The organism is Solitalea longa, assembly GCF_002920915.1.
Taxonomy (GTDB): Bacteria; Bacteroidota; Bacteroidia; order Sphingobacteriales; family Sphingobacteriaceae; genus Solitalea; species Solitalea longa.
This window is the reverse complement of sequence record NZ_PQVF01000011.1, coordinates 56,765-114,435: the sequence shown is the minus strand read 5'-3', so window position 1 is coordinate 114,435 and position 57,671 is coordinate 56,765. Positions and strand designations below refer to the sequence as shown.

The window sequence follows — 57,671 nt, the reverse complement described above, 5'->3', positions numbered from 1 at the left end:
TTCGCTACCGATGTGAAATACTATAAAAATGTCTTACGCTCAAGTATTGATCCAACCCGTAAGGATGTACTGTCGGCACTACGACGCGTACTGCGTATTATCAGAAATGAGCAAATCGCTGGTAAAGACAAACTGATAAAATGGTTTAAGGCAGCGCGTGAAGCAAATGTTGACCGTTATAATACCTTCTTGTTTAGCGATACAGCTGATTCTCCAATGAAAATTGCTGAAGTAAAAGCGGAGTTTCCGGAAACACCTAAAACGGTGGATGGACGTGAAGTTTTACAGGCTTGTTTTGATGCCAACTTCTCACGCGATCCTCGTTTGGTAGCTTTCGGCGAAGACGTAGGCAAAATCGGAGATGTAAACCAGGGCTTTGCCGGTTTGCAGGAGAAATTTGGCGAAAACCGGATTTTCGATACCGGTATTCGTGAGGCAACCATTGTAGGGCAGGGTATAGGATTGGCAATGCGTGGATTACGCCCGATTACTGAAATTCAATACCTCGACTATATTTATTATGGTTTGCAGCCTTTAGCGGATGACCTTTCTTCGTTAACTTATCGTACCAAACGCGGGCAAAAAGCGCCTTTAATTATCCGTACACGTGGGCATAGGCTGGAAGGTATATGGCACGCAGGGTCGCCAATTGGGGTGTTAATTAACGCTTTAAGAGGTATGCATTTATGTGTGCCCCGCAATATGACCCAAGCGGCCGGTATGTATAATACATTGGTGCGTTCAGATGAGCCTGCTTTGGTGATCGAATGTTTAAATGGTTACCGCCTAAAAGAAAAAATGCCTTCAAATATCGGTGAATTTACGCTTAAGCTAGGTCAGCCTGAGGTATTGAGAGAAGGAACAGATATTACGCTGGTAACTTATGGTTCATGCGTGCGTGTTGCCGAAGAAGCTGCTCATCAATTGGCAGAAATGGATATCGAAGTAGAGTTGATCGATGTTCAAACTTTATTGCCTTTTGATATTGATCATACCATTGTAGAATCGTTGAAAAAAACCAGCCGTGTTTTATTCCTCGACGAAGATATGCCAGGTGGAGCAACCGCGTTTATGGTTCAGAAAGTAATTGAGGAGCAAAAAGGTTTCCGTTACCTCGATGCCGAACCGCGTACTTTAACGGCAAGAGAACATCGTCCGGCTTATGGTTCAGATGGTGATTACTTCTCAAAACCAAATATTGAAGACGTAGTAGAAACAGTTTATGAAATGATGAATGAGGTAAATCCTCAGCAATTTCCAAAACTCTATTAAAGTACGATTGTAGAATTTAGAAGTGCGATTGTAGAAATATGTATTTAAATCTAAAATTGTACTTCTTACTTCTAAAATCAATAGCTAATTTTGCACCTCGTTTTAAGGGTATTAACGCTTAAGGCATTTAATTTATAATTGATTCAAATACATGTTAAAGTATTCACGTTTAGCGTTAGGTGTTGTTGCACTGATACTGGCAATTTATCTGTTCACTATCGGACAAATTGCATTGGGTTTGCTAGCTATTTTGTTCTCTATTCTTTTTGTGGTTTTCTTTTTCCGCAACGAAAATATGCTGGCCGCATTTTTCTATATGAGAAAGAATAATATGGAAAAAGCGCACTATTTCTTAAAGCGCATCAAAAATCCGGAAGCTGTTTTATTAAAAGGTCAGCAAGCTTACTATTATTTTTTAGTGGGAACTTGTGAAGCCAAAGGCAGCATTTTTCAATCTGAAAAATACTTTAAGAAAGCATTAGCTATTGGTTTACGCATGGATCATGATATTGCCATGGCCAAATTAAGCTTAGCCGGTATTGCCATGAGTAAAGGCAATAAGCGCGAAGCTCAAAACTTATTGGCAGAAGCTAAAAAGCTGGATAAAAACAAAATGCTGGCTGAGCAAATTAAAATGATGCAACAGCAAATGGGTATGGTAGGTATGCAAAAAGTAGGCATGCAAAGTTACCACGGCCGTAAAAGAATGTAATTGATAAAACTTCATAAACAAAAAGGAGCTTAGTATGTCAATAAGCTCCTTTTTGCTTTATTATTTTTTTAATCAATTAGAACTCAACTAGATTATATTTCTTTTTATCGTCATCATAATAACCTAATATATAAGAGTTCTTATGAGGGAAAGTAACCATTGACGCTTTATTGGTTATAATAATGTTTTGATAGTCAACCATCTTTTCATTTACAGACTGATATATTTCGCCTTTGATAGGGATATAAGTGTTTTCTTGCAGAAATGAATTAATAAAAGCGAGTTTAGAATAGATTGATTTTATAAATATATGCTTGCTATAGCTGTCGGCAATGTTATTTGCAGGTGGAAAGGTTTGAAGACCACCGGTTATAACAGCTGATTCCGATGAAGGATTATAAATAGTTCCTTCTCCATTTACTCCCCTTGGATATGCTTTAAAACCTAAAAAAGCACCTAATTTCATAAGAATAATAGAGTCAGCACTTTTAGTCAATGAAATTGCTGCTGTTGAATTAAAAATCTTTTTAATTAATTGTTTACTATCCTTTAGTTCTCTACTGATAGGAGGATCGGAAGTCACGGCTTCGAAAAGTATAGGGCCGTTTTTAAAACTGATCTCCTCATCTTCTTCAATTTTAAATTCTTTAATTGTTGCTCCACTGTAAAAATCTTTTACAGCCAGTCTTATCATAGTCTGGCCACAAACTATTTGATATAATTTATCCTCAAAAATCAGGGAATTAGAAGGATTTAAATGGGTACTGTAAAATTTAACATTTGGTTTTGAAACACTTCTAAAGCTTATTTGATTGCTTTTTAGGTTTAATGTTAAAATATCAGTTTTGTTATTCTTTAAATCTTCATGAGTAACTATTAATTGATCATCGAAAGCATATAGTTTATTATAAGCTTGAGTAATATTCAAATTCATATCATACTTATAGTTTATCTGCTCATAATCATTTTCTCGATCAAGCATATATTTAACTATAATATCAAATGACGCTTTATCAAGTGAGAGTGCTGAAAATACCTTTCGGGATGAGCTACCATCTTCATTAAGCTCATTTATAATGATATCACTATTGTTAACATTGCAGGTAATAATTTGAATTTTATCATTCAAATTGGTGGCATCAAAATAAAATTCATCGTCATTAATTAAATCAAGCCTTTTTATTGATGAAACACTTATCGAATCGTAATTGATTTTATAGTTAATAATGTCTCTCTTTTTATCATCATAGAAGAATAACGAATATGAATTGCCATTACAAAAACTGCCCATGTATTTTGCTTTGACCAAAATATCCGGATCATCCAAGAGTAACAGCTTGTTTATTACTTTTAAGCTATCATTTAAATGCAGGCAATGAATTTTATTTCGGTCGGCGGTTAATAAAGTGGTTTTGCCATTTTTATTCTCAATAGCAAGAGTTGTAGTTCGGGCAAAAAAATCCAGATCCATATCTATTTTAGCCGCAATAGACTGAGATAAACCATTAGAAATAAAAGAAATAAATAAGGTAGAAATTAGTAGAGTCTTCTTCAAGAACATTTTATATAATAGCTAACAATTAATCGTTATATGAAACAAATATTCATAAAAGATTTTTTAATTGAAAACATTTAGTGTAAGCCCTTATTGTGCTTGCTCCTCATCAGGCTTATCCTTTATCTCCCAGTACCGGTCTTCTTCTTCATCAGTGTCTTCCTCCTCTTCCGTTTCAATAGCGAAAACTCTCCGTTGCGGGCCTTTATTTTTATACAAAAAGCCGAACAAGACACCGGCTATTCCACCAGCAATATGTGACTCCCACGAAACTTCGTGTACAAATGGGAATAATCCCCAAAACAGGCTTCCATAAAGAAAGACCACTAAAAAAGACAATCCTAATAGTCGTGGGTCGCGACGGAAAAGTCCGCTGAAAAACAAAAAACTGGTTAAACCGTATACCACTCCCGAAGCACCTATATGTATAGCTGGCCTTCCAAAAAGCCAAACACTGATTCCCGACAGAAGATAAACCCCAACAATAACTTTCAAGGCTAACTCTTTAAAAAAGTACCATAGCATGGTTCCTGTGATCAATAAAGGAAATGAGTTGGAAAGTAAGTGAGGATTATCAGCATGGATAAACGGTGCAGTAAAAATGCCAATTATACCTTCAACTTTACGTGGAATGATTCCATATGGAGCAAAACTAATATCAAACTTAAATTCCAGCCATTTTACAATCCATAAAATGAGAACCAGGTAAAAGCTGATGATAAAGCTTTTGGTGATTGAGCCGGTTTGTGAGGGTTCCAAGTGATTTCTTTTTGCGTAAGATAAATAATCCCTTCAAAGGTTAAAATGTTTGGCTCATGATTGATTTGTTTGGCTTCAGCGCCATAATAAAAAAAATCCAACAGTAATCTATTCAGTCTGTAGATTATGTATATTTGGAGCGCACCTTTGTTAAATGTGTCCTGATTTTATGAGTGAAACTAATTTAACTTCGAGAGAGAACCTTCCTGCGGCTGCAATTCAGCTACCAATCACTCCAGTTACCACACCTTCTGATAGTTCTAAAAAAGGTAATAAAGGCATTATTTGGATCATCGCTTTTGCATTTCTTGTGATTGCTTTGATAGCAACATTTGCAATTGATCTGAAATTCAGGATGTACGTTGAAAGTGTAAGTCCTGTATTTTATTATTTCCTGATTGCGGGATTTATTTTTGCGATGATAGATGGAGCCATAGGTATGTCCTACGGTGTTACTTCAACCACGTTTGCCCTGTCTATGGGTGTGCCTCCTGTGTCTTCGAGCGCAGCAGTTCATTTCTCTGAAATATTGAGTTGTGGTTTAGGTGCCTGGGTGCATAAAAGAATGAGGAATATTAATAAAAGGCTGTTCTGGTTGTTAATTATTCCGGGGATAGGCGGGGCCGTATTGGGAGCTTATCTTTTATCTTCATTAGAACATTATAGTAGTTATACAAAACCCGTTGTTTCACTCTATACGCTTTGTTTAGGTGCCATGATTTTGACAAAATCCATTAGAAATAGATCCAAAACGTTTCGCGGAGAAAAAATAAAAAAAATCTCTGTATTGGGTTTTGGAGGAGGTTTTATTGATGCAGTAGGAGGAGGTGGTTGGGGTTCCATCGTTTTATCTTCTTTAATCGCAGGCGGTCGAAACCCAAGAACTTCATTAGGAACCGTTAAAGCCACACGGTTCTTTATTGCAATTTTAAGCTCTCTAACCTTTTTTACCATGGCAAAAACAATCCATTGGGACATTGTAACGGGCTTGGTGATAGGGAGTGCCCTTGCAGCTCCAATAGCGGCAAAAGTTTCTTACAGAATTCCGGCAAAAACAATCATGTTTTTAGTAGGTATAATTGTTATTCTGGTAAGCTTAAAGAGTATTATTACCTTCCTTTTAAAAGTAATTTAATTCGTTTAAGGGCTTTCCCCTTACCGCTGGTTACAGTAAGGGGAAAATTATTGACTTCCTTTCTTCACGTTTCCCTCTACCTTTAACACAAACGCTAATATTTTAGGTGGATAAAACTATACTTCCTAACGCTTAATTTTTTCAATCTGAACCATTGCTTAAAAGGTTGTTTCTAACCTTAAACTCCGCCCATTTTATGATCTATATTGATATTAAAACTAACCCTAAGTCCTGATGTTGTATTCGTGTTGCGTGTTCGCTCCATTGTATCTGCAATATTTGGTGTAAGATTACCAACCATTAAACTATTGGAATGAAAAATATCCTTGAAACTGAGCGCTTAATTTTAAAAGAATTTACGCTAAACGACACCGATTTTATTATTCAGTTGCTTAATAGCGATGGATGGATAAGGTTTATTGGTGATAGAAATGTGAAAACCCATGAACAGGCTATTGAGTATTTAGGTAACGGCCCGATGAAAAGCTATGCTGAAAAAGGCTTTGGGCTGTGGCTGGTGGAAGAAAAAAGCAGTACCTCCAAAATTGGTATGAGTGGTATTATAAAGCGTGAACATCTCGAAAATCCGGATATTGGATTTGCCTTTTTGACTGCATTTGAAGGAAAAGGGTTTGGGATGGAAATCACGGCAGCCATTTTAAGATATGCCAAAGAAAAGCTCAATCTTCCGGTACTATCAGCAATTACACTACCTGATAACGAAAAATCCATCCGGTTGCTGGAAAAAAATGGGATGCATTTTATTAAAAAGATAAGTTCTCCAGGTGGAAACGAAGAGTTGCTGCTATATAGTGAGTGATTTAACTATAAAGAACTTTCTTTTGCCTGTTTTTCAAATGCTTGATTTCCAGTGATTTTTTTACTTTTAATACTGCAACTTAATAGTAAATAAATCACCATGAAAACACTTTTTTCAATCTTCTTACTACTGGTAACCATCTCATGTTACGGTCAAACCGATGAATCAGAGGTTTACGTTTGTCCTCCTTGCGGAAATCAATGTGATAAACTAACCTTTAATAAAGCTGGTAATTGTCCGCATTGTAAGATGCCGCTGATGAAAAAATCAGAAACTATCAAAAAGAACCATACCATTTGTTTTTATTTACAGGATGGGGTAGAAGTATTGGATTTTGCCGGCCCGATGGAAGTTTTTTCTTATGCCGGAGCGACTATTTTTACTGTTTCGAAAACAAAACAACCCATTAAAGCACAAGGTGTTTTACAGATAACTCCTGATTATGATCTTAAGGATGCGCCTCCATTTGATGTTTTGGCGGTTTTCGGTGGAAATGCAGGAAGGGCTGCCGATGATCCGGAGGTAATTGCATGGATCAAAGCGAGACAACCTACTACAGAGTATTATTTTTCGGTTTGTACCGGCGCCTTTATTTTGGGAAAAGCCGGTTTATTGGATAGCCTTACCGTAACCACTTTCCATGATAGCATTGACGATTTGAAAAAAGCCGTGCCAAGTGCAACGGTGCTGCCTAATACACGCTTTGTTGATAATGGAACTGTTATTACTACCGCAGGTATTTCGGCAGGAATTGACGGGGCCTTATACCTGGTTGAAAAATTTGGAGGCCGTGACTTTGCAAAAAGAGTAGCCGAATATATGGAATATGATAAATGGGTACCCGGACAAGGTTTAGTGCTGCCTAAAAAATAGATATTGCAAATAGTTTGTATTATTGTGCTATTATCTACACACCTACATCCATCTATGGGATTATTTAATTTCTATAAAAGTAAGGGGGAGAAAAGTGTCGCTCCTTTACCTGAGCCTGAGAGTAAGCCTTATGAAGGCGACCTGAACAAGACTAAAATTTTAGCCGGACTAATTAAAACGCCATTTGAAAAGCGTGATGATTTTTGGAAAGATGCATTTTTGGGGAATGTGAACGATGCAAGTTTCGCATGTGGTAACCCACAGGTGATCGAAGGCCCAGACGGTTTCCCTTACTTTCATCTTGAAATACCAAAGCCCAATCAACCATTTCAGTGTTATGTGATAAAGCACATGGTAACTGATTTCTTACTTCAAAAGGGCTTGGGTATAGTTATTAATGCCGGTATTGGTAACCCTGATTGGGTGTTCTCTTACGGCGATATTCTTAATTTTCATCTTCGCAATGAATTTTACAGTGAATCGGTTTCCTGGGATTTACCCAAGCATGAGGTAATTCAGGAGAAAGAGAAGATATTGATCGGGCAACCCTCTGAAATGCTATTGCCATTAGAAACCCGACTTGTCATGCGCGGCTTTCTTCAAACATTTGGAATACATAACGCTAAATTACTGCTGATGAATCGTTCAAGGCCTGAAGGAAATTTGCAGGAGCTGGTATTTAATTTAACTCCGGATAAATTCCAATCAGAAGATCACTATGAAAGTATTATGAGATCCATCGGTTGGTTTCTTCCACGGCATTATTCCTATGTATCTATGCATGAAACCAGTTTTAAAGCTGATTTTTTACCGCTTTAATTTGGTTTAGCCTTAATTATTTGCCAACAGTTTTTTATTGATCATCAGAAATGAGTACTGAAAACAACAAAGAGATCGTCATTCGGTTTAATAAAGAATTTCTGCAAAAAGGAAATACGGAAGTATTAGCAGAGCTTGTGGATGAACATTTTGTGAACCACACCATTCCTCCCAATATGCCAAATGATGTGAGCGGTCTTATTCAGTTTGTAAGCATTTTGCATAAAGGATTTTCCGACTTAAGTATTCAAATTGAGGAACAGATAGCCGAGAACGATATGGTTGCTACCCGCAAAACAATTACAGCCACTCATATGGGTGAAATTATGGGACGTCAGCCAACGGGTAAAAAAGTAACCATAAAAGTGATGGACATGGTGCGTTTAAAAAATGGGAAATACATTGATCACTGGGGCATCAACGATATGATGCAGGTGATTCAGAGTTTGTAAAATTGAAATAATTTGTACCTATGAAACCGGAGTTAAAAAAGCTAAATCGGTTTACAACCATTCCGTTTTTAATTGACCTGCTAAAAAGGGAAAAGCTGGCACTGATCAATCCAAGTATTTGGGAAGATTATAACGACAGGGCAACCATGGAGGTTTATCGAAATAAGAGCAAAGCTCAAAGCATATACGCGCTTTGCTTAACGCATCAAAACGAAACCATACACCACTGGAATGCTTTTGCCAACGGTACCGCGGGTTGTTGTATTGAGTTTAGTCCTGAAAAGCTATTTAAAACGCTTGATAAGCTGGAGGGTGTTCATCATGGCAAGGTTCAATATAAACGGATACAGGATCTTCCGACGCTTAACTCCACCCTTGATGATTTGCCGTATTTAAAACGTTTTCCGTTTAAACCTGAGAATGAGTATCGTCTGATTGCTGTTTCTGATGAACCTCAGCAAGCTACTTTCGATATCGATATTGATTTAAGCATTATCCGTAAGGTAACCATCAGTAATAAGGTTCCTGAAGTTGTTTTTAAAAGCCTCAAAGAATCGTTAATGGCCATTAACCCAAAATACAAAGGGCGCATTTATCATTCAACCTTATTCAATAATGTCACTTGGGTGAATCATTTTAATAAATAGAGATCTCAGGAATAAAATAATTCAAGTAGAAACAGATAGATGACACCATCCGAAATTGTTACACTGCAAATAGAAGCCTATAATAACTGCGATTTGGAAGCCAATATGGTATTGTTTAGTGATGATTTTCAAACAATAAACCTGGCTGATGGGGCAATTTTAATTGATGGGATAGAGGCCTGCCGGGAAATGTATCATAATTTATTTGCCAGCTCACCAAAACTATTTGCCAAAGTGATCAATCGAATTGATTATCATACTAAAGTTGTAGTACATGAGCTGATCTATGGGCGTTATGGCAGTGAAGAACCTTTGGAACAGGTAATCATTATGGAAGTTGATAACGATAAAATAACCAGGCTTTTACGACTCTAGATGGGTTAATGCAGTAGGTAAAAAGGTAATGTTTACTTTTGATAGCTACATAAGGCAATTAAACAAAACGGCTGCACGATATATCAATGTAGCCGTTTTGTTCTTTTTAAAGGAGTATAAGAGCTGTTACAATTTATAGTTAACGTTGCTTAATATAACCGAACAAACCATGCGTTTCATCATCGGGTCCGGCGGCAAAGAAGAGCTGGTTCGGATCACCGGCAGGAACATTATTCTTCGGAAATACTATTTCCCACAAACCGTCAATAGAAATTACCTTACTTCCGTCCATTAACTGCCCTTTATAATTTCCGTCGCTGTCATAAATATTGATTTTCCCATCTCCAAAGTTTCCAATAAGAAGCACATTCTGACCTAAACCAAAACCTTCAGGAGCCACCGCCATTCCCCATGGGGAATTAAGCATGCCGCCAGAGATCAAGCGCTTCACCAATGAACCATCAGGTTTGAAAATATCTACATACCCGTTTCCAACGCCTTTCTCATCATCTATTTTATCAGGTTCTTCTTGTTTAGCGTAGGCAACGTATAACATTCCGTCGATATTCTGAATGTTAAAAGGAGCAAATCCGGCTGGTAAAGAAGGATCGGTAAATGATTTGCCGAAAACTTCATGAAAGGTTTTGTCGAAAACATCGATCGTTCCTCCTTTAAAATTGGCGGCGTATAAAAAATTATCGGCACCGTCGGTTCCAATTGCAACACCTTTATAAACTGCATCAGCAGCTGAATTGTCGGCCACTGTTATGGCCGAACTTCCCGCGTTCCAGGCGGTTACAGTACCATCTTCGGCAACATAAATAAATAAACTCTTTTGACTGGTGCCCGGCATAAGAAAATCGGATGTGTTATTATAAACCACTCCTGTAGGTGAACCTCCGTTAACAGCTCCCTGAAATGGGATGTTTACAGGAGCCAGCAACTCATTACCATTCCTGTCGTAGATAGTGGTTTTGCCGGTGTGGTTGGCGGCGATCCAAAATGCACCGCTTGGGCCAATGGCAATTCCCCAGGCATTGGAAAGATTGGCGTCAACACGTGCCCCGTCGCATACCGTATCCATTACCAGGTCAACTTCCTGGTAACTTGGCGTTGCAGCGGTATTCTGCATAATGGTGTCATTTTTTGTGCAACCCGTTAGTAGCAGGGTGAGAAAAATAGGGAGTAAAAGAGTAACAGGTAAAAAAAACATCTGTGTTCCGTAAACAACCAATGGTTTTTCATCGGAATTTTTTGTTTTTGCTTTCATTTTTTTAAGGCTTTGAATTAAACGACTAATTAAGAGACCTTAGTTACTGTGAAGATGGATATAAAATGAATTTTAACGGCGAATTATGAGGTGTTAATAAAGAACTATGGTTTGAATTGAAATATGCTGCTGGTTCTTTAGAAGAATACGTAACGAGTAAAATGTTGGTTGCTTTGGTTAGATAAAATTAGTGGTATAAAATTGTATATAAAAGAGTTGTAGAAGAAATATAAATAGTTTTTAAAACCAATAACCGTCGAAATTTCAACATTGGGGTTTCTGAAAAACTTAAATTGGGAGAATAAAGCCTAAGGTGGATTATGGTTTTATTTAATTAGCGTCTCATGGCCTTTTATAATTTAACCAAAGCAGAAAGAGTAAAAGTTGTTGAAACAATTCGCACTGAGGTGTTATGCGCGTTGCAATTCAGGGATTTTTCAAAAGCTAACTTCTCATTTTCTCATAATGACACTTATATTAGAAAAGCAGCCTATTTGGCAATTGGTAAAATTTATTTGACTCATACCGATTTTCATCATGCAATTATTTCCATGCTGGAAGAAATGCAAAATTCATCTGATTTTAAAATTCGACAAACCGTAATTAATGCAGCCGGCGAAATTGGTAAAGTCAGTTTCGAGCAGGTACAATTGATTTTTGAGCGGGGCTTGTTTGATGCACACCATTCACCGCGTAATGCAGTTATAGGTTCAATAAAGAAAATGGGGGAGGTAAATCCGGTACCCGTTTTAAAATGGGCCAAAGAGTATCTTCATCATCCTGATAAGGAAATACGCAGGGAAATATGTCATGGCATTGAGCTTCGGGGAAGGAAATATCCCCAGGATATTCTTCCTTTATTGAAAGAATTGGAATTTGACAAAACGGTCAGAGTGCGTAATACACTGGTACATGTATTGGGTCAAATTGCTTATAAAAAAGGATGCTTAAAAACAGTGGTTGAGCATTTGAAGAGTTGGGGAAATACTCAAATAGTTAAGGAGGCATTAGCTGAAATTATTGATGTGCATCATCGTTATCGCAATTTTTCGGCTTTAACCCAAGAAGAAGCCAAGGCTTTTATTTCAATTTCTTTTCCATCTATGATCAGTTGAAAATACCTGACTTTAGGTATATGAAAACCATGTAATTTGGTCCATTTCAAGGAAGTTTAATACCTTGTTAGCTGCCTGCGAAAAAACATTCTTTAGTCTGAAAATTTGAACCAATTTTTTAACTTGCAAATAAACGCGTGAATCATACCTACTTATGATTCCTGCAACGCATCTGTCTTTATAGAAATTAAACATTTAACGTTGAAAAATTTTCAATCTTCAAACAAATACACAACATGAAAAAAACCGTAATCGCAATTGCACTTATTGCTGGGTTAGTTACAACCTATTCTTGCAAGGAAAACAAAAAACAGGAAGAACAGACTGAACAGGGATCAAACTCTGAACCTGCAGCAGAAAGTACAACTTCAGCTGAACCCAAATCATATGAGGTAACCACCTCTCCCGACAGCGTATTCCTGGGCAAAGACAAAGAGGCATTTATAAGAATAAAAGACCTTAAAGCAATTGAATTATCCAATCCGGATGGACAAAATACAGGCATCGAACTAACTTATAAAGTTGAATTGACCAACAAAAATGCTATTGGAGGGAATCAGATTGGAATTGCAACCACTGATTTCAGACTTGAATTGGATAATGGAAGTAAAATAGCACCAAGTTCAGTGTATGTTAGTGCGGCACCCGAAGCAACAACTCTTTCGGGTGAAGATAAATTTGTAATTCCAGCGGGAGCAAAACCGGTTGCATTGAATTTATTCTATGATCAGACAAGAACCAGTGTAAAATTGCAGTTAAAATAAAACTATAAAACCAAGTTCATAAAGCTTATATCGGCTTTTTTGTAGCACTTTTTATAAGTGTAAACCCTGAAATTTGTAAAGCAAATTTCAGGGTTTCTTATTAAACACATGAAGGTTATAATTGTAAGAGATGACAGATTCTTAATAAATAAAGTGGAATAAGAAGGTTGGTAAATGATTATAGGTATTTTGAAACAACAATTTAATAGTTTAACAATTTAGCCATTCTAGCTGGAGAATATCTTTCCATACTTGATAAAATGCTGTCAGGTAAAAAGGCTGGTTGTAGAGTGAAAATCCCAGGCCAAACCGCGTTAAATACGGCATGTTACCTCTGAAAATACTTCAACAAAAAACTTCAAATTATTCAGATTAAACCAGTTAAACATTTTTTGAAAAAACTCTCTGTTTGCTAAAAACACGCGATTATATTTGCAGCCTCATTTAAAAATCATGTCAGAACAAAAGTACTTTCTGAAGATTGCCCAGGATTTGGGCATCGGCAGCCGCCAGGTAGAAGCAACGGTTGGGTTGTTGAACGAAGGAGCTACGATTCCTTTTATTTCTCGTTACCGTAAGGAATTAACGGGCAGTCTCGATGAAGTAGCCATTGCTGCTATTCGCGATGAAATTGAACGTTTGCGTGAGTTGGATAAGCGCCGCGACACCATCCTGAACTCTATTAAAGAGCAAGGCAAACTGACCGATGAGTTAGAGAAAGATATTCTGGCAGCAGCAACCATGAGCCGCCTGGAAGATCTTTACCTTCCTTACAAACCTAAACGCCGCACCAAGGCAACTATCGCTCGCGAGCGAGGCCTTGAACCGTTGGCTTTGACCATTTTCTCGCAAGAGGTAAAAGATATTGATGCAGAAGCAGCTAAGTTTATTGATGCCGAAAAAGAGGTGAACAATGAAAGTGAGGCTTTACAAGGGGCACGTGATATTATTGCCGAAATGATCAATGAGGATGCGGTTTGTCGTGATAAAATGCGCACACTATTTACCGATAAGGCGATGATCACATCAACAGTGATGAAAGGCAAGGAGGAAGAAGGCGTTAAATACCGTGATTATTTCGAATGGTCAGAATTGTTGAAAAACACTCCTTCGCATCGTTTGTTAGCTATGCGCCGTGGTGAAAAGGAAATGATCTTAAGTTTAGACATTGCTCCGGTTAAGGACGATGCAATTGATATAATTGAAGGTGTTTTTGTGAAGAGCAGGGGTGAAGCTGCTGAACAGATCAAAATTGCTATAGACGATTGTTATAAGCGATTATTGGCTCCGTCAATTGAAACGGAGATGCGCTTATTAACCAAAAAAGGAGCCGACGAAAAAGCCATTGTTGTTTTTGCCGATAACCTACGCGAGTTATTATTAGCCGCACCAATGGGACAAAAATGCATTTTAGCAATTGACCCAGGTTTCCGTACAGGTTGTAAGGTTGTGGTATTAAATCCGCAGGGTAAACTTTTAGAGAATACAGTAATTTATCCAACGGCATCTTCTCAGGGTAAAATGATAGAGGCTGAGGCTGTGGTTTTGGCTTTATGTCAGCGTTTCCAAATCGAAGCCATTGCCATCGGTAACGGTACCGCCAGCCGCGAAACAGAAACCTTTGTCCGTGGAATAAAAGATCTGCCTAAAGATGTTTCTGTAGTAATGGTAAATGAGGCAGGGGCATCTGTTTATTCAGCTTCGGAAGTTGCACGTGAGGAGTTTCCTGATTATGATGTAACCGTTCGAGGTGCAGTTTCTATTGGTCGTCGCCTGGCTGATCCTTTGGCTGAATTAGTGAAGATCGATCCTAAATCAATTGGTGTTGGTCAATATCAGCATGATGTTGATCAAACTGCTTTAAAAAATAAATTGGACGAGGTTGTTGGTTCTTGTGTGAATGCGGTTGGAGTGGAAGTAAATACTGCCAGTAAGCAGTTACTTACCTACGTTTCGGGTTTAGGCCCTGCATTAGCACAAAATATTATCAACTACCGTAATGAAAATGGCGCTTTCAAATCACGTAAAGACCTGAAAGCGGTTCCACGTATGGGTGAAAAGGTATTTGAACAGGCTGCCGGCTTCTTGCGTATTCTAAACGGAACACATCCTTTGGATTCAAGTGCAGTTCACCCTGAATCGTACCATATTGTAGAGCAAATGGCAAAAGACCTTGGCTGCAAAGTTGATGACCTGATAGCTGATAAAGAGGTGCGCAAGAAGATCGACCTTAAAAAATATGTTTCTGAAACAGTTGGTTTGCCTACCCTGAATGATATCATGCAGGAGTTAGATAAACCTGGACGAGATCCTCGTAAGGTATTTGAGGCGTTTAAATTTGCTGATGATGTGAATGAGATCGCTGATTTAAAAGTGGGAATGCGTTTACCCGGTATAGTTACCAATGTAACCAATTTCGGAGCTTTTGTTGACGTGGGTGTCCATCAGGATGGATTGGTGCACCTGAGCCAGCTTTCGAACCGTTTTATTACTGATGCGAATGAAGTGGTTAAGGTTGCTCAACAAGTTTTGGTTACGGTTACTGAAGTTGACGTTGATCGCAAGCGTATTGCATTGACAATGAAAGATGAGAGTGCTCCGGTGCAGCGTACGAAAGCTGAGAAGGAAAAAATGCGCAATGATAGAACAAATCGTCCGTCGCAACAGCAGCAAAGTAAACCGAAAGCAGAGGAGCCACAAGATATGAACTCAATGCTTGCCGCATTGAAGAATAAATGGAAATAAACATCCAGATAAAACAAACAAAAAACGGAGCTGTTTTTAACAGCTCCGTTTTTTGTTTTATGATCAACCTGAAATATTATTCTGATGTATTGGTTGGAACGTACGACGAGCTGTATTCCATATTCTTTTTGTAATTGATAATAGCTCTGAAAATAGCCGAAGCGATTTCTTCTCTCCCTTTGTCGCTGTTCATGTAATCTTCTTCTTCAGGATTAGAAACAAATCCTGCTTCAACTAATATACTAGGCATTGCAGTAGCCTGTAATACCCAAATGCCTTCGTTGTTACGCTGCTTAACACCCCGGTTTACCCTGTTTTGTTTTACAAATTCGGTTTGAACCATGTCGGCAAGCATTAAACTCTGGTCGAAAAATTTGCGGGTTACCAATGAAGCCATGATTTTAGCTTCAGGTGAATCAAACATATCATCCGCCGAACCATTTTCGCCTTGCTCTCCATGCAACTCCGTTGAATCGGTATTGTTGCTTTGAACAAACTGAACTTTCGAATCGTTTTTGTTCACCGCCCAAATAAAGGTTTCTACACCAGTGGTTCCACTTGGGCTGGTCCAGGTTTTATATATAGGTACTTTTTTGGTATGTTTCTTCTTCTTTTTGCCTTTACCGGTATAATAGGTGGTGGTTTTATAATCGATAATTTCAGAGTTTTTTCGACCCGGAGCCCAGTTACAGTGAATACTGATAAACAAATCGCCATGGTTTTCATTGGCAAAGCGGGCACGGTAACGGTTGGCTTCACGCGGACTGGTAAAACCTCCGGCATCATTCCTATCGTTACGGGTCATCAGCACTTTAATGTCAGGCAGTGAATCCCTGATCATTTTGGCAAGCTGTTGGCCAAAACTTAATGTTAAATCCGATTCATAGCTGTACTTACCATGAGCATTTAGGGTAGGATAGCCATGGCCCGGATCAATGATAATGGTTCTTATGGTTTTTGATTTGTTTACCTGTGCGTTAACATTTAAAAAATTGCATATTAACAAGGCTGAAAATAGTAGAGAGCGGGCAATTTTTCCTTTAGCTGAATTAATTCTTTTCTGCATCTTATCGAACTCATTTACGTTACCCCAATTTTAATTAATAAATTGGTAATGTTGAATAATCCTTGAAAATTTTTTTAATCGGTTTGAAGTATTTGCATCAATAGTTGTTAAAACCTATTTTTGGCAAAATTTTAAAACAATGGAAAGCAAACTAGATAAAGACTTCGCATTTTTAGCCGTAGGTGTAATTGTTGTATTAATTGGCACTTTTGCCCGTTTTATTATTGATTCTCATTTATTATCATTGGTTTGCTGGGGATTCGTTGCTGTTGGTGCGGTATTATGCTTAACAGCTATTGCTCGTGTATTGAGCGTTTCTCAAGAACGTGAAAATAATCAATAGTAAATTGTTACAGGGCTATTAAGCCCTTTCTCATAAAAACAAAATGCATTTACCTCACCTTTGCGTGGGGTAATTGTGTTTTATATCAGATTAGAGGTTTGTAAACAGTGTAAAAACAGTGATCGATTTAAAGCAACTTAAAGGCGAAGCGCAAAAGCGGAGGAAGGAAAACAAGAAGTACTTTGAGCGGTTAAAGAATAAAAAATCGCGCGAGGTGGATCTTGCTTTTGCGGAGCAACACGAGATCGTTTTTGCTAAAACCGACTGTTTAACCTGTGCTAATTGTTGCAGGGGAACCGGCCCTCTTTTTACCCAAAGAGACATTGAGCGTTTAGCCTCAAGGTTAAAGTTGAAGCCCGGAGATTTTGTAGAAAAATACCTGAGAATTGATGAAGAAAATGATTATGTTCTTCAATCAGTTCCTTGTCCATTTTTAGGCAGTGATAACTATTGCTCAGTTTATGAGGATCGTCCCAAGGCTTGTCGTGAATACCCGCACACAGATCATTCGCCCATGCTTCAAATTTTAGATATCACCCTAAAAAATACAGCTATTTGCCCTGCAGTTTATGAGATTGTAGAGCGAATGAAAAAGTATTTTCCGGCTTGATAGAATGGCAAAATTGTTAAACTGTTAAATTGTTGTTTCAAAAATACCTATGACCATTTAATCATTTAACCATACCCTTATTCTACTTTAATTATTAATATCCTGTCATCGTCGGCTCCGGGAGATCCACGGCCGTCTTTATTACTAACCGCAAGCCATAAATCGCCGTTCGGCATTTCCATAACATCCCTTAATCTTCCATATTCATTTTCAAAAATTTTTAAAATATGTAGCACTTTTCGATTGTTATTAGGGTCGAGCATTACCCTGTACAATGATTGGCCTCTTAAGCCGGTGAATAAAATCGAGCCCTTCCATTTACCTTTAGTCACAAAAGTTAAACCTCCGGGAGCCCAGGTATAATCGTTTCCGCTCATAATTAAAGGTGAAATCATTCCTGAAGCGGTTTGATCGCCATAGATAGTGGGCCAGCCATAGTTTTTCCCGCGTTCTATAAGGTTGAGCTCATCCCTGCAACAAGCCGGACTACCCGAAGGCCCGTGTTCTGTTGCATACAATTGCTGAGTTTCGGGTTGCCACGCCAAACCCTGTGGATTTCTATGACCATATGAATACACATAAGAGTTTGGATTGGGGTTATCAGCGGGGATGCTACCATCTGTATTTAAACGAAGTATTTTTCCATTTAATGAAGTTAGATTCTGTGCATAGGCGGTATTGCCGGCATCCCCAACACTCCAATAAATTTTTTTATCCGGCCCTATTTTTACAGCCCCACCATCATGAACAGTATTTCCAGGTATATTATCGATCAGCACTTTGTCAACCGCTCCTTTACCTGAAGCATTTTCTTTAAGTCTTACTAAATTTATAACAAGATTGCCGCCCTTAACATACGTATAGGCTACATAAACATATTTATTGGAATTGAAATCCGGATCAGCACAGATGCCCAATAAACCTGATTCTCCCTGCTCCGAAACATTGGCAGTCAGGTCTAACCATGGTGCCGCTGTTAATGCTCCATTTTTTACTTCTCGTATTCTGCCTTGACGTTCGGTGATCAGTACTCTTCCGTCTGACAATTGTGCCATTTCCCATGGTGTATCAAGGCCTTTTACAAGCGTTGTAACTTTTAATGTTACTGTGGTGTCGGTTTCCGTGGGAGTAGCTGTTTCGGTCGATCCTTTTTTACACGAACCCATATTTACTATTGCAATCAAGATGAAGAAGAGATTTTTCATGTCAATACTATTTAAATGGTTTCCAGAAACATTTGCCAGATAAGCTACAAAAAATAGGCTAAACGAGAAACGCCCGTTTTTTAATGAACGGGCGCTTCTAAAAGGTATACCAAGGAAATAATTCTACAGAGGTTCAAGAAAAAGTGAGGCAGCACCGAACAATGCGGCTTCTTCCGAAAGTTGTGCCTTTACTATTTTAGTTTCGGGAGCTTCTTTTTTTAGTTCAGTTTGTAATTTACCAATAAACAACTCCCAGGCATTGGCCACATTGCCTCCAATAACAACATATTCCGGTTGTTTGTCCTTTATAATTGGTAATATGAATTCACATAAACTTTCTCCAAATTCTTCAAATACCATTTGAGCAGTTCCATCTGTTGGAACCAGTTCAGTTAAATGCTTTACGTCGGCTACCTCACGTCCTGCTAATTCTTCGTATCTCTTAACAAACCAGCGCGTCGAAATAAAATCTTCGGCCATTTTATCCCTGAATGCACTGCACCATAAATTAGCATCTTCAGCTTTATTGTTAAAATAATAAGCCGAACCAAGGCCTGTGCCCAGAGTAAATCCTATTGCCTTTTTACTTCCGGCAGCCGCTCCGCTAAAAGCTTCACCTTTTAAAAAACAAGCCGCATCATTTAAAAATTTAAGTTGATTTAAAGAAAGCTGTAACGATTTAGCAAGAAGTTCTTTAATATTTAAACCAAACAGTAAATCATATTTATTTTGATCTTTAATGTAGCAGATACCTAAATCATAATCAAACGGGCCAGGCATAGCAATGCCAACTCCAGCAATTTGGTCTTTTCCAATTTGTTCGATAGAGTTGTTAATGCACTCACTCCAAACTGCTATAATATTGTCTGGGGTTCCGTTGGCGTTTACACGCATACGGTGATGGCTGTTGTTTAAAATGCTCCCATTTTCGAGATTGATAACAGCAGAGGTTATGTGAGAGCCGCCAATATCTACACCAATAGCAAACTTTTTATTCATGATTTCAATAAATTGGGTGGAAGATAGCCAATTCTAAAACCCTATCAAAGGTCAACAGCGCATTTGTTGGTATTGCTAACATATGCAGCTTCTATTATTTTAATGCCTGTTAATGCATCTGAAGGGTCAATTGGTATAGGTCCGTCATTTCGCAAATGGTTATAAACCAAATCGAAAAACTGCTTGTAATTAGAGGGTGGTGTTGGTACTGAATTTCTTTTAGTTTCTCCGTTCTTATCTACATTCAAAATTCCCCATTCTGTTTCAGGTTCAATTCCATAACCTTCGTCATCAGGGAGTATTCCTGCTTTCAGTTGGTCTTCCTGCAGGTTCATTCGTTTTTTTACAAACGAACCATTTGTGCCGTTTAAAATGTAACCCGGTAATTCTTCTTTTGCCAGCAATGTGCTTTTGAGCTTGAGTCGGAGCTGAGGGTAGTAGAGAATTACTTCGAAATAATCATCTACCAATGAACCATCACGTGTCTTCAAGATATCGGCATAAACCTTTTGCGGTGTTCCAAATAACACTATCGCCTGATCGATTATATGAGTGCCAATTTCATATAAAAGTCCCGTAGCAGATGCTGCCTCTTCTTTGTGTTTCTTTGGATTCAAACTTGATCGGTAGCGTTCAAATTTAAACTCTACTTCAATTAATCGCCCTAATTGTCCCGAGTCAATAACTTCTTTTACAATCTTAAAATCACCATCCCAACGACGATTATGGAAAGCCGTAAGCATTTTTTGCTGTTGATTGGCCAATGTTATCAACTCTTTTGTTTCTTCTGAACTAGCAGCAAATGGTTTGTCAATAATTACATGTTTGCCGGCTAATAAAGCCTGTTTTGCAATTGAGTAATGGGTTTGATTTGGGGTGTTAACAATTACCAATTCTATTGAATCATCACTGAGCAATTCTTCAATGCTTTTATAAATAGTAAGATGAGGATATTTTTCTTTTGAATCCTGATGATGACGCTCCACAACAGCTGTCCATTTAAAATTTGGATCATTGCTGATGAGGGGTCCATGAAAAACTTTTGTTGAATATCCGTATGAACAGATACCCGTATTTATAGGTTGAAACATAAGCTGAAATTAGGGACTAAACAGATTAAATACAAAGTAAAATACTTTAGGTAGATTATTTGACCCACATCCTGAGGAATAATATCTATCAACTGGGGAAATCTACTAATAATGGCTTATAATTATTTGATAATTAGTTTTTTAACTGAATAAAAAAAATAAAACTGATTATAAAGTTATTTGAATGAGAACAACGTTTGAATAAATTAATATTTAAAAAATATTCGTGCTGATTTATAAAATTAATATATGGTTTTTATCATTAAGGGTATTAAAAAGGATTCAATAAACTGGTGGAATTATTGCAATTAAAAGGCCGACAATGACCAAAATTTATCAAAAACAAAAAAAAGGAGGAACTATGTTAAATCGGCGTTAAAACCAAACCCACCAACTACTACAAACTAACAATTTTTGCTCTCCACCTATTTTATGTCTCTCTACAATTAATTGGTTGTTAAACCCATCCATTATTAAAAAACTAACAGTTATTGTAAAATGACGAATACAACAATTCACGCAATACGTGCGACCAAAACGATCATTAAAAGCGCGCTCTTCTTAGGAACTATAACATTAATAACAGCTTCTTGCGATAAAACAGAAGAAGTAATTGAACCACAAAAGGCTATTGCGGTTGAAGCGTTAGCAAGCAAAGGTACTGAAACGTTAATGTCACTAAGCGCAACTGTAAAAGCTGTTCCTACCTCTTATAATTACACTGTTAGCAATGCAGCTGGTTTTGTGGCTGCATTGGCAAAAGTAAAAGCAGGCGAGGCTATTTTCCTATCAGCCAATGGTGTTTTTGATTTTACCAATTATGCTACAATTAAAATCCCGGCAAACGTAACCATTTATAGTTCTCGTAACCGTATTTATTCGGGTACAAGTAGAAGTGCTGGCGCTAAAATTATTACCAATAACAAAAATATCCATCCATTGTTCAAAATTATGGGTCCGAATGTGCGCATATCAGGTATCCGCATTTTAGGGCCTGATACGGCTGCAAATATTGCTTTAATGAAACAGCTTATTCCTGCAGGTACGCAATGGAAATATGCTTATTCAAGAGCAATCGAATCATCATATGATTACTTAGAAGTGGATAACTGTGAAATCGCGGGTTGGTCTCATGCTGGTATTTACCTTACGGGCGGTAAAAATGCGGCCATTCATGACAATAACTTCCACCATATTCAACGATACGGAACAGGCTATGGCGTTTGTTTGAATGGAGGAACCGCATTGGTTACCAGAAACACTTTCGACTGGATGCGCCATGCTATCGCAGGAACAGGTATTGTAGGAGAGGAGTATGAATCAAGCTACAATACACTTGGCAATCATTTCATTGCTGAACCTTTTGATATGCATGGAGGGAAAGACAGAAAGGACGGAACTAATATTGCCGGTAGTTATGTTTACATTCACCACAATACATCTTACTTTACCGGTTTTAGAACCGTTTTAATTAATGGTGTACCGGTTAATGGCGTAAAAGTTACCAACAATAGTTTTATTCAAAAAACTGAATTTGAAGCTATCCGTTTAGATGCGGCAACTACCAACAAAACCGTTACAGGTAATGTTTATTCAATTCCTGTAAAATCACTTGTTGTGGCGTTAATTAGTTATTAGTGAGTCTGAAATTTATGATATGAAGGGTACCATTAAGAAATGGTGCCCTTTTTTATTTACTTATAAAAACAGATTATCAGTACTTTTGAGCATGCAAAATTCTCATTATCCCATTCCAGTTACCGTTTTAACCGGTTTTTTAGGTGCAGGTAAAACTTCGGTGCTTAACCAACTGATTAAGCAAAATAGAGATAAACGTTTGGTGGTTCTGGAAAATGAATTTGGAGACATAAGCATAGATAGTGAGTTGGTTTTTAAAGGTGATAATGAGCTTTTTGAAATTTCGAGCGGATGTATTTGCTGTTCAATGAATGGTGAGTTCAATGAAACGCTGGCCAAACTGGTACAGGAGTTTCCCGTTTTTGATCATTTGGTTGTTGAAAGTACAGGTATTGCTGATCCTTCCGCAATTGCCGCCGCCTTTGTAGGCGATCATATTATACAGGCTCACTTTAAACTCAATGCAGTTATTTGTTTAGTAGATGCACAAAATTTACAAGAACAATTAACAGAAAGGGAGGAAGTGACGAAACAAATCGCCTTTTCTGACGTAGTGGTAGTCAATAAGGTTGATTTGGTTGATGCTCAACAATTAACTTTGGTTGAGAAGGCAATTAAAAATATCAATCCTTATGTACAGTTAATAACTGCTAAATATGGTGAACAAAATACGGTTGACCTATTGAATTTAGATGCTTATGAAGCACGAAAGGTAGAACAGGGCTTCCGATTTTTACCTATAAACTTGCAAACGAGTCACGAGGATGTTGTTTCGCATGCCTTTGTTTTTGACCAGCCTTTAGATTTATTAAAGTTCAGGCATTGGCTCAATGTGCTTTTGGTTATTCAGGGTGAAAGTTTTTACCGGGTAAAAGGTGTTATGAATTTTGCCGGATTAGACGAACGTCATATTGTTCAATCAGTAATGAAAAATGCAACTTATACACTCGGAAGTGACTGGGAACAAGGAATGGTACGTACAAGTAAGATCGTATTTATTGGCAAAAAACTCCGACGCGATCTTTTAGAAAAAGGATTGAAAAACTGTTACAGTGATTTTTCTTTTGTATAATAAAAAGCTATTTCAAGTTATTACTTATCCCCACCTTTTTTCTGATAAAGGCTTTGTCTTTTATTTCATTTAACATGAAATCAGCAAGGTCCCCACTGAATATAGACATTCCTCCTGGATGGTAATCTGTTTTTACCTGGTAGGTACCTGTTTTGTCTCCGGGGATAATATCCGGAGGGCACACAAAGGTGAAATCGAGTTTACTGTGCTCTAAAGCCTCGTAAACTTTATAATGACTTTCGGATATAGGCAAAAATTGAGAAGGGAAATTGTAGGTTTTGGAGATAATGGTATCAGCTGTGGCCTGTAAAACACCCATGCCGCCAACGGCAATTATCCGTTTAATTTCTAAATTGTTCATCGCTTTTAAAATATTGCTGTAACCGATTAGCTGATGTTCAGGGTTCACAAAGCCAAGAGCCGATAATACTGCATCATGACCCTCAATTGCTTCATGTACTTTTTCGTAATCAAGTACATCTCCCATGATAATTTCGAGCAGTTGATGCTGTACATGTACTCCGTACGGATTACGTGCAAAAGCGGTAACATGAATATTTCTACTTAAAGCTGACTTTAATATTTGAGATCCAGTTCGGCCGGAAGCGCCAAAAACAATTATTTTCATGTTAGAGCGAAGAGTTAGTTTGTTTTTATAAGTTTATGGCATCAGTTATTCAATTCGGTAAATAAAATTATCTAAATATACAAATAATGAATAGATGAATTGAAAAACAACGGGTTTTCATCCATGAATTGTAATTATTTTAAATAGTTTTCGTCATTTGGTTCCCATAATTCAATTTTATTTCCTTCGGGGTCCATTATCCAGCCAAATTTTCCAAATTCAAACTCTTCTACCTCTCCAACTACCGTCACTCCTTCATCTTTTAAGGCTTTTAGAAGTTCTTTCAGGTTTTCAACCCGATAATTGAACATAAAAGGTTTTGTGCTTGGGAAGAAGTATTTCGAATCAGCTTTAAACGTACTCCAAGCTGTATAACCAATTTGGTTAGGGTCGTCTTTTTCTCTCCACTCAAATGTAGCACCGTACTCACCTGAATCAATTCCAAGGTGCTTTGCATACCATTCTTTTTGCTTTTCAGGATCTTCGCATTTAAAGAAGATCCCGCCAATACCGGTTACTCTTTTCATTTAATAAGATGATGTTTTTTAAGGTCATTGGTTATCATGTTTATTACAGCATCGGTGGCTTTTCGACCTATTAAAAGACCATAACCAATATTTAACAAAAATTTATCGATCCCTTTCAGGTCGGCTAACCTAAATGTAAGTTCTTTTATTCGTTCTCTGAAAAGTTTTCGCCAACTTTCAACCTTTGATGCTTCAATTTGAGGCCATATTAAAGCCGTTTCTTCCATATTTGGGTTTCCTTTATTGGTATCTGGGATAATTGCCAAGCTTCCTCTTTTTGACAAAAAACGATTTTTAGCTTCAGCGGAATAATTCTCTGTAAAAATAGGGTTGGTCGTGTCGGCTGGGATAGTAAGCCATTCCTGTAGGAAGTACTGGCAATTTCTCCGACCAAGAAAATAATCGTGAACCCTGAATGATTTATCAAAGAAACCTCCAAATCCTTCAAATGAACCACAAGCAATGGCCATGCTTCCGGAAATATCATCAGTGCCGTTTTCTCGTTCCGGAACAATTAAAAAACGACTTATGTTTTTAGGGTTCATTGCTTTTTCAATATCCTGCGGTTTAAATAATAATTGCCCCCGCATGGTTTTAAAGGTTTGTTTAATGACATTCATAATTCCAATGCTGGTATCAAATTCAACGTCCGGGTCCTCACACGGAAATGGGTCAATCATTAAAATACTGCTTCTACAGGTATCGTAATTATTATTTGCCTCCCTGTCTTCTTTTGTCTTATCGATGATGACATCTCTGATAATTTCAAATGGCTCATTATTAAGCATGCCTCCATCAACATTTAAGGTGGTATATGTATTCTGATTTTGAAGCTTATCAATTATTTCATGTAGAAATGATTTTTGGGCAATGAGGTTATCTGTTACAATTGATTTTGGAACATTGGTGTTATATTTTTTTTCCATCTCATTCAGCAGATTGATAAACCGGTTGTCAAAAACCTGTTGCTTATCTCGTATAATTTCTCTGGCTGAAAGTCCAATAGGAAATGCTCCAGTGGCCATAGCACAACTCTTGGCAATATCCAGGTTAATGTTGTTTAGAAATGAAAGTGGAATGCGACCGTCGTTGTTGTATGTTGTTTTATTTAATACGAAATGGCCAAAGTCGCGATGAGAGGAGGTTTTATACTGATCAAGTTTGCTAACTCCTCCCAAAAAACCTAACGAATAGGGGATGCCTTGCAGATTGGTTAAGGTTACCAGAATATCAGCATCGTCAGATAAATAAGGACGAGAATAAGGAGTATTGGGATTAACAGTTACCGCTTTATCGGCAATGCCCTTTATAAAGTCGGAGTTAAAAAGCGAGATAACCTTATTGTTCTTCTTGATGTCATCGTTTTTAAGCATTAATGGCAGCATATCATCTGCGGCCAGGTTCACCCACGAATCATAAAGTTTGTTGTTGTTTTTAAAGGCTTCGTCATTTCGCTTATCGGGAGTAATATGGCCAATCGGGTTTTGCATGGCAGCTCCGGCAATTATGGAGGTCATTCCCCCTGCGGAAGCTCCACCTATTACTTCGATAACAACTTGATGAGAGGGAATCGATGGATCGCCAGTTTTTTTTGCTTCTTCCCAGCGTTCCAGGGTTTCTATCAGATAATCAATAACTCCGGCTGTATAGGCACCAGCCGAAACTGCACCGGCCATACAAAGGCCCAGGTGAAAAGTTTTTTGATCGCTCATAAGAGGTAGCAGTAATTTAGATGAATGTGTATTTGTTTGATTATAAGTGTGTAATATTAAATATAGGAAACATTTGGGTGAATATATGATTGCAAAAAATAAAACCAATTACGACCAGGTATTAATTCATTAGTACGAATCGTTATTTCAGGACGTGACATTCTTGAAAATAAAAAACGCCTTAAGGTCTAACTTAAGGCGTTTTTTGAGTTGAAATATGTTTTTATTAGAAACGGAATCCAAGTCCTAGAGAGAATACAGTATTTCTCATAGTTGCATCTCCTGAATCTTTGGCGATATTTGCCAGGCCAAATGTATAACGAAGATCAGCAAATAAACCCATAGGGAAATTATACTCAGCTCCAATGTTAGCACCTAAATCCAGGTTGTTGTAATCACTTTTATTATCTATTGACTCACCATCAAATTTTTCTTTAGCACTTACCAAAAATCCAATTTGAGGACCTGCTTGTAAATTTAAACCTGCTACAGCATTGTATTTAAACATTAGGGGAACATTTACATAAAGTGTGTTCAATGAACCACCATCAACTTTAGTTCCTTGTGATGATAACAATACCTCTGGTTGAAACGCAAATTTGCTACCAAATGAAGCTGTAACTAAACCCCCAACATAATAACTGGTTAAGTTTGAAAAGCTTGCTGATACACCATTACCACTAATTGTATTATTTGCAAGGTTACCACCTGCTTTAATACCAAATTTAACTGGCGATTGAGCCATTGATGCGCCTGCCATCATTACTGCGGCAATTAATAAGTAGAATTTTTTCATTGTTAATGTTTTTAATTGAATGGCTCAAACATAGAATAAAATCTTAATTATTATAAATCAAAAATAACTTTAAGTATAAATACTTGTTGATAAGTTATATTTGGCTATTTATTAGCTCAAAAAAAAGAGGCTAGAGGCCCCTTTTTAAATTTTTGCATTTTTATTTCGTAAATAATGGTCGGCCAAAACTAATGCCGCCATTGCCTCAACAATTGGCACCGCCCGGGGAACTACGCATGGGTCATGCCGGCCCTTGCCATGTAATTCTACTTTATTGCCATCTTTGTCAACTGTATCTTGCCCCTTCATTATAGTCGCCACCGGTTTAAAGGCAACTTTAAAGTATATATCCTCTCCGTTGGAAATTCCTCCTTGAATACCTCCGGAATTATTGGTACGGGTAGAAAAATCAGTTTCAAATAGGTCATTGTGTTCAGAACCTAACAATGTTGCTCCTTCAAAACCCGATCCGTATTCAAAGCCATGCACCGCATTAATGCTCAGCATTGCTTTTCCCAAATCGGCATGTAGTTTATCGAAAACGGGCTCACCTAAACCAACCGGAACTTTTTGGGCCACGCAAGTTAGTATTCCACCAACAGTATCACCCGCTTTACGAACACCATCAATATAGGCTATCATTTCTTCGGCTTTTTCAGGATCAGCGCAGCGCAAAATATTGTTTTCTGCCGATGATAGATCCAGTTCGGTATAAGGTTTTTCAACCTTCATTTTACCTACGGCACTTACATAAGCATTGATCGTAATACCTGCAACTTGCTTTAAGAAGAGTTTAGCCACGGCTCCGGCAGCTACTCTGGCAGCTGTTTCACGAGCTGATGATCTTCCTCCGCCGCGATGATCTCTGATGCCATACTTCGCTTGATAGGTATAATCGGCATGGGAGGGGCGAAACGGACCAACGTTATGATCATAGTCTTTTGAGCGTTGATCTTCATTAGGAATCAGGAATGAGATAGGAGTTCCAGTTGACTTTCCTTCAAATATTCCTGATAAAATTTGAGCCGTATCCGATTCCTTTCGTTGTGTGGTGATTTTTGATTGTCCTGGTTTTCTTCGGTCCAGTTCAGCTTGTACAAAATCCAGATCGAGTATTAAACCAGCCGGACAACCATCTATAATTACTCCAATAGCGGTTCCATGTGATTCGCCGAAAGTGGTTATTCTAAATGCTTCTCCAAATGTATTGCCTGCCATTCTATTGATGTAAGAAGTAAGAAATAAGAGCTGAACTATTTTGATCGCCCATTATTATTTTATTAATCGTTTTAATTAGTAGTCTTAAGTTCTGACTGAGTGCATTCAAATCCAACCTTTTCGAGATCTTCCCAAAAATGCGGGTAAGATTTGCCTGTAACCTTAGGGTCTTCAACCTCCATTGAATTAACTTTTAGCACAAGGGGAGCAAAAGCCATGGCCATTCGATGGTCATGGTACGTATTAATAAGGATAGTATCTTGAACTGTTTTATTAATACTACTTCCTGAACAGTCGATGTGATAGTTTAAGCCCTCCTGAGTAATAGTAACGCCATATTTTCCTAACTCATTTTGCAATGCGGCAACACGGTCTGTCTCTTTTATTTTCAAACTTTCTAAACCCGTAAAAGTGCAATTATGATTTAATCCTGCACAAATAACCGCGATGGTTTGAGCTATATCCGGACAATGTTCAAAATCGATAAAATCAGCCGTAACCTTGTCAGAAACCTTTGTTAATCGAATTCCATCTTTCAGAAAATCAGTTTTAACCCCAAAGTTTTCCATGATGTTGGCAATAACGCTATCGCCTTGCAAACTATGACCTTTTAATCCGGTAAGTTTAATATCAGCTACTTTTGATAAAGCCGTTAAGGAATACCAATAGGACGAACCACTCCAATCGGGCTCAATAAACAGATCATTGGACTTATATGCTTGCGGTTTTATGCTAATGTTATTGTCGTTCCAGGTATGTTCAATACCAAGCTCAGCCATCATTGCCAGCGTCATTTCAATATAAGGTCTTGAGGCAACTACTCCATCTAACGTCAAATCCAGCCCATTAGGCAGGGTAGGGGCAATCATTAATAAAGCTGAAATATACTGACTGCTAACACCTCCATCTATCGATATCTTATTCGTCAGGTTTAAATCCTTCCCTTTTATTTTTAATGGAGGAAAGCCTTCATTACCGGCATATTCAATATCGGCACCCAGGTTGCGCAATGCGTCAACTAATAATTTAATTGGGCGCTCGAGCATTCTATGAGTTCCGGTCAATAACCATTCGCCCGGTGTCACTGCTAAAAAAGCAGTTAAAAAACGCATAGCAGTTCCTGCTGGGCCAACATTAATTTCTGTGTTATTAGAGGCGATGTTTGTTTTTAGCAGATGTTCGAGCGTAACAGTGTCGTCAGCAACAGAAAGATTTTTTATTTCAAAAGGTTGCTTGCAAAGGGCTTGCATAATTAGAGCCCGGTTACTTTCGCTCTTTGAACCTGGAAGAATAATTTCTCCCTTAAGTACATCGGTAGTTTTTTTTACAAGTATACTGTTCATATTAAATTGATTGCACTGATTTGAGAAATGATTACACCGAAAGATTCGGTGTAATCGGTATTAATCTGTGAAATCTTTTAATTTATGCTTGTTGTTCCACTTTAGTGTTCATGATCTCGGTTTGACGACGGATAGATTCGCTATGGATCAAGTCTAGTAGACGGTGAGTGAATGACTCACTTAAATTCAACGCTTTTGCAAATGCTGTGCGTTTGCCTATAATTTCCTCCCAACGATTCACCTGTAAAATGGTTACGTCATTATCGCGCTTATATTCTCCAATCTTCTCAACAATCGACATACGCTCAGCCATTTTTTGAATGATTTGATCATCCAATTTATCAATGTTCTGACGCAATTGTTCCAGTTTGCTAACAAACTCAACGTTTTGAGACTCTGGTTTGCGCAACGTAAGGTTATTAACTAATACAGCTAAGTTTTCAGGGGTAACCTGTTGTTTGGCATCAGTCCAAGCGGTAGCAGGGTTAATATGACTTTCGATCATTAATCCTTGCATATCCAAATCCATTGCTTTTTGCGAAATGTAAGGCAACAGCTCACGATTTCCACAAATGTGGCTAGGGTCAACAATAATAGGTAACTCAGGGTGTTGGGTTTTTAGGTTGATAGCCATTTCCCACATTGGCTCATTACGGAACGCCGATTTTTCGAATGAAGAGAAACCACGATGAATGGCTACCACTTTGTTGATACCTGCACGGTGTAAACGCTCAATACCACCGATCCATAATGAAAGATCAGGATTAACTGGGTTTTTGATCATTACCGGAATATCAACGCCTTTTAATGCGTCAGCAATTTCCTGAACAGAGAAAGGATTTACTGTTGTACGAGCTCCAATCCATAAAACATCAACGCCTGCTTCTAATGATTCTTCAACGTGTTTGGCTGTTGCCACTTCACATGTTACCGGAAAACCAGTTTCAGCTTTAACTCTTTGTAACCATTTCAAAGCCTCTGCTCCGTGGCCCTCAAATTCTCCGGGACGAGTACGAGGTTTCCAAACACCGGCACGGAATAGGCGAACTTTTCCTGTTTTTTTCAGTTCATGGGCAGTGGCCATTACCTGATCCTCAGTTTCGGCACTGCACGGACCTGCAATTATTAATGGTTCGTTTCCGGCTGGGAACCAATCGTTTAAGGGAAGGACGTTGAATGATTTCATGTTGTATTGTTTTAAATTTAACCTTTATAATTGTTTGTTTGCTTCTTTATTTAGGGTGATTTTACCGATTTATGGCGATTCACTGGCATTATTTCATGGGATTTTTTACATACTCACCTAGTACTGCCAGGTTTACTACCACTTTTAATAGTTTTCTCATGCAGTGATCATAATCGTTTTCTTTTTCCCACTCCAGATCAACGTAAAAATTGTAATCGTTTGGTTTTCCAATTATTGGCATCGACTGAATTTTAGTAAGATTAATATGGTTTTCAACAAAAAGATTTAAAACCTTAGCCAGAGATCCTATGGTGTTTCCAACCTGGAAACAGATAGAGGCTTTATTGTTATCTTTCGATTCAACACTTTCTTTTGACAAAATCAGGAAACGGGTGAAGTTCTTTTTGTTTGTTTCGATGCGTCTCTCCAGAACTTCTAAATCGTACATTTTAGCTGCAGTTAAATTGGCTATTGCAACAGTATCAGTTAGATTATTTTCGCGGATATTTTTTGCACAAGCGGCAGTATCTGTTTTTTCAAGAACTTGCAAATGCGGAAAGTCTTCAAAAAAATCGTTGCACTGACGGATGGCAATTGGATGCGAGTGAACATATTTTACATCTTCAAATTTAACTCCCGGTAATGCCAGTAAGTGTAATTGAATATGCAGGTAAACTTCGCCAACAATAGGAAAGTTAAATTCCTGCAAGAGGTTGTAATTTGGTAGCAGGCTGCCTGCTATTGAATTTTCAATAGCCATAACAGCATAATCGGCCTTGTTGTGTTTTACGGCTTCACATGTTTGCTTGAACGTAACGCACTCCACAATTTCAATGTCATCACCGAAATATTTGTATGCCGCTTCTTCATGAAAAGATGCTCTTGTTCCTTGTATTGCAACCCTTTTTTTGTTCATAAAATGCTGATAATAAAAAAGGTCCCGTCGCTTTTGCGCCGGGACCTTTTATGTAAGTTTATCTTGTATATCTACATACTAGTCCCGGCTCTTACTAAAAAAGTAAAAGTAACCAAAGAACCAATATGCGTTGTTGTATGTCATTGTTTGTTTTCTGATTTCGTATTTATACAAATGTAAAAGTCTTTTTATATAAAACAAAAAATATTTATTAAAAATTATAAAAAATTTAATCAAACCTAATTTTTATTGTTTATTTAATAAGGTTAGTGTAAAATATTATCGAATTTAATATCTCCTCCTGGCTGCAACTAAAGTTGATTTCTGAACTACCAATTGCATTTAGCAAGGTGAAGTTGATTTTATCGTCTTCATTTTTCTTGTCATTTTTCATGTAAGCTATCAAGTCATCAAAGCTTTCCTCATTAACTTTATAGGATGGATATACAGATAAAATGAATTTGCAGATTTCGTTTAGTTCATTATCACTTAAACCTGCAAACTGGGCGGAAAGCCAGCTTTCGGCGATCATTCCTATGGCTATTGCTTCTCCGTGTAATAAGGGGGCTTTATCATGTTGCAATGAATAACTTTCGATTGCATGACCGATAGTATGACCGAAGTTTAATTTCTTGCGGATATTTTTTTCATGAGGATCGGTGGTAACTACTTCGTTTTTAATTTCAACCGAACGATGAATGATCTTATCATCAATGTTATCGAAATCAATAGTTTTAATTGAATTGAAATAGTCTTTGTCAACAATTAAACCATGCTTTATGATTTCTGCAAAGCCCGAAACAATTTCACGTTTAGGTAAAGTTTGAAGGAAATTTGTATCGATTATAACTGTTTGAGGATTAGTAAATGTTCCTACCATGTTTTTAACCGCATCCACATCAATTCCTGTTTTTCCTCCTACTGAAGCATCAACCTGAGATAACAAGGTGGTTGGAATTTGAAGGAAATCAACACCTCGTTTATAAGTTGCTGCAGCAAAACTCCCCATGTCAGTAACAACACCGCCTCCTAAGTTAATGATCAATGCTTTACGATCTGCTCCGAAGTCCAAAAGCATCTTCCAGATGCCTATACAGATATCAATGTTTTTGTTTTCTTCACCTGGATCAATTTCAATAATATCGTGTGGAATGTCACCTGCAATATGTAGGGCAATTCCCGGATAACAATGCTCTGACGTATTGGTATCAACAAGGAAAAATATTTTGGAGTAATTGCGTTGTTGTAGGAAGTTGATCAATAGTTCTGAGGCATCTCCGAATACTACCTCATACCCCGAACTTTGAATAGCTTGTAAACTCATAAGGCTAAATTACAATTTCTGTATAAAATGCTTAGCGTTTTATAGGCCTGCTTACGAGGTTCAAATTGCATTATTTGTGTCAATGCATTGTAATACAGTGATTTAAAAGATGAACAGTTTTGTTTTACATTTTGTAAAAAATGTATATTTGGGGCATGATAGAGAGCCCCACCATCAATAAACCATCAGCTCTATCATTCGACAATACAGAAATTGCGTTCTCGCATATGTCGGATAGCGAGCTGAAAAAAGCGTATTGGCTATTTAAAGTTATTAATGTAAATTTTTTAGTAAAAGTTGGTCCCCCATTGACCCTTTTTGCTTTAAAATTGAACCTGCCAATCGAAGGAATCATTCGTAAAACAATCTTCAGCCATTTCTGTGGTGGAGAGAGTATTAAGGACTGTGAATCAACCATTAATCTGTTAGCAAAATCAAAAGTAGGTACTATTTTAGATTACTCTGTTGAAGGTGAAAACAATGAAAAGGCCTTTGATGAGACTTGTCATGAAATTATTGCTACGATTAATCGTGCTACCAAAGATCACAAGGTACCTTTTTCGGTATTTAAAGTTACCGGTTTAGGCCGATTAGAACTGCTTGAGAAAATTCAACAACGCGCATCGTTGTCTGCACGCGAAAGTGAAGAATGGTTAAGAGTACGTTCTCGCGTAGATATGATTTGTCATGCTGCTTTTCAGGCAGGAATTCCTGTGATGATTGATGCCGAAGAAACCTGGATTCAGGATCCAATTGATGATGTTACTATTGAGATGATGCAGAAATACAACCGCATCGACCCAATAGTTTATATAACCTACCAGATTTACCGCCATGATCGTTTGGCCTTATTGAAAAAGCATACTCAAGATGCTGAATCTGGCAGCTATTATTTAGGGGCTAAATTAGTACGTGGTGCTTATATGGAAAAAGAGCGTGAACGTGCTGCAGCTATGGGTTACGAATCACCCATTCAACCTAATAAAGAAGCTACCGATCGCGACTACGATGAAGCAGTGAAGTTTTGTATTGAACATTTGCATCGAATAGCTTTTGTCGCAGGTACACATAACGAAACTAGTTGTATAAAGCTGGTTAAGCTTATGCAAGAGCATGATATTGACTCGCATAATCCAAAAGTTTACTTTTCGCAACTGTTGGGTATGAGCGACAATTTAAGTTTTAACCTGGCGCACGAAAAATACAATGTTGTAAAATATGTGCCTTATGGTCCTGTTAAGTCAGTATTGCCTTATCTGTTCCGTCGTGCTCAGGAGAATACCGCTATTGCCGGACAAATGGGAAGGGAATTAGGCCTTATTTTAAAAGAGAAAAAACGAAGAGGAATTTAATAAATGAAACTGGTTGAAAGAGCCTATTCTTTTAACTCATGTTTACAGAAAATACATTGAAAGCTGTGTCGGAAACGATGCAGCTTTTTTTTGTCTGAATTTTTACTGAAGAGAATTTATTAATCGTGGCGAAGTAATAGTTTGAATTAGTCTCCTGATTTAATTACCGCTTTATTTTTTTTCATTTCATAAGCCCTAATCGCTTGTTTGAGAGATTTTTAATTTATATTTAAGTAAGTAAACGCTCAATCTTATGAAAAGAATTTTAGTTCTAATTACAGCCACTTTAGTTATAGCTGCAGCCTGTAAACGCAAAGAAAATCAGGAGCAAATAGCAGCGGCTCATAAAATTACCGAATCCAAAGTAGCAACTATGGATTCACTTTATAATTTGATGATCGCGCAACAGATTCGTACGATAACTGAACGTGACTCATTAATAAAGGTTGTTAAATCTGAAAGCGATAGTGCTTATTTAGCTTTGCGTAATCGCGCCAAAGGCGTGTTGCTTCGTCAACGAGAATTAATTGACTCTATGGGAATTGTTGTAGATCATCACAAAAAATTATTAGATAGTATACCTGTACTTGAGAGTGGCAGGCAACAGGTTTTGGCTGATCAGGTTTTAATGAAACAAACACAAGAAAAACTGGTGAAACAATATATGGACTTAAGAAGCAGCTTTAAAAACCTAAGAGTAAGTGTTGATGAAGCAGTAAAATAAACGATATCAAATAAGAGCCAAAGGTTAAACTTTGGCTCTTATTTATTTATAGCTTTTCTTTTCCGGCAAGAATCTGAAAGAATAATTTGAAGTCGCTGCCTAAACTCCATAAAGGATACTGAAATGTGGCAGGTTTGTTCTTTTCAAAAAAGAAATGTCCTACCCAGGCAAATCCATATCCCACAACAGGGATCAATAATAATAAGGATGCTTTATGAAACAATACCGCAGCTGGAATGATCAAAACAACTATTCCGGTGCCTATAAAATGTAATCTTCTGCTTGTGGTATTTTGGTGCTCCGATAAGTAGAATGGATAAAACTCATTAAAGCTTTTATATTTTCTTTCCTGCGTCATTTACAAATAATTTAAGGTTAATTTTCTGGATTAAGAACTGCTACAAAGCCGCCTCCTGGCTGCATTTTTATAGTTATATTTTGATTTCCGTTAACACTTTCTGTTTTCCGCTTATAATCTGTACCTATACGGTCGGCATTGATACCATCCTCAAAATAAGTGGCTGTAAACTTCTTGTTCTTTAAAAAGCCAAGTGAAATTTGAATATCTCTTGCGCTCTCATTTGTTAACGCCGCAATATACCAGGTTTCTCCTTTTCTTCGAGCAATAGCCAAATACTCTCCAATTTTCCCAGATAATGGCACCGTTTCGTCCCAAACAACCGGAACTGTGGAAAGAAAATTTAACAGGTCGGGCTCTTTTTCATAATCGGTTGGAGAATCGGCTAACATTTGCAGAGGGGCATAAAAACATACAAATTTAGCCATTTCATGGCAACGCGTGCCCATGCTCATAGGTCGTTCGAAAACAGACCGGAAATTAGCTTCAGTAGCATTTCGGGTGGCACCAGGGGTATAATCCATTGGGCCTGCAAGATTTCTTAAAAAGGGGAGTTGGGTATCATGTCCTGGTTTCATGGCTTCCCATTTGTTCTGTTCAAGGCCATACACCGCCTCGTAATTGATCACATTTGGGTATTTGCGTTCCAAGCCCGTGGGTTTACAAGCTCCATGAAAATTAACCATAAGCTTTCTTTTAGCGGCTTCACGGGCAATTCGTTCATAAAATTCCATAACCAATTGATCATCTCTGTCCATAAAATCCACTTTTATGCCCGCAATGTTCCATTTCTGAAACTGATCAAGCGCCTGCTCCAACTGTCTGTCGAGCGTATGCCAAACCATCCAAACAATCAGCTTAACATTTTTCTTTTTAGCATAATCAACAATTTCGAGCATATTGATCTTGTCAGATAACTTCAATAGGTCCGTTTGTTCCGACCAACCTTCATCCAGATTTACATATTCAATATTATTACGAGCAGCAAAATCAATAAAGTATTTATAAGTTTCAGTATTAACTCCAGATTTGAAATCAACACCTTGAAGTGTATTAGCATTCCACCAATCCCAGGCAACTTTGCCCGGTTTTACCCATGAAAAATCATCGGAATTTTTATCCTCAGCCAGCAAAAAAACAATAGGATTGTTAAGTAATGATTTTTCATCATCAGTAATCGTAACTATTCTCCATGGAAACATCCTTGACCCTTCGGCTTTTGCAATATAATCTTCCGTTTTTATCACATTCAGGTTGAAATTATTCATACCACCCAACTGTGTTTCGTGAGGATATTTAGGGAATTCAGCCATTAATGAATAAGGTTTGTTCTTATTTTCAACTAAATACATACCTGGATAGCTGTACAAATTAGCCTCGGTAATAGCTATTTTAATATTGTTAGCGACATTAATTATACTTGGTAAGCAGGCATAAAGCGAATCGAGAGTTGATAATTTTTTTGTCGCATATACAGTTTCATAACCATGCCAGTTCCCTTTTTGGCCTAATGCGGTTATGGGATAATCTTCATTAAAGTTGAGTTCGAACTGTTCATTTTTAATAAAAAACGGATTTTTAAAGGATGTAATAAATCGATAGGCAACTCCTTCATTATAAGCCCGGACGGCCAATGAGTAGTCTCCTTTAAAGTTCAAGATCAGCTCGTTGTAATTATTTTTATAGGAGGAATTGGTGCCGTATAATGGTTTTATTTCAGAATTAACTGCGTTTGATGAACTCTTTTTAACCACAGGAACACTACCCAGTATTTTACCATCAGCGAGTTGCAACCCAATTGACGAATATTGCACAACTGTTTGGTTGTTGAAATCTACTTTATAGCTCAAATTATTATTGGTACTGATCGTTAATTTCAGTTGATGGTTCGGAGAGGTAACCGAATATTCCTGGGCTTTAGAGGTATAGCCCACTAATAGGATCAGGTTGAAAAGTAAGAGTTTCTTTGGCATATGATTAGGATGAGCGTTAAAAATATTGATTTTTGACTTATTTTCTGCTACTATTCAAATTCCTATATTTGCAATCCGTTTTAAAAAGTTAAGAAGAAGAAACATGCTAAACGAACAAGAAATTCAACGTCGCGAAGGGTTGAAAGAATTACGCCAATTGGGCATCAACCCATATCCAGCTGAATTATTTGAAGTTAATGCTCACGCTAAACAGATAAAAGATACTTTTAAGGAAGGTAGTACTGAGTTTCAGTCGGTTTCGATTGCCGGCCGTATAATGAGCAAGCGCATTATGGGCAACGCCTCTTTTGCTGAATTGCAGGATGCTTCAGGTCGTATTCAGGTATATATTGCTCGTGATGAAATTGCCCCAGGAGAAGATAAAACCCTTTATAATACCGTATTTAAGAAGATCTTGGATATTGGTGATTTTGTTGGGATTAAAGGTTACGTTTTCTTCACAAAGACCGGCGAAATTTCTATTCATGCCAGCTCATTGACGGTATTAAGTAAATCGTTAAAACCTCTTCCTGTAGTTAAGCGTGATGAAGAAGGTCATGTTTTTGATGGATTTACTGATCCGGAATTGCGTTATCGTCAACGTTATGTTGATTTAACGGTTAATCCGGAATTTAAAAATATTTTCATTACTCGTTCTAAGTTAATCAGCACCATGCGCCAATATTTCGATTCGCATGGCTGGTTGGAAGTGGAAACGCCGATTTTGCAAGCTATTCATGGTGGTGCAGCTGCACGTCCATTTAATACGCATCACAATACCTTAGATATGCCTTTATTTTTGCGCATAGCTAATGAATTGTATCTAAAGCGCCTAATTGTGGCTGGTTTTGATGGTGTTTACGAGTTCGGTAAAATGTTCCGTAATGAAGGAATGGACCGCACTCATAACCCTGAGTTTACTTCTATGGAAATCTATGTATCTTATAAAGACTACAAATGGATGATGACCATGACTGAAGAAGTAATTGAAAAAATAGCATTGACTTTGCATGGAACTACCAAAGTGCAGGCATGGGGCAATGAAATTGATTTCAAAGGTCCTTATGAGCGCTTAACCATGTATGGGTCAATTGAAAAATATACGGGTATCGATGTTTCGAAAATGAACGAGGATCAGTTGCGCGAGGTATGTAATAAATTGCATATTGAAGTGGACGAAACCATGGGTAAAGGAAAATTGGTGGATGCAATTTTTGGTGAAAAAGTTGAACATTTGTTAATTCAGCCAACCTTTATTACCGATTATCCAATTGAAATGACTCCTTTGGCTAAAAAACATCGTACCGAAGACGGTTTGGTGGAGCGTTTTGAGCTGTTTGTAAACGGTAAAGAAATTGCCAATGCGTACTCGGAGTTGAATGATCCTATCGATCAGCGTGAACGCTTTGAAGAGCAGTTGAAATTAGCAGCCAGAGGTGATGATGAAGCAATGGCGATGGATGATGACTTTTTAAGATCTTTGGAATACGGGATGCCGCCAACGGCAGGTTTGGGTATTGGTATTGATCGTTTAACAATGTTGATGACCAACCAAAGCACGATTCAGGAAGTATTGTTCTTTCCTCAAATGCGACCAGAAAAGAAAGCCGCAGTAAGCACTGATGAAGATTTTGTTGCGTTGGGTGTTCCAGTAGAATGGGTTCAGGTTATCCGTAAAATGGGTTTCAATACTACCGATGATTTTAAGACAGCGAATCCAAATAAAGTGTTTAACGATATGGGCGGATTGAAAAAGAAAATGAAGCTGGATATTAAAAATCCTTCGTTGGAAGAAGTAAAAGCCTGGTTTGCATAAGATCAGCATCTTAATAAAAAATGAAAGCCCCGAAATTTTCGGGGCTTTCATTTTTTATTAACTGGCTTATGTTATTTGTGTCTGTAAACAAGTAATGCCTCGGTAGTTCCATCCGGGCTGGTTTCAGCAGTTTTTAGAGTGAAGTTCTCTTCGGTTAAAGTATACTCTCCCAATAAGTTTTCAGGTCCATCTGCCGAAGCTTTTACCAAAATTTTATTCCCATCAATTCTATATGTTAATGTAGTAATTGCAGCATTTCCATGGGCGTCAACCTGCGTTTTGATCTTGTCGCCTTTAAACTGAATTTCCAGTTTGTTTTTTTCGGCATATTGAGTTATTGGAATATTAAACTGATTGGTCAATTGGTTGTGCGAATCATAAACCTTAACATCGGCACTTTGAAGCATCCACGTACCATCGAATGTTAAAACAGGCTCGTCTTTGTGGCATGAAGAGAAGAAGGTTAGGCATCCTAAAATAGCGATCAACAAAAGATGGCCTTTTTTCATATTATACTTGTTTTATAGTTAATTAAAAATGAACAATAGTTATAATCCTTATTACGCAAAAGGAGGATCGATAGTTACGCTTGTTTGTTGCATAAAGGTTGAAAAGATTGGATCCATAAGTAAATGGGTTGATTTTGTATCTTGGCCGCCTAAATAAAAGTATATGTTAAATGCCCTTGAATTTTCGTGGTTTGTTGAATTAAAAGATGAATTTGAAAAGGATTACATGATCCGGTTAAAGGCTTTTTTGCAGCAAGAGAAAGATAATGGTACGGTAATTTACCCCAAGGCAACAGAGATATTTAATGCTTTTAACTATACTCCATTTGATAAGGTAAAGGTGGTAATTATAGGCCAGGATCCTTACCACGGGGCAGGGCAGGCTCACGGATTATGTTTTTCGGTTCAAAAGGATGTAGCAGTGCCGCCTTCACTCAAAAATATTTATAAAGAACTTGAAGCCGATTTAGGACTTAAGGCGCCGGGGCATGGCTCTTTAACTGAATGGGCACAACAAGGTGTTTTATTATTGAACGCAACGCTTACCGTTCGTGCAAATCAGGCAGGATCACATCAAAATAAAGGATGGGAGCAATTTACCGATACTGTTATTAAATGCCTGTCGGATAAAAAAGAAGGATTGGTTTTTATCTTATGGGGAAATTATGCGAAAGCAAAAGCAGCACTAATCGATGAGAAAAAGCACTTTATATTGACTGCAGCCCATCCCTCACCGTTTTCGGCCTATAATGGATTTTTAGGCTGCAGGCATTTTTCTAAAACCAATGAATTACTGGTTAAACAAGGTTTTGCACCTGTTAACTGGCAAATTACTTCTCAATAAGAATTGGTAATGAAGGCTTGATATTGCTGGAAAGAATCATCATGGTGCTTTGGTGACCAATTTCTTCAATCTTGCTCAATTTTTCTAAAATAATACTTTCGTAGCTTTTCATGTCTTTGGCAACCAGTTTAACCACAAAGTCGGATGAACCAGTTACGTGGTGACATTCTACCACTTCATCGATCTCATTGATTTTCTTGATGAATCTATTTCTGGAATCCGGAATGTTTAGGTTAATAGTGATCTGAATAAAGCACTTAACAGTAAATCCAAGTGCTTCTTCATCAACTGAAGCATGATAGCTTTTTATATAGCCCTGATTTTCCAGTTTACGAACACGCTCTAAAGTAGGAGCCGGAGATAAACCAATTTCATTGGATAATTGAAGGTTGGTGATCCTGCCATCTTTTTGTAAAAGCTTGATAATATGCAGGTCTATTTTATCGAGATGATGTCCGTTCATTGTTTTTTATTTGCTACAAAGGAGCGAATAAATTCATCGCCAAACAATATTTGGTCAAAATATTTTTTGGATATTTTAGGTTAGTCTAAATTATATGTTAGATTTGTCATAACTGCAATTATGAACTCATATACAGAAGAGAACTATTTAAAGGCTATCTATAAATTAACCGAACAAAGTGAGGGCAATATTACCACCAACGCCATTGCTGAAGTAATGAATACCAAAGCGGCTTCTGTTACCGACATGGTTAAAAAACTAGCCGATAAAAAACTCGTGAATTATGCTAAATACCAAGGGGTTCGGTTAACTAAAAAAGGGGAAGATATAGCCATTCAAATTATCAGAAAGCATCGCTTATGGGAGTGTTTTTTGGTTAATAAGCTCAATTTCAAATGGGATGAAGTGCATGATATAGCCGAAGAATTGGAGCATATTAATTCAACAACTTTGGTCGACCGGCTCGATGAGTTTTTAGGTTTTCCCAAATTTGATCCCCATGGCGATCCGATACCTTCTAAAAACGGTATTTTCTCAGCCAATAATTTTTATAAACTGCTCAAGCTGAATGAGGGCGATATTGGTAAAGTAGCAGGGGTTTGCGATCACAGTAATACTTTTCTGCAATACCTCGAAAAGCAAAAATTGGGATTGGGCACCTCTATCTCCTTAACAGAAAAAAATGAGTATGATCAATCGGTGGTCATAACCACTGCCGACGGTAGAGCAATATTCTTAAGTAAGGAAGTAGCAAATAATATTTTGGTAGCGATTTAAATATGTCTGAAGTTCACAGTACTAGTTCATTAGGAGAGGTTCATTCGAGTGTGGATATTCCTGTAAATAAAAGCACCTGGAAACGACTATTTGCTTTTATTGGTCCGGCTTATTTAGTGAGCGTTGGGTATATGGATCCCGGAAATTGGGCCACGGATATAGCAGGAGGGAGCAAATTTGGGTATCAGTTGATCTGGATTTTAGTGATGTCGAACCTTATGGCTTTATTACTGCAAAGCTTAAGCGCCCGACTGGGCATCGTGCGCGGGTTGGATTTGGCTCAGGCTTCCCGAAAAACCTATCCTGCATACATTAACATTCCCTTATATATTCTTGCCGAAATTGCCATTGCCGCATGTGATTTAGCAGAAGTTATTGGTATGGCAATAGGTCTTAAATTGTTGTTTGGTCTTCCATTGATTTGGGGTGTGTCAATCACTGTTTTAGATACGTTGATCATTCTCTTTCTAATGAATAAAGGCATCCGGACAATGGAAGTTTTCATTGTTTCGATGGTATTCATTATTGGGATGTCGTTTTTGGTGGATGTTTTTATTGCGCAACCCAACTTTCATGAAGTTGCAAAAGGTTTTAAACCTTCTATACTTAGCGGCGATGCCTTATATATTGCCATTGGAATTATTGGTGCCACCGTTATGCCGCACAATCTCTACCTGCATTCGTCATTAGTTCAAACCCGTAAAATTGCCAATGAGTATAAAAGTTTGAAAGAAGCCCTGAAGTTTAATCTCTTTGATACGACGATTGCGCTTAATCTGGCTTTTTTAGTGAATGCTTCCATTCTTATTTTAGCTGCTGCCGCATTTCATAAAAATGGTTATTACGAGGTTGCTGATATCGAAGATGCACATGAACTTTTGAACTCTATATTTGGTTCATTAGCACCAGCACTGTTTGCCATTGCCCTTATTGCCTCGGGCCAAAGTTCAACAATTACAGGTACCCTAGCTGGCCAGATAATTATGGAAGGTTATTTGAACCTTCGAATCCGTCCATGGTTGAGACGATTGATGACGCGTTTAATTGCAATTGTACCGGCGCTTATTACCATTTTATGGTTTGGAGAAGATCAACTAGGTGAACTGTTGGTGTTGAGTCAGGTTGTATTGAGCTTGCAACTAGGTTTTGCAATTATCCCGCTAATTCATTTTTGTAGCGACAAAACTCAAATGAACGGTTTCGCCATAAAATCATGGGTTAAAGTATTGGCTTGGGTTAGTGCTGCACTGATCATCTCATTAAATGTTAAATTAGTTATTGAAGAAATTAGCGGCTGGATAAAAGCTGCCGATTCAAATGTGATCTATATTTACATCTTTGTTATTCCGATTGCCATTCTAACAGGCTGCTTGTTAGTATATGTAATCTTTGCACCTTTTGTTCGTCGTAAGAGTGCAATTGATGATTTTGTGCCACATGGCGAAGCAATTTCAATTGAAAATCCAGATATTATCGAGTACAAGCATATTGCTATTACGGTTGACTTTTCGGAGATAGATAAAAATACCATCCGCAATGCATTAGGGCAGGGCGGTAAAAATGCGCAATACACGCTTATACATATTGTTGAATCGGCCGGAGCGCAATACCTTGGCAGTAAAATAAATGACTTTGAAACCCGTAGTGATGCCGAAAACCTTGATAAATATGTTGCCAGAATCACCAATCTCGGTTATAAGGTAAATGCGCAAATAGGTTATGGAAATCCCGCAAAGGCAATCTCTCAAATTGTAAATAACAATGATATTGATTTTTTAGTAATGGGTGCGCATGGGCATAAAGCCTTAAAAGATGTTATCTTTGGGGCCACAGTTGACACGGTTAGGCATAAAGTAAATGTGCCTGTATTAATTGTGAAATGATAAAGGTTGAATTTACAAAATGCCGTATCAGTTAAAAAATGAATTAAAACTCATTCTTAACAACGCGGAATCCATTCGTTTTTATTTGCATGTCATCAAACAATATCAATATAAAAAATAAGAAGGCTTATTTCGAATACCATATTATCGATAAGTATTCGGCTGGAGTTAAATTGCTGGGTACCGAAATTAAATCGGTTAGAGAAGGTAAAGTCAATATAAATGATGCATTTTGCGCATTTATGGATGATCAGTTATACATCCGTAACATGCATATTGCGGAGTATTCGCATGGGTCATTTTATAATCATGAAGCCAAACGCGATAGAGTGTTGCTTTTACAAAAAAAGGAACTGAAAAAACTCGTTCAAAAAACCAAGGAAAAAGGCTTTACAATTGTTCCCTTATACATGTTTGTTAACGAACGCGGCTTCGCTAAAATAGAAATTGCGCTGGCTCAGGGTAAAAAAGAGTTCGATAAACGAGAAAGCATTAAGGAAAGAGATGCTAAAGTGGAAATGGGACGATTGCGTAAATTGTAGAAGATAGATTTACGATTTTAAATTGAATTGCCCCAATCTGTAATCGTAAATCTATATTAATAAATTTACCAGGCTTTGTCGCCAATTAATGGTACGAATCTAAATTGGGCGAATTCTACCTTTTCAAATTCTGTTTCTGAAACTCTTATAACGGTGGTCATTGTTTGCACATTTTCATCGCCTACCGGAATAACCATAACTCCACCAACAGCTAACTGTTTCAATAATGTATCCGGAATGTTAGGGGCTCCTGCAGTTACCAAGATCTTGTTAAATGGGGCCTTATCGGCTATTCCCATTGACCCATCACCTAAATAAAAATTGGGTTTATAACCCAGTTTAGGTAAAAACACGGAAACTTTATCATACAATTCTTTTTGGCGTTCAATCGTATAAACATTGGCACCAAGTTCCATTAAAATTGAAGTCTGATACCCTGAACCTGTACCAATTTCCAAAACCTTTTCCCCTGACTGGATATGCAAAAGTTCGGTTTGGTAGGCAACGGTGTAGGGTTGAGAGATCGTTTGGCCTGCATCAATTTTCAAAGCCTTATCCGCATAAGCCACTTCAGCAGCATATTTTTCAATAAAAAAATGACGGGGAATTTTCTCAATAGCCTTTAAAACCAGCTCATCCTTAATGCCTTTTTCCTTAAGTTGCTTTACCAGTACCTTTCTTAATCCTTTATGTTTATACGAATCGAGCATTAATTTTAAACTATAGTTAATAAAAAATCAAAATTACGAAAAAATGGTTCAATTTTTGATGCCAGCGCGGTTTATTTGTTATGCTTTTCTATTTTTACTTCATAACTCAATCTGAAATTCATGTCTAACTTTAAACCAGTAACCATATTTATTTTTCTATTATTTGTTTCTATTGCTGTAAAAGCCCAGGACATTTCGCCCTACAAATTTAGTTTAGGATTGAATGTAATGAGTTATAATCAGCAACTTCCAATAACCGGTTCTGACTTTAATGATAATAATTACGTGGCTAATTATATTAATGGATTAGTATTTAAAGTAAGAAATAATTTGTTTTTATGGAGATCCGGATTTCAGTATAACCGTTATGAGGATAATAATTCAACTGCCGAATGTGCAACTTGTCCTCAAAGCACTGGCAAATATGAAACGTTTAGGATCGGTGCAGGTTTTGAAAAGGAGTATTTTTATGGGAAGGTAAGACCTATTCTTGGTCTTGACCTGTTTTATTACCGATCTGATTATAAAGGGAATTCTGCCGTAGGAACTGCAAATGAAATTTTATTGACCAATAATCGAAACGGAGCGGGGTATTCTCCTTTTGTAGGTATTAAAATATTTCCGGTTGATTTTATTACCCTAACAGCTACCACCAGCTTTGCCGGGATTTGGTATCATGAAAGTATAAAATCAGAGCAAGTGAGCACGGGTATCAGGACTACTACACCCGGCGACTATCATTATGATTCGATATTTAACCCTGTTGCGGGATTAACAATAACCTATAACTTCGGTTCGCAAGACTAATACGGATCAACATCAATTTTAATCAGGCTGTTTCGGTTTTCTTTTTGTGTATAAAAAAGATCTATGGCTGCCTGAATAACCTGCTTAACTTTCGTTATCGAAACGCCTTCTTTTTCCACTTTTATCAGCAACGTTTTGATATAGTAATTACGGATACGACCTATCAGTGGAAATTCGGGTCCCAGAACGCGTTTACCCAGTTGTCCTTTTAATTCTTTAGCCAAAAACTCGGCCGATTCATTCACCTGATTTAAATCCTTATTCTTAATATCAATTTGAATTAAACGGTAAAACGGGGGGTATTGGAATCCGCTACGTTCTGCCAGCTCCGATTTAAAAAGCTGATCGTATTTATTGTACATTACCCATTCTATAACCTTATGATTAGGTTGGTTGCTCTGAACAATTACCTTGCCTCTGCTAGCTCTTCTTCCTGCTCGCCCGCTAACTTGTGTCATCAGCTGATAACTTCGCTCAAATGCCCTGAAATCAGGGTAGTTTAGCATCGCATCAGCATTTAAAACGCCAATTAAACTTACGTTCTCAAAATCAAGGCCCTTAGTAACCATTTGGGTGCCTACCAAAATATCTATCTTCCGCTCCTCAAAATCGTTAATCAACTGCTGGTAACCGTATTTGCTACGGGTGGAATCGAGATCCATACGAGCAATACGGGCGTTTGGAAGAAGAATGGCCAACTCATCTTCAATTTTTTCGGTTCCAAATCCCTTTTGTTCTACCTGTGTGCTTCCGCATGCCGGGCATCGATAAAAAATATCCTCCTTAAATCCGCAATAATGACAATGAAGCTTGTTGTCGTGCTTATGATAGGTAAGACTTATATCGCAATTAACGCACTTGGGTGTAAATCCACAGGTACCACACATTAACATAGGTGCATATCCACGGCGATTTTGAAAAAGAATTACTTGTTCCTTGCGGTTAAGGGCCAGCTCAATTTCGGTATAAAGTAGTCCGGAAAAATGTGAACGCATTGACTTTTGCTTGCGTTCCTGCTGTAAATCGGCAACTTGTATTTCTGGAAGTTGAACACCTCCAAAACGCTCGTTCAATGAAACCAATTTATAGCGATTACTGGTGGCGTTGTAATAACTTTCAACAGATGGTGTTGCTGAGCCTAACAAAATGTTAGAACCATGCAAATTGGCAAGAAACAAAGCTGTATCTCGTGCATTGTAACGAGGGGCGGGATCAAACTGTTTAAATGAGTTTTCGTGTTCTTCATCAACAATGATCAAACCTAAGTTAGCATAGGGTAAAAAAACAGAAGAACGAGCGCCTAAGATTATTTTGTATTGATTGTTCAGCGTTTTTTGCCACACTTCGGCACGTTCGTTATCGTTGTATTTAGAGTGATAAACACCTACATTGTCGCCAAAATAAGCTTGTAAGCGTTGAATCATTTGAGCGGTAAGTGCAATTTCCGGCAAAAGATAAAGAGCCTGCCGACCTTCCTTTATGCAGTTTTCAATTAGTTTTATATAGATCTGAGTCTTGCCCGAAGCAGTAACACCGTGCAATAAAACAGGTTTCTTTTCACTGAGTCCTTCCGAGATTTCTTCGAAGGCGGTTTGCTGGGCAGCTGATAATGTATAATTTTTTATCAGTTCGATCTCTGGTTCTGAAAAACGACTTACTTCTTTTTTTTCTAATCGGAAGATGTCCTTCTCAACCAAGGCATTGAAAGCTGCAGGCGATGAACCGCTTTCTTCCATCAGTTGTTTTTTAGTAATTGAAGGCTGCATTTTAGAAAGTCGAAGATAAACCATCAGCAGGTCAACTTGCTTAGGAGCCCTTTCCAGTATAGAGAACAACTCCTTAAGCTGATTCTGATCATTATAAACCCGATGAAGCTTTACAAAGGTTTCAATTTTAGGCTTATAACGGTTATTTAACTCTTCAGAAATTAAGACAATTTGTTTTTCAGTAAGTGATTTAATGAGCGGCATTACGCTTTTCTGGCCTAACACTTTCATTACATCATTAATACTCAATTCATCCTTTACTTCCAACGCTTCAACCACTAAAAACTCTTTGTCGTTTAAAAGGTTTTTATCAAACTCTTGTTCACGGTTTAGCAAAATTTTGGTTTCACTTGCCAATTTCATGGCAGTTGGCAAGGCCGCATTCATCACCTCGCCTATATAGCACATATAGTACGACGAAATCCATTGCCATAATCTCAACTGGTTTTCTGTAACCAACGGCCTTTCGTCGAGAATAGAGATGATGTATTTTGCCTCGTAAAGGGCTGGTGCATCGGTTGTCAATTGATGAACCAAAGCGGTATAGATCTTGTTTTTGCCAAACTGAACCACAACACGCTGACCAATCTGAATGCTTTGGTTATATTCGTAGGGTACCCGATAGGTGTAATTGCGTGAAATGGCTAAGGGTAAAATAACTTCAGCGAATAGAGTTACCCGATCGTTATATTCACCCGTATGGAGTTTTAGCATATAAGTTTGAAGTGTGGTTTTAGAAGTTTTAATCTGCGTCAATCTAAAATATAAATCGCAGCTCAAATTTCTAAATGGTAATTAAATGCGCTCGCGCATTGCTCCTATAAAGATAGACATCCAGCCTAAAATAAAAGCAATACCTCCTATAGGGGTAAGTATGCCTATAAATCTTGCATTTTCAAGACCAATTACATCTTTTATAGCCAAAAAATAGAGGGAGCCTGAGAATAAAATAATGCCGGCAATGAAGAACCAAACAGCCCGTAAAAATGAACTTTTAACAGAGATTTTAGGATAAAATGCAAGAACAAGTAAGACAATGGTATGGTAAAACTGATATTGAATACCTTTTTCCCAAATAGAAATCTGGTAGTCAGTTAATAAAGGTTTAAGGCCATGCGCTCCAAAGGCGCCTAAACCAACTGCTAAGGCTCCTGAAAAAGCCGCAGTCATTAAAACTTGTTTTTGCATGTACGGAAGGTTAACTTGATTAATGTATAGGAAACAAAATTAGCAACAGTTTACAATAAGTAAACAATAGAAAATGTAAAAGTATATTTTTGTTTAAAATCATCTTCAATGAACAAATTTCTGGCAGCAGTTATAGTTTTGGTGGTGGCAGTGGTCACCATTGTCTTTTTCTATTTCAGAAGCCTCAATTCCAGTCTTGCACAATCGCAACCATTAAAAGCTATACCGGCGTCGGCAGCGTTGGTGGTTGATCTTCAGCATAGCAATGAGTTTTTTACCCTGGTTAAGAAAAGTAAATTACTTGAAAACCTATTCACTGCTCAACAATTAAATAAACTGAATGATTTGAATAAGTCATTCCTTCAGCATGCCGATTTAAACCAGGTTTTAAATGATCAGCGAATTCTTATTTCCTCACATGTGGATAGCTCTGGCAAAGCCGGAATGTTATTTATTATACCGATTGAGGATAATTTGTCGGATAAATTTTTTGAGCATTTAATCGATGAGGAAAACAAAGGAAGATATAGCGCTTCCAAATTTTCAGATATCACTATCTATACCATGCAAACCACCAATAACGAACCATTTGTTTTTTGTCGTTATAATGGTTTGTTAGTGGGTAGTTTCGATAAGCACCTCCTGGAGCAGAGTCTGGACCTCCAATTACATCAAGAAGGAAAAGCGCTGGAAAACTTAATTAAAGTTGATAATAATCAAACCCGGGCTGTTCAGGCTAGCTTGTATATAAATTACAGCAATTTGAGCTCTTTCATTGATATATTTCTTCCGCAACCAAATAAGGAAACGTTTTCTTTTTTAACGGAGATTGCGAAATCGAGCAATTTGAATTTGAACTATAAGAGTGATGCTTTGATGTTTAATGGAATTACCGAGGCAAGTTTAACCAACTCTGAGTATCTGGCTATGTTTTTAAATCAAAAGCCCCAAATTGTTAAAATTCCCAGAGTAGTTTCAGCTAAAACAGCTGTTTTGATTGATTTTGGAATTGATAATTATGGACAGTTTAAAAAAGATCAGAAAGTTTATTTAGGGCAGAAAAAGCAAATGGCCTCTTATGAAAAATGGTTGGGCGAGTTTAACAAAGCTTATAAAGCTGATTTTGAAAATGATTGGGCCAGTTTTATGGGTAATGAGTTTGCCCTTGCAATTTATGAAAACAGCGGTGCTCGGGCGTCTGAAGAACAACTAGCTATCATAGCTTTAAAGGACACATCAAAAGCAATCGAATATTTTCAGAAAATTATTGAAAAAGGCAGCAAACGCGATCAGCTATCGAACCGTACTACCCAGTATAAAGGGTTTTCTGTTATTTATCTTAATTATCCTGATGTTTTGACGAATGCATTAGGCCCGATTTTTAAAGAAATTAAACGACCTTATATGGCTATTGTCGATAAATATTTGATCGCGGCAATTTCTCAAAGTAGTCTTCAAAATTTTATAGATGAATATTTGCAGGTTAACCCCTTGCAAAGCGATAAAGACTATCAATCATTTGCAAATTATATTAATGAACAGTCGAACATTTACATTTACCTGAATAGAGCCAATAGTCAAAATATGCTAGCTGGTGGGATAAATAAGGAGTTTACTGATTTTGTAAAAGGCGCAAATGGTTTTTCAAATTACTATGGATTAACATTTCAGTTAAACTCAAGCGAAGGGGAATTCTTTAGCAATTTAAACCTGCTTTATTTGCCTCATTCAGAAAAGCCCAAGGAAACAATCGATTCTGCTTCTTACCAAATAGCAACCACCTTTAACCTGGATGCCGACCTTTTAAAGCAGCCATTGAATTTGAAGCTTGAAAAAGGCGATGATGCCTTTGTTTTAGTGGATAAGCAAAATCAAATGTATTTGGTAAATGAAGCGGGAAGGTTACTTTGGAAACTGAAACTGGACAATCCGCTTTTAGGAAATGTAAACGTTAAAGAAAGGGATGGAAAACCCATCCTGATTTTTAATACTTCGTCAAAGCTGTATGCCTGTGATGAGAATGCCAAACCTTTACCTGGGTTCCCAATAGTATTTAAAAAGAAATGTACAGCTCCTGTGTCGGTTTTTGATTACGAAGGAACGCAGGACTACCGGATTTTCACCTGCTTTAATAATAAATCAGTATATGTATTTGATCTTTCGGCAAAGGCCGTGGAAGGCTGGAATCCGAAACAAAATGCAGGCTACATTGAGAAAGGCTTCCAAATGGCGAAGGTGGCTGGAATTACCTTTTTATTTACAGTCACCAAGGATAATAAATTCTGTTTTTACGACCGAAAAGGAAAAACTTTAACAAATGGAAAGCTTCCTAATAAAGTGAATAATGATTTTTATCCAGTGACGAATCGCTCGGCAACTGATTCAAAATTCGTTAGTACTGATACAGCAGGAAACATCGTAACTATATTTTTTGATGGACGATTACGCTCCAAAAGCCTGGGCACCTGGTCGGAAAAACATTTGTTCGCTATGCGTAATATTGTGGGGGATCAAAAGCCGGAATATGTTTTCTTCGACAAAAACCATTTGTTTGTTTACTCAACCGACGGCTCATTGATCTATGATTACGAACCTGAAGTTGGTCAGGTTTCTCCGAAGATTCAATTTTTTGAACAGACTCCTGATAAATATAGTATAGGTGTGCATCTGCCTGAAACTAGTCAGCTAATTGAATTAACCGAGAAAGGTGAACTGGTTTCCGGTTTTCCGATAAATGGCAATTCTCTCTTTACTGTATATAATTCAAAATTGTACAAGAACGCAACGGTTATAACGGGTACTTCAAATAAAAAGGTGATCATTTACAAGAAATAATCAAGAGAAAAAACTTATATAGTGTTGTGTAACAATTGAATATTTTTTCGTTTTTGAATGAAACTATCTGTTTGGCGTTCAGTATAAAAATAATTAATCATAAACGTCTGCCTTTATTAACTGCTTGTATCGTATGAAACAACGCCTTACGCTCATTATTACTTTATTATTGCTTTCATCAGCGGTTTTTGCGCAACGAATTGCTGTGTTTGGCTCTGGAACACTGTTTGAATCGCTTGAAAACCCTGCGATAAGAGTTTTAAAAAGTGATTGTAACTTGGTTCAATTCAATTGCTTCATTCCTTCATTTACAGCCGATACAAGGATTTTTGGTGATGCAGATACTTTACTTCGAAATAATGCATTAAACAAAAGCCGCACGCTTTATCATATTCCCCCTCTTGCAAATCCACAGAATGTAAACTATTGGGTTGGTACTACTTCCATCAATTGGATCGCAGCCAAAATCCTGCTCGATTATCGCACACATTCCGAATTGCTGATTGATGTATCTTCGAAAGCTTACGGAACTGGCAATATAAAGAATGAGGCAGTTTCAACATTTAATAGTAATAATCTTGAAGTGGGAAGTTATTCCAATCAATTTGTTACCAATAGTTATGGCGGAGCTTACACGCAGGTAGCCTTTGGCTTTAGCCGAAGTATAAATGACTTTTTAACCGCCGGGATTAAGCTCGGTTATGCAAGTGGTATAAACTATGGTGATCTTAAATTCACTAATACCCGCATGGATATTCAACAAAGCTTAAATGAGCCCGAAGAAAATGAGTTGTTTTTAAGTTTAACCGGTTCATCCAAACTATTGGGTAAAACTGATTCATTAACGGCAAACCATTTCCTGCCTAATTTTAAAAATCCAGGTTTTACCTTTTCAGCCGGTGTAAACGCTCAGTTTAATGAAGATTGGGAAGCTTCGTTATATGTGAAAGATGCAGGCTTTATAAACTGGAATGATTTTAACCGTGAAAAGGTTTATGATGGCCGACGTTATATAAACGGTATCTTATTGAAAGACTATTCTGTTGATAGCGTAAAAAATCTCCTGAAATTTAACGATACTACTATTACTCAAAAGCATTTTCGTACATCATTGCCGGCACGTTTAGAAGGTGGGGTAAGTGGTAAGATTTTACCGTATTTGCGTTCGTCTTTTTTCGTGTCTATGCCGCTTCAGAATTGGCAATCGGATTTGGCGATCATAAATGATTTCTTTTACAAAAATTATCATTTCCTGCTGCAGGCTCAATATAATACCAATAATGCTTTTCAGGTGGGGACTCATTTTATGATAAAGTCAAGAGTGTGTGATTTTATCATTGGTTCTGATAATTTATTAGGAACGATAAAGTTGATTAAAGCCGCCAATGACGACACGTTTTATTATTATGATTCCCGCACAACAGCAAATGTAAACTTCGGAGTGGTGTTTAAATTCGGTAAGTGTTATTATGCCGAAACGGCGACCTATATACCTATGGATGATAAAAAGAAAAGCCGAACCGCCCGCAGACGAGTTCAGCGTACCAAAGATTTTGGTGAATAGTATATTATCCTTTAGCCTGAGTGCTTACAAAATCCTTAAGGTAAAATGGTTCGAAATAAGCTACATTTTCGAACTGTTTTTGCTCAAACTGCTTATAAGCCAGCGGAGCAATATAACGGGCCGAATTAACTGAATCTTCGATGAAAATGGCATTGGATGTGGTCAATACTGATTTGCATTTCTCTGCGCCATTTCCAAAGAAAATAACACGATTGTTGCTTAGCAATTCGGCAAACGAATCTTCATTAATTATAGCTGCATTTGTTTCCTCGATTACTTCTAATTGATCATTATAAACGGCAGTAAAAACTTCCATTCTTCGGGCATCAATCATCGGGCACAACAGCGTATCTTTCGTATCAATCCCTGTTAATAAAAGACCATTGGCCATTGCTTTAAGTGTGTTTATTGCAATTAGTGGCTTATCCAGTGAATAACAAAGTCCTTTCGCCGTAGAAACACCAATGCGTAACCCTGTGTAAGAACCGGGGCCCATACTTACTGCTACTGCATCCAAATCAGAAGGAACACGCCCTGCTGTTTTGAGCACTTCTTCAATAAATAGTGTTAGTGAACTTGCATGAATATTAGGACTAGTTTCTTCTTTATAAGCGATCAGTTGTTCGTTTTCCGACAAGGCTACCGAGCAGCAGGCTGTAGCAGTTTCAATACTTAAAATTAGGGCCATGATAAAAAGAAAGGCGAAAGCTTTTCTGCTTTCGCCCTCAAAAATAGCATTTTTAATGTTTTAGTTTTTAATTGCCAGTGTTGAGTTATACTGATTCGTATTGCTTAACACCTCAATGGCTTTTTTAACATCTTTATCTCGTTTTAAAGCAGACTCTATTTTACCTTTTTGATAATAGTAACGCGATGAAATTTCATTTTCAAGCAACGTTGTTATTTCTTCTTTAAACTTCACTAAATCAGATAGTTTGTCATGTTTTAATGAGTTTTTAAGTTTTTCATAATCAGGTTTGATGGCCTCGAAGTACTTTTCTTTAACTGCAGCATTTTTATAATCCTCAAGTGTTTTTTCGCTTGCGGTTACATAATCATAATCTTTATCAGCTAAGTATTTTTCGAAATCAGTAAAATCAGCATCTGTGAATTTGAAGTCTTTGGTAGGGCTAATGCTTGCATGTTTATTCCGATAAGTTGTAGCATAGTCGAAGATCAATCCTTTGCTGATCAAGCTTTGAGAAATACTGCTTAAAGAGATTTGATCGGTAGCGAAATCAGGAGTAACGCCACCACCATCAAATACTTTACGACCGTTAACGGTTTTAAATTCGCGGATCAAAGAGTCAGGGATCTTACCAACACTACCATCAGTATTTCTGTGGGTATAGTCCAATGCCTGTATACAACGACCGCTTGGAATGTAGTATTTGGCAACTGTGATCTTCATTTGAGTATTGAAGGCCAATGGTCGGGTGTTTTGAACCAAACCTTTACCAAAAGTGCGTTGACCAACAATTACACCACGGTCAAGATCTTGTATAGCACCAGAAACAATTTCGGATGCTGAAGCCGATTGACTGTTGGTTAATACCGCAACCGGAATATTTAGATCAATTGGCGCATTAATGGTTTTATAATTACGGTTATTATCAACAACCTTACCCTTGGTGGTTACTATTAGTTGTCCACGGTCAATAAACACATTGGTTACATTAACGGCTTCGTTAAGTAATCCTCCCGGATTTCCTCTTAGATCAAGTATAATGGCCTTTAAACCAGCGTTCTTTTTCAGTTCAGCTAATGCCTCTTTTACTTCATTACCCGCATTTTGGGTAAATCCGGTAAGTTTTATGAAACCAACATTTTCGTTGATCATGCTATAATAGGGCACATTTTTAATTTTGATCTCCTGGCGGGTTAATACCTTTTGAAATTCAGTTTTTTCTCCCGGACGTAAAAGTGTAAGGGTAACTGTTGTATTGGGTTGACCTTTTAGGAAGGTAGTGATGTCGCCACTGGTTTTACCTTTTACCGGTCGGCCATCAACAGCAGTAATGATATCACCGGCCCGTAACCCAGCCTGTTGTGCAGGTGAGCCTTCATAGGGTTCGTTGACAATTATTTCTCCTCTGCGCTGCATTATTGTTGCCCCAATACCACCATACTGCCCTGTGGTCATAAATTTCACATCTTCAATTTCAGATTCGGAGTAGAAATTAGTGTAAGGGTCCAATGATTTAAGCATGGCATCAATGCCAGTTCGCATTAATTTAGCCGGTTCAACTTCATCAACGTAATTAGTATTCACTTCACGGTAAAGAGCTGAAAAAATGTCAAGATTCTTAGAAATTTCAAAGAAGTCATCAACAAAAGCCATGGAGCCGAGAGAGCCAACTGCAATGGCTGAGATTAAGAGCGTTTTTTTGTAGCGTTTTAACATAATAAAATCAATCTTACACCTAGTCTCAAAAATTATTCCTATGGATAATTATACGTAAATAAATTTAATGTTAAGGAACAGGGTCATGTCCATGACCACCCCATGGATGGCAACGTCCAATACGTTTTACGGTTAATAATCCACCTTTCCAGGGGCCATGCTTTTTTATTGCCTCTACACCATATTGCGAACAGGTAGGAGTAAACCGGCAATTTTGACCCAGTAGGGGAGAAATTGCATACTGGTAAATCCTAATTAAGGCAATAAAAACAGAATTGAAAATTTTGTTTAGCATCAATCGTTTGGCAAACTTTTACCTATCTCTTTACTTAAACGAATTAGCATTAATTTAAGCTTTTTTTCTAACTCTTCGAACGTAAAAATGTCGTTTCCAATATAACTGCACATAAAAACAATACGAAAATCGTGTTGTGAAAGAAAGGGGTAAAGTAAAGATTGTTTGTTTAAACGATAGGCTTCGCGGATAAGACGCTTAACACGGTTACGTTTATTTGCTCTTTTAAATCGTTTTTTGGATACGCTGATTAAAATTTGAGCAGAAGATACCTGGGAATTGTCGCTTGAGGGAATCCAGGTAATACGGAAAGGGTATAAAAGGAAAGAAGAACCATTTTGTAGTAACTCATTAATGAGCAGTTTACTACATAATCGTTCTTCTTTTTTAAAAGTATTCATTGATAATTTGAAACCGGATTTTTTAGTGGACTAAAATGGCAAATCCAAATATACTCACCGGCTCAATTAAGCCATCAGGCCTAAATCAATTAAGCTTTATGTCTTTTTTCGTCAGATACAGTAAGTTTTCTTCTGCCTTTTGCACGACGTGAGGCTAATACGCGACGGCCGTTTGCAGAAGCCATTCTTTCGCGGAAGCCATGCTTGTTGCTTCTTTTACGTCTTGATGGTTGGTATGTTCTTTTCATCTCGTTATATTCTTTGCTGTTTATAAACTACTTTAACAGGGCTGCAAATATAGAGTTGTTTTTTTTTATATCAAAATGAAATTTAGAAATCTTTTAGGTTTCTATATCAATCAAATTAACAGCTTTTTATCATTAAATAAGTGGCCGGGCTTGCTAAATAATGACTATTTTATCGTTTTGGAATTTCTTTATTAATTGAATTTATGTTTGATAATCAACGCTTACACTTGTTAGTTAAAACAGCCATTGTTTGCTTTTGTATTCAACTGTTACCCTTTAATATAAATGCTCAAATGATTGAGAATAAGTATAAAATTTACTCCGTTAAGGATCGAAAACAAGTTGATCTGGCTCAGGTGATAAAATATGCAAATAAATTTCAGGTTGTTCAGTTCGGTGAAGAACATAATGATTCGGTGGGACATTTTCTTGAATTAAGCATTTTAAAGGAATTAAACGGTGCCTACGGTTCAAAACTGGCCTTATCAATGGAAATGTTTGAACGTGATGTTCAGCTTGTTTTAGATGAATACCTAAGCGGATTAATTAAGGAGAAGAATTTTATTACTGAGGCTCGTTGCTGGAAGAATTACAGTGACTATAAACCTTTGGTTGAGTTTGCCAAAGAGAAGAACCTAAAGGTAATTGCTGCTAATGCACCAGCACGATATGTAAACCGCGTTACAAGATTGGGTCTTGGTTCCTTAAATTATTTAAGTGATGATGCGAAGAAATGGCTTCCGGGGTTGCCAATTGATACATTAACCGGTGCTTACTATGATAAATTTTTACAAACCATGGGAGACCATACAATACCAGGCTTACAAATTTATCAGTCGCAAAATTTATGGGATGCTACCATGGCTGATGCTATATCAACTTTTCTGCGTAAGAAGAAAGACTATAAAATACTTCAACTAAATGGTCGATTTCATAGTGACGAATACCTTGGAACCTGCTATCGGTTAAAGAAAGCAGGTGTCAGCGTAATGACCATTAGTTGTTTTTCGGATGATTCTTTTGATAACCCTGATTTTGCCAAATATTTAAACCTTGCCGATTTCGTAATTATTACAGATCCGAAGGTCAAGCGATCTTTTTAAAATTAAAAGGGATAAGTATTAATAGATAAACTTAAGTCCAAGGCTTATAATTTCTTTAAATTGAATACGGGGTCTGCTAACTTCTGTAGGCACACCGTTTACATCTTCAATTTTCTTGATCA

Annotated in this window: 56 protein-coding genes (2 of these 56 running past the window's edge); 27 read left to right on the top strand and 29 right to left on the bottom strand. The window is 37.5% G+C overall.

All coding sequences use genetic code 11. The annotated features are described in order from the left end of the window. Positions 1–1,272 carry the 3' portion of an alpha-ketoacid dehydrogenase subunit alpha/beta gene (locus C3K47_RS15475; protein ID WP_103790063.1) on the top strand. The gene continues 1,167 nt to the left of window position 1, outside the view, so the window shows 1,272 of its 2,439 coding nt (coding positions 1,168–2,439); its start codon lies off the left edge, out of view; the stop codon is at positions 1,270–1,272. A 151-nt stretch (positions 1,273–1,423) separates the two neighbouring features. Further along, on the top strand, positions 1,424–1,984 hold the full coding sequence (locus tag C3K47_RS15470; RefSeq protein ID WP_103790062.1) for a hypothetical protein: 561 nt from the start codon (positions 1,424–1,426) through the stop codon (positions 1,982–1,984). Between the two features lie 76 nt (positions 1,985–2,060). Here the strand turns inward: C3K47_RS15470 and C3K47_RS15465 are convergent, their stop codons facing one another. Then, the gene (locus tag C3K47_RS15465; protein WP_133159397.1) at positions 2,061–3,539 is read right to left on the bottom strand and encodes a hypothetical protein; all 1,479 of its coding nucleotides are present in this window, start codon (positions 3,537–3,539) and stop codon (positions 2,061–2,063) included. A gap of 90 nt (positions 3,540–3,629) precedes the next feature. Beyond that, on the bottom strand, positions 3,630–4,298 hold the full coding sequence (locus C3K47_RS15460; protein ID WP_103790060.1) for a rhomboid family intramembrane serine protease: 669 nt from the start codon (positions 4,296–4,298) through the stop codon (positions 3,630–3,632). A gap of 169 nt (positions 4,299–4,467) precedes the next feature. Here C3K47_RS15460 and C3K47_RS15455 point away from each other — a divergent pair, with 169 nt between their 5' ends. From C3K47_RS15455 to C3K47_RS15425, 7 genes are all read left to right on the top strand, one after another. Next, positions 4,468–5,433, top strand: coding sequence for a sulfite exporter TauE/SafE family protein (locus C3K47_RS15455; protein WP_243392566.1), 966 nt, complete (start codon positions 4,468–4,470; stop codon positions 5,431–5,433). 313 nt (positions 5,434–5,746) lie between these two features. Then, positions 5,747–6,253 carry a GNAT family N-acetyltransferase gene (locus tag C3K47_RS15450; protein ID WP_103790058.1) on the top strand — a complete coding sequence of 169 codons (507 nt, stop codon included), beginning with the start codon at positions 5,747–5,749 and terminating at the stop codon, positions 6,251–6,253. A 99-nt stretch (positions 6,254–6,352) separates the two neighbouring features. Continuing rightward, a complete protein-coding gene (locus C3K47_RS15445) occupies positions 6,353–7,126 on the top strand; it encodes a DJ-1/PfpI family protein (RefSeq protein ID WP_103790057.1) in 774 nt (257 codons plus the stop codon). A gap of 54 nt (positions 7,127–7,180) precedes the next feature. Then, a complete protein-coding gene (locus C3K47_RS15440) occupies positions 7,181–7,945 on the top strand; it encodes a hypothetical protein (protein WP_103790056.1) in 765 nt (254 codons plus the stop codon). 50 nt (positions 7,946–7,995) lie between these two features. Then, the gene (locus C3K47_RS15435; protein WP_103790055.1) at positions 7,996–8,397 is read left to right on the top strand and encodes an ester cyclase; all 402 of its coding nucleotides are present in this window, start codon (positions 7,996–7,998) and stop codon (positions 8,395–8,397) included. 20 nt (positions 8,398–8,417) lie between these two features. Beyond that, positions 8,418–9,044: a hypothetical protein gene (locus C3K47_RS15430; RefSeq protein WP_103790054.1), complete on the top strand. Its 627-nt coding sequence runs from the start codon at positions 8,418–8,420 to the stop codon at positions 9,042–9,044. 39 nt (positions 9,045–9,083) lie between these two features. Then, complete coding sequence (locus tag C3K47_RS15425; RefSeq protein ID WP_103790053.1) at positions 9,084–9,419, top strand: nuclear transport factor 2 family protein; 336 nt, start codon at positions 9,084–9,086, stop codon at positions 9,417–9,419. Between the two features lie 139 nt (positions 9,420–9,558). On the opposite strand, the gene C3K47_RS15420 is transcribed toward C3K47_RS15425, so the two are convergent. Further along, complete coding sequence (locus C3K47_RS15420; protein ID WP_103790052.1) at positions 9,559–10,689, bottom strand: TIGR03118 family protein; 1,131 nt, start codon at positions 10,687–10,689, stop codon at positions 9,559–9,561. Between the two features lie 344 nt (positions 10,690–11,033). Here C3K47_RS15420 and C3K47_RS15415 point away from each other — a divergent pair, with 344 nt between their 5' ends. The 3 genes from C3K47_RS15415 to C3K47_RS15400 all read left to right on the top strand — a co-directional run bounded on the left by C3K47_RS15415 (position 11,034) and on the right by C3K47_RS15400 (position 15,313). Next, the gene (locus tag C3K47_RS15415) at positions 11,034–11,804 is read left to right on the top strand and encodes a HEAT repeat domain-containing protein (RefSeq protein WP_103790051.1); all 771 of its coding nucleotides are present in this window, start codon (positions 11,034–11,036) and stop codon (positions 11,802–11,804) included. A gap of 236 nt (positions 11,805–12,040) precedes the next feature. After that, positions 12,041–12,568 carry a hypothetical protein gene (locus C3K47_RS15405; protein WP_103790049.1) on the top strand — a complete coding sequence of 176 codons (528 nt, stop codon included), beginning with the start codon at positions 12,041–12,043 and terminating at the stop codon, positions 12,566–12,568. A 453-nt stretch (positions 12,569–13,021) separates the two neighbouring features. After that, positions 13,022–15,313 (top strand): Tex family protein, encoded by a 2,292-nt coding sequence (locus C3K47_RS15400; RefSeq protein WP_103790048.1) that lies wholly within the window; start codon positions 13,022–13,024, stop codon positions 15,311–15,313. 76 nt (positions 15,314–15,389) lie between these two features. Here the strand turns inward: C3K47_RS15400 and C3K47_RS15395 are convergent, their stop codons facing one another. Then, positions 15,390–16,379, bottom strand: coding sequence for an N-acetylmuramoyl-L-alanine amidase family protein (locus C3K47_RS15395; protein WP_103790047.1), 990 nt, complete (start codon positions 16,377–16,379; stop codon positions 15,390–15,392). Positions 16,380–16,518: 139 nt separating this feature from the next. Here C3K47_RS15395 and C3K47_RS15390 point away from each other — a divergent pair, with 139 nt between their 5' ends. Together C3K47_RS15390 and C3K47_RS15385 are read left to right on the top strand one after the other, a co-directional pair. Next, positions 16,519–16,722, top strand: coding sequence for a hypothetical protein (locus C3K47_RS15390; RefSeq protein WP_103790046.1), 204 nt, complete (start codon positions 16,519–16,521; stop codon positions 16,720–16,722). A gap of 118 nt (positions 16,723–16,840) precedes the next feature. Next, entirely contained in the window at positions 16,841–17,332 is a 492-nt protein-coding gene (locus C3K47_RS15385; protein WP_103790045.1) for a YkgJ family cysteine cluster protein, read from the top strand. A 77-nt stretch (positions 17,333–17,409) separates the two neighbouring features. On the opposite strand, the gene C3K47_RS15380 is transcribed toward C3K47_RS15385, so the two are convergent. From C3K47_RS15380 to C3K47_RS15370, 3 genes are all read right to left on the bottom strand, one after another. Beyond that, the gene (locus tag C3K47_RS15380; RefSeq protein ID WP_103790044.1) at positions 17,410–18,537 is read right to left on the bottom strand and encodes a PQQ-dependent sugar dehydrogenase; all 1,128 of its coding nucleotides are present in this window, start codon (positions 18,535–18,537) and stop codon (positions 17,410–17,412) included. A gap of 123 nt (positions 18,538–18,660) precedes the next feature. After that, positions 18,661–19,536: an ROK family protein gene (locus tag C3K47_RS15375; protein WP_103790043.1), complete on the bottom strand. Its 876-nt coding sequence runs from the start codon at positions 19,534–19,536 to the stop codon at positions 18,661–18,663. Between the two features lie 44 nt (positions 19,537–19,580). After that, positions 19,581–20,627 carry a Gfo/Idh/MocA family oxidoreductase gene (locus C3K47_RS15370; protein ID WP_103790042.1) on the bottom strand — a complete coding sequence of 349 codons (1,047 nt, stop codon included), beginning with the start codon at positions 20,625–20,627 and terminating at the stop codon, positions 19,581–19,583. Between the two features lie 498 nt (positions 20,628–21,125). Here C3K47_RS15370 and C3K47_RS15365 point away from each other — a divergent pair, with 498 nt between their 5' ends. Beyond that, positions 21,126–22,265, top strand: coding sequence for a right-handed parallel beta-helix repeat-containing protein (locus C3K47_RS15365; protein ID WP_103790041.1), 1,140 nt, complete (start codon positions 21,126–21,128; stop codon positions 22,263–22,265). Between the two features lie 91 nt (positions 22,266–22,356). Next, positions 22,357–23,337 (top strand): CobW family GTP-binding protein, encoded by a 981-nt coding sequence (locus tag C3K47_RS15360; protein ID WP_103790117.1) that lies wholly within the window; start codon positions 22,357–22,359, stop codon positions 23,335–23,337. 7 nt (positions 23,338–23,344) lie between these two features. Here the strand turns inward: C3K47_RS15360 and C3K47_RS15355 are convergent, their stop codons facing one another. The 9 genes from C3K47_RS15355 to aroB all read right to left on the bottom strand — a co-directional run bounded on the left by C3K47_RS15355 (position 23,345) and on the right by aroB (position 32,987). Then, positions 23,345–23,965 (bottom strand): NAD(P)-dependent oxidoreductase, encoded by a 621-nt coding sequence (locus C3K47_RS15355; RefSeq protein WP_103790040.1) that lies wholly within the window; start codon positions 23,963–23,965, stop codon positions 23,345–23,347. A gap of 134 nt (positions 23,966–24,099) precedes the next feature. Beyond that, positions 24,100–24,492, bottom strand: coding sequence for a VOC family protein (locus tag C3K47_RS15350; RefSeq protein ID WP_103790039.1), 393 nt, complete (start codon positions 24,490–24,492; stop codon positions 24,100–24,102). Continuing rightward, entirely contained in the window at positions 24,489–26,204 is a 1,716-nt protein-coding gene (locus C3K47_RS15345) for a patatin-like phospholipase family protein (protein WP_103790038.1), read from the bottom strand. Before C3K47_RS15345 ends, C3K47_RS15350 begins: the two co-directional genes overlap by 4 nt. A gap of 226 nt (positions 26,205–26,430) precedes the next feature. Then, positions 26,431–27,000: a porin family protein gene (locus C3K47_RS15340; RefSeq protein ID WP_103790037.1), complete on the bottom strand. Its 570-nt coding sequence runs from the start codon at positions 26,998–27,000 to the stop codon at positions 26,431–26,433. Between the two features lie 144 nt (positions 27,001–27,144). Further along, a complete protein-coding gene (aroC, locus tag C3K47_RS15335) occupies positions 27,145–28,218 on the bottom strand; it encodes a chorismate synthase (protein ID WP_103790036.1) in 1,074 nt (357 codons plus the stop codon). Positions 28,219–28,289: 71 nt separating this feature from the next. Then, positions 28,290–29,561 carry a 3-phosphoshikimate 1-carboxyvinyltransferase gene (aroA, locus tag C3K47_RS15330; protein WP_103790035.1) on the bottom strand — a complete coding sequence of 424 codons (1,272 nt, stop codon included), beginning with the start codon at positions 29,559–29,561 and terminating at the stop codon, positions 28,290–28,292. An 82-nt stretch (positions 29,562–29,643) separates the two neighbouring features. Then, positions 29,644–30,747, bottom strand: a complete 1,104-nt coding sequence (locus tag C3K47_RS15325; RefSeq protein WP_103790034.1) for a chorismate mutase — start codon at positions 30,745–30,747, stop codon at positions 29,644–29,646. An 88-nt stretch (positions 30,748–30,835) separates the two neighbouring features. Further along, positions 30,836–31,663, bottom strand: a complete 828-nt coding sequence (locus tag C3K47_RS15320; protein ID WP_103790033.1) for a prephenate dehydratase — start codon at positions 31,661–31,663, stop codon at positions 30,836–30,838. Positions 31,664–31,916: 253 nt separating this feature from the next. Then, positions 31,917–32,987: a 3-dehydroquinate synthase gene (aroB, locus tag C3K47_RS15315; RefSeq protein WP_103790032.1), complete on the bottom strand. Its 1,071-nt coding sequence runs from the start codon at positions 32,985–32,987 to the stop codon at positions 31,917–31,919. 155 nt (positions 32,988–33,142) lie between these two features. Here aroB and C3K47_RS15310 point away from each other — a divergent pair, with 155 nt between their 5' ends. Then, complete coding sequence (locus C3K47_RS15310; RefSeq protein ID WP_243392565.1) at positions 33,143–34,339, top strand: proline dehydrogenase family protein; 1,197 nt, start codon at positions 33,143–33,145, stop codon at positions 34,337–34,339. A 253-nt stretch (positions 34,340–34,592) separates the two neighbouring features. After that, entirely contained in the window at positions 34,593–35,063 is a 471-nt protein-coding gene (locus C3K47_RS15305) for a hypothetical protein (protein ID WP_103790030.1), read from the top strand. 46 nt (positions 35,064–35,109) lie between these two features. Here the strand turns inward: C3K47_RS15305 and C3K47_RS15300 are convergent, their stop codons facing one another. Then, complete coding sequence (locus C3K47_RS15300; protein WP_103790029.1) at positions 35,110–35,421, bottom strand: DUF962 domain-containing protein; 312 nt, start codon at positions 35,419–35,421, stop codon at positions 35,110–35,112. Between the two features lie 17 nt (positions 35,422–35,438). Then, positions 35,439–37,394: a glycoside hydrolase family 97 protein gene (locus C3K47_RS15295; protein WP_103790028.1), complete on the bottom strand. Its 1,956-nt coding sequence runs from the start codon at positions 37,392–37,394 to the stop codon at positions 35,439–35,441. Between the two features lie 103 nt (positions 37,395–37,497). Between C3K47_RS15295 and lysS the strand changes: the two genes are divergently transcribed. After that, positions 37,498–39,210: a lysine--tRNA ligase gene (lysS, locus tag C3K47_RS15290; protein WP_103790027.1), complete on the top strand. Its 1,713-nt coding sequence runs from the start codon at positions 37,498–37,500 to the stop codon at positions 39,208–39,210. Positions 39,211–39,281: 71 nt separating this feature from the next. On the opposite strand, the gene C3K47_RS15285 is transcribed toward lysS, so the two are convergent. Further along, a complete protein-coding gene (locus tag C3K47_RS15285) occupies positions 39,282–39,719 on the bottom strand; it encodes a hypothetical protein (RefSeq protein ID WP_103790026.1) in 438 nt (145 codons plus the stop codon). A 163-nt stretch (positions 39,720–39,882) separates the two neighbouring features. Between C3K47_RS15285 and ung the strand changes: the two genes are divergently transcribed. Next, positions 39,883–40,563, top strand: coding sequence for a uracil-DNA glycosylase (ung, locus tag C3K47_RS15280; protein ID WP_103790025.1), 681 nt, complete (start codon positions 39,883–39,885; stop codon positions 40,561–40,563). Here ung and C3K47_RS15275 read toward each other — a convergent pair. After that, positions 40,550–41,026, bottom strand: coding sequence for an Lrp/AsnC family transcriptional regulator (locus tag C3K47_RS15275; RefSeq protein WP_103790024.1), 477 nt, complete (start codon positions 41,024–41,026; stop codon positions 40,550–40,552). The genes ung and C3K47_RS15275 overlap by 14 nt on opposite strands. A 120-nt stretch (positions 41,027–41,146) precedes the next feature. On the opposite strand from C3K47_RS15275, the gene C3K47_RS15270 reads away from it, so the two are divergent. From C3K47_RS15270 to smpB, 3 genes are all read left to right on the top strand, one after another. Next, the gene (locus tag C3K47_RS15270) at positions 41,147–41,803 is read left to right on the top strand and encodes a metal-dependent transcriptional regulator (protein ID WP_103790023.1); all 657 of its coding nucleotides are present in this window, start codon (positions 41,147–41,149) and stop codon (positions 41,801–41,803) included. Between the two features lie 2 nt (positions 41,804–41,805). Further along, positions 41,806–43,686: an Nramp family divalent metal transporter gene (locus C3K47_RS15265; protein WP_103790022.1), complete on the top strand. Its 1,881-nt coding sequence runs from the start codon at positions 41,806–41,808 to the stop codon at positions 43,684–43,686. Positions 43,687–43,775: 89 nt separating this feature from the next. Further along, entirely contained in the window at positions 43,776–44,228 is a 453-nt protein-coding gene (gene smpB / locus C3K47_RS15260; RefSeq protein ID WP_103790021.1) for an SsrA-binding protein SmpB, read from the top strand. A 65-nt stretch (positions 44,229–44,293) separates the two neighbouring features. Here the strand turns inward: smpB and C3K47_RS15255 are convergent, their stop codons facing one another. Further along, entirely contained in the window at positions 44,294–44,938 is a 645-nt protein-coding gene (locus tag C3K47_RS15255) for a protein-L-isoaspartate(D-aspartate) O-methyltransferase (protein ID WP_103790020.1), read from the bottom strand. Between the two features lie 120 nt (positions 44,939–45,058). Here C3K47_RS15255 and C3K47_RS15250 point away from each other — a divergent pair, with 120 nt between their 5' ends. Beyond that, complete coding sequence (locus C3K47_RS15250; RefSeq protein WP_103790019.1) at positions 45,059–45,745, top strand: hypothetical protein; 687 nt, start codon at positions 45,059–45,061, stop codon at positions 45,743–45,745. Here the strand turns inward: C3K47_RS15250 and priA are convergent. Beyond that, positions 45,742–48,225, bottom strand: coding sequence for a replication restart helicase PriA (gene priA / locus C3K47_RS15245; protein WP_103790116.1), 2,484 nt, complete (start codon positions 48,223–48,225; stop codon positions 45,742–45,744). The genes C3K47_RS15250 and priA overlap by 4 nt on opposite strands. A gap of 81 nt (positions 48,226–48,306) precedes the next feature. Next, positions 48,307–48,699, bottom strand: a complete 393-nt coding sequence (locus C3K47_RS15240; protein WP_103790018.1) for a DUF423 domain-containing protein — start codon at positions 48,697–48,699, stop codon at positions 48,307–48,309. 108 nt (positions 48,700–48,807) lie between these two features. Here C3K47_RS15240 and C3K47_RS15235 point away from each other — a divergent pair, with 108 nt between their 5' ends. After that, complete coding sequence (locus tag C3K47_RS15235; RefSeq protein ID WP_103790017.1) at positions 48,808–51,534, top strand: DUF3352 domain-containing protein; 2,727 nt, start codon at positions 48,808–48,810, stop codon at positions 51,532–51,534. Between the two features lie 133 nt (positions 51,535–51,667). After that, complete coding sequence (locus tag C3K47_RS15230; protein WP_103790016.1) at positions 51,668–53,098, top strand: DUF5723 family protein; 1,431 nt, start codon at positions 51,668–51,670, stop codon at positions 53,096–53,098. A 4-nt stretch (positions 53,099–53,102) separates the two neighbouring features. On the opposite strand, the gene tsaB is transcribed toward C3K47_RS15230, so the two are convergent. The 5 genes from tsaB to rpmH all read right to left on the bottom strand — a co-directional run bounded on the left by tsaB (position 53,103) and on the right by rpmH (position 56,446). Then, positions 53,103–53,786, bottom strand: a complete 684-nt coding sequence (tsaB, locus tag C3K47_RS15225) for a tRNA (adenosine(37)-N6)-threonylcarbamoyltransferase complex dimerization subunit type 1 TsaB (RefSeq protein ID WP_103790015.1) — start codon at positions 53,784–53,786, stop codon at positions 53,103–53,105. Between the two features lie 60 nt (positions 53,787–53,846). Continuing rightward, positions 53,847–55,502 (bottom strand): S41 family peptidase, encoded by a 1,656-nt coding sequence (locus tag C3K47_RS15220; RefSeq protein WP_103790014.1) that lies wholly within the window; start codon positions 55,500–55,502, stop codon positions 53,847–53,849. A 70-nt stretch (positions 55,503–55,572) separates the two neighbouring features. Continuing rightward, positions 55,573–55,797, bottom strand: a complete 225-nt coding sequence (gene yidD / locus C3K47_RS15215) for a membrane protein insertion efficiency factor YidD (RefSeq protein WP_103790013.1) — start codon at positions 55,795–55,797, stop codon at positions 55,573–55,575. Continuing rightward, positions 55,797–56,198, bottom strand: coding sequence for a ribonuclease P protein component (gene rnpA, locus C3K47_RS15210; protein ID WP_103790012.1), 402 nt, complete (start codon positions 56,196–56,198; stop codon positions 55,797–55,799). Before rnpA ends, yidD begins: the two co-directional genes overlap by 1 nt. Before the next feature lie 89 nt (positions 56,199–56,287). After that, positions 56,288–56,446, bottom strand: a complete 159-nt coding sequence (rpmH, locus tag C3K47_RS15205) for a 50S ribosomal protein L34 (RefSeq protein WP_103790011.1) — start codon at positions 56,444–56,446, stop codon at positions 56,288–56,290. A gap of 203 nt (positions 56,447–56,649) precedes the next feature. Between rpmH and C3K47_RS15200 the strand changes: the two genes are divergently transcribed. Then, a complete protein-coding gene (locus C3K47_RS15200; RefSeq protein WP_103790010.1) occupies positions 56,650–57,549 on the top strand; it encodes a ChaN family lipoprotein in 900 nt (299 codons plus the stop codon). A gap of 18 nt (positions 57,550–57,567) precedes the next feature. Here C3K47_RS15200 and C3K47_RS15195 read toward each other — a convergent pair whose 3' ends face one another. Beyond that, positions 57,568–57,671, bottom strand: partial view of a DUF3078 domain-containing protein gene (locus tag C3K47_RS15195; RefSeq protein ID WP_103790009.1) — the final stretch only. 829 nt of this gene lie beyond the right edge of the window; only the last 104 of its 933 coding nucleotides appear in the window; its start codon lies off the right edge, out of view — the gene reads right to left on this strand; its stop codon occupies positions 57,568–57,570.

What these genes read in the sequence shown, in the direction of transcription:
- C3K47_RS15470 (WP_103790062.1), top strand. Translation starts at nt 1,424, where the DNA reads ATGTTAAAGTATTCACGTTTAGCGTTAGGTGTTGTTGCACTGATACTG.
- C3K47_RS15455 (WP_243392566.1), top strand. Translation starts at nt 4,468, where the DNA reads ATGAGTGAAACTAATTTAACTTCGAGAGAGAACCTTCCTGCGGCTGCA.
- C3K47_RS15450 (WP_103790058.1), top strand. Translation starts at nt 5,747, where the DNA reads ATGAAAAATATCCTTGAAACTGAGCGCTTAATTTTAAAAGAATTTACG.
- C3K47_RS15445 (WP_103790057.1), top strand. Translation starts at nt 6,353, where the DNA reads ATGAAAACACTTTTTTCAATCTTCTTACTACTGGTAACCATCTCATGT.
- C3K47_RS15440 (WP_103790056.1), top strand. Translation starts at nt 7,181, where the DNA reads ATGGGATTATTTAATTTCTATAAAAGTAAGGGGGAGAAAAGTGTCGCT.
- C3K47_RS15435 (WP_103790055.1), top strand. Translation starts at nt 7,996, where the DNA reads ATGAGTACTGAAAACAACAAAGAGATCGTCATTCGGTTTAATAAAGAA.
- C3K47_RS15430 (WP_103790054.1), top strand. Translation starts at nt 8,418, where the DNA reads ATGAAACCGGAGTTAAAAAAGCTAAATCGGTTTACAACCATTCCGTTT.
- C3K47_RS15425 (WP_103790053.1), top strand. Translation starts at nt 9,084, where the DNA reads ATGACACCATCCGAAATTGTTACACTGCAAATAGAAGCCTATAATAAC.
- C3K47_RS15420 (WP_103790052.1), bottom strand. Translation starts at nt 10,689, where the DNA reads ATGAAAGCAAAAACAAAAAATTCCGATGAAAAACCATTGGTTGTTTAC.
- C3K47_RS15415 (WP_103790051.1), top strand. Translation starts at nt 11,034, where the DNA reads ATGGCCTTTTATAATTTAACCAAAGCAGAAAGAGTAAAAGTTGTTGAA.
- C3K47_RS15405 (WP_103790049.1), top strand. Translation starts at nt 12,041, where the DNA reads ATGAAAAAAACCGTAATCGCAATTGCACTTATTGCTGGGTTAGTTACA.
- C3K47_RS15400 (WP_103790048.1), top strand. Translation starts at nt 13,022, where the DNA reads ATGTCAGAACAAAAGTACTTTCTGAAGATTGCCCAGGATTTGGGCATC.
- C3K47_RS15395 (WP_103790047.1), bottom strand. Translation starts at nt 16,379, where the DNA reads ATGCAGAAAAGAATTAATTCAGCTAAAGGAAAAATTGCCCGCTCTCTA.
- C3K47_RS15390 (WP_103790046.1), top strand. Translation starts at nt 16,519, where the DNA reads ATGGAAAGCAAACTAGATAAAGACTTCGCATTTTTAGCCGTAGGTGTA.
- C3K47_RS15380 (WP_103790044.1), bottom strand. Translation starts at nt 18,537, where the DNA reads ATGAAAAATCTCTTCTTCATCTTGATTGCAATAGTAAATATGGGTTCG.
- C3K47_RS15375 (WP_103790043.1), bottom strand. Translation starts at nt 19,536, where the DNA reads ATGAATAAAAAGTTTGCTATTGGTGTAGATATTGGCGGCTCTCACATA.
- C3K47_RS15370 (WP_103790042.1), bottom strand. Translation starts at nt 20,627, where the DNA reads ATGTTTCAACCTATAAATACGGGTATCTGTTCATACGGATATTCAACA.
- C3K47_RS15365 (WP_103790041.1), top strand. Translation starts at nt 21,126, where the DNA reads ATGACGAATACAACAATTCACGCAATACGTGCGACCAAAACGATCATT.
- C3K47_RS15360 (WP_103790117.1), top strand. Translation starts at nt 22,357, where the DNA reads ATGCAAAATTCTCATTATCCCATTCCAGTTACCGTTTTAACCGGTTTT.
- C3K47_RS15355 (WP_103790040.1), bottom strand. Translation starts at nt 23,965, where the DNA reads ATGAAAATAATTGTTTTTGGCGCTTCCGGCCGAACTGGATCTCAAATA.
- C3K47_RS15350 (WP_103790039.1), bottom strand. Translation starts at nt 24,492, where the DNA reads ATGAAAAGAGTAACCGGTATTGGCGGGATCTTCTTTAAATGCGAAGAT.
- C3K47_RS15345 (WP_103790038.1), bottom strand. Translation starts at nt 26,204, where the DNA reads ATGAGCGATCAAAAAACTTTTCACCTGGGCCTTTGTATGGCCGGTGCA.
- C3K47_RS15340 (WP_103790037.1), bottom strand. Translation starts at nt 27,000, where the DNA reads ATGAAAAAATTCTACTTATTAATTGCCGCAGTAATGATGGCAGGCGCA.
- aroC (WP_103790036.1), bottom strand. Translation starts at nt 28,218, where the DNA reads ATGGCAGGCAATACATTTGGAGAAGCATTTAGAATAACCACTTTCGGC.
- aroA (WP_103790035.1), bottom strand. Translation starts at nt 29,561, where the DNA reads ATGAACAGTATACTTGTAAAAAAAACTACCGATGTACTTAAGGGAGAA.
- C3K47_RS15325 (WP_103790034.1), bottom strand. Translation starts at nt 30,747, where the DNA reads ATGAAATCATTCAACGTCCTTCCCTTAAACGATTGGTTCCCAGCCGGA.
- C3K47_RS15320 (WP_103790033.1), bottom strand. Translation starts at nt 31,663, where the DNA reads ATGAACAAAAAAAGGGTTGCAATACAAGGAACAAGAGCATCTTTTCAT.
- aroB (WP_103790032.1), bottom strand. Translation starts at nt 32,987, where the DNA reads ATGAGTTTACAAGCTATTCAAAGTTCGGGGTATGAGGTAGTATTCGGA.
- C3K47_RS15310 (WP_243392565.1), top strand. Translation starts at nt 33,143, where the DNA reads ATGATAGAGAGCCCCACCATCAATAAACCATCAGCTCTATCATTCGAC.
- C3K47_RS15305 (WP_103790030.1), top strand. Translation starts at nt 34,593, where the DNA reads ATGAAAAGAATTTTAGTTCTAATTACAGCCACTTTAGTTATAGCTGCA.
- C3K47_RS15300 (WP_103790029.1), bottom strand. Translation starts at nt 35,421, where the DNA reads ATGACGCAGGAAAGAAAATATAAAAGCTTTAATGAGTTTTATCCATTC.
- C3K47_RS15295 (WP_103790028.1), bottom strand. Translation starts at nt 37,394, where the DNA reads ATGCCAAAGAAACTCTTACTTTTCAACCTGATCCTATTAGTGGGCTAT.
- lysS (WP_103790027.1), top strand. Translation starts at nt 37,498, where the DNA reads ATGCTAAACGAACAAGAAATTCAACGTCGCGAAGGGTTGAAAGAATTA.
- C3K47_RS15285 (WP_103790026.1), bottom strand. Translation starts at nt 39,719, where the DNA reads ATGAAAAAAGGCCATCTTTTGTTGATCGCTATTTTAGGATGCCTAACC.
- ung (WP_103790025.1), top strand. Translation starts at nt 39,883, where the DNA reads ATGTTAAATGCCCTTGAATTTTCGTGGTTTGTTGAATTAAAAGATGAA.
- C3K47_RS15275 (WP_103790024.1), bottom strand. Translation starts at nt 41,026, where the DNA reads ATGAACGGACATCATCTCGATAAAATAGACCTGCATATTATCAAGCTT.
- C3K47_RS15270 (WP_103790023.1), top strand. Translation starts at nt 41,147, where the DNA reads ATGAACTCATATACAGAAGAGAACTATTTAAAGGCTATCTATAAATTA.
- C3K47_RS15265 (WP_103790022.1), top strand. Translation starts at nt 41,806, where the DNA reads ATGTCTGAAGTTCACAGTACTAGTTCATTAGGAGAGGTTCATTCGAGT.
- smpB (WP_103790021.1), top strand. Translation starts at nt 43,776, where the DNA reads ATGTCATCAAACAATATCAATATAAAAAATAAGAAGGCTTATTTCGAA.
- C3K47_RS15255 (WP_103790020.1), bottom strand. Translation starts at nt 44,938, where the DNA reads ATGCTCGATTCGTATAAACATAAAGGATTAAGAAAGGTACTGGTAAAG.
- C3K47_RS15250 (WP_103790019.1), top strand. Translation starts at nt 45,059, where the DNA reads ATGTCTAACTTTAAACCAGTAACCATATTTATTTTTCTATTATTTGTT.
- priA (WP_103790116.1), bottom strand. Translation starts at nt 48,225, where the DNA reads ATGCTAAAACTCCATACGGGTGAATATAACGATCGGGTAACTCTATTC.
- C3K47_RS15240 (WP_103790018.1), bottom strand. Translation starts at nt 48,699, where the DNA reads ATGCAAAAACAAGTTTTAATGACTGCGGCTTTTTCAGGAGCCTTAGCA.
- C3K47_RS15235 (WP_103790017.1), top strand. Translation starts at nt 48,808, where the DNA reads ATGAACAAATTTCTGGCAGCAGTTATAGTTTTGGTGGTGGCAGTGGTC.
- C3K47_RS15230 (WP_103790016.1), top strand. Translation starts at nt 51,668, where the DNA reads ATGAAACAACGCCTTACGCTCATTATTACTTTATTATTGCTTTCATCA.
- tsaB (WP_103790015.1), bottom strand. Translation starts at nt 53,786, where the DNA reads ATGGCCCTAATTTTAAGTATTGAAACTGCTACAGCCTGCTGCTCGGTA.
- C3K47_RS15220 (WP_103790014.1), bottom strand. Translation starts at nt 55,502, where the DNA reads ATGTTAAAACGCTACAAAAAAACGCTCTTAATCTCAGCCATTGCAGTT.
- yidD (WP_103790013.1), bottom strand. Translation starts at nt 55,797, where the DNA reads ATGCTAAACAAAATTTTCAATTCTGTTTTTATTGCCTTAATTAGGATT.
- rnpA (WP_103790012.1), bottom strand. Translation starts at nt 56,198, where the DNA reads ATGAATACTTTTAAAAAAGAAGAACGATTATGTAGTAAACTGCTCATT.
- rpmH (WP_103790011.1), bottom strand. Translation starts at nt 56,446, where the DNA reads ATGAAAAGAACATACCAACCATCAAGACGTAAAAGAAGCAACAAGCAT.
- C3K47_RS15200 (WP_103790010.1), top strand. Translation starts at nt 56,650, where the DNA reads ATGTTTGATAATCAACGCTTACACTTGTTAGTTAAAACAGCCATTGTT.